We start from the raw sequence: 55,333 nt of genomic DNA, 5'->3' as shown, positions 1-55,333 counted from the left end.
ACCTCGTAACTCAGATCCAGACGCCGGGAGCCCTCCGCCGAGGCATCGCTGCCGGCATCCTCCCATTCCAGCAAAAACCGCAGTTTCTGGTTCAGCCCCAGGAAGTTGTCGAAACGCAGATCGCCGCCGTAACGCACATCGCCATCGGAGGTGCGGCTCAGGCGGGGCAGCGGGAAGAAGTAATACTTCTCCTCCAGATGGTAGACGACGCTGGCCTTCTCCCCGGTGGTCTCCACCCGGGCCTGCACGGACTGGAACAGCCCCAGGTTCATCAGGGCCTGGCGGGTCTCCTCCACCGCCTCGCGATCCAGGGGATCCCCTTCTTGAAAGAGAAGTTCCTGACGCAACACCGTGTCCCGGGTGACCTCGTTGCCCTCGAAGCGGATCGACTCCACCACGAAGGCCTCCTGCGCCCCGGCCCCGCATAGGCCGGACATCCACAGGAGCAGCCCAAGCCCCGTGGCCCGCAACCCCCCGCCCGTACAGCATCCCATGCCCATCGTCCCTCTCATCGTTCAGCGTCCGCCCAGCGAGCGCCGCAGCAGCCGCCGGACCGTGAAGATCCCGGCCAGCAGCACCAGGAGCACGATCACCAGGGTCCCGTAGAACCCCAGATAGGGCTCCAGCAGGCTCCACTGGGCCCCCAGGCAATACCCCGCCAGGGTCAGCACCAGGTTCCATCCCAGGGTGCCCAGCAGGGTCAGCCAGAGGAAGGGCGCGAAGGGCATTGGCAGCAACCCCGCCGGGATGTTCACCAGGCTGCGGATGCTGGGCAGGAGCCGCCCCAGGGCCACGAACCAACGGCCGCGCCGGGCGAACAAGCGGAGGATGCGGTCCAGATCCGATTCGTGCAGCAGCAGCCAGTGGCCATGGCGAACCATCCAGGCCCGCACCCGGGCCTCACCGGCGCGGCGCACCACGGCATAGATGATCAGGGAACCGGCGGTGCCGCCGGCCGTGCCCGCCAGCACCGAGGGCCAGAACCCCAGCATCCCCTGGTGCGCCAGAAAGCCCACGAAGGGCATGAGGGCCTCGGGGGCCACCACCAGCATGAGCACCCCCAGGGCCCAGTAGCCGTACTCGCGCACCACCTCCGTGGACAGTTCCTCCGGGGACATGGGCCCCTTCAGCCCAGACGCAGGGTCTTGAGGTTGACGAAGGCGAGCATGCCATCCCGTCCCAGTTCACGCCCGTAACCGGAATCCTTCACCCCGCCAAAGGGCAAGGCCGGGTCGCTCTTCACCAGGGCGTTGACGAAGGCGTTGCCGCAGGCCAGGCGGCGCGCCACCGCCTCGCCCCGTTCCGGGTCCCGGGTCCAGACGCTGCCCCCCAGGCCGAAGCGGGTCTCGTTGGCGATGCGCACGGCGTCCGCCTCGTCCCGGGCCCGGATCACCGTGGCCACAGGGCCGAAGAGTTCCTCGTGATAGGCCCGGGCCTGCGGCGTCACCCCATCCAGGATGGAAGGGGCGTACCAGGCCCCCTTGCCGGGCAGGGGGCGACAGCCGGTCACCGCCACAGCCCCGGCGGCGAGGGACTGCTCCACCTGGGCATGCAACTCGTCCCTCAGATCCTCCCGGGCCATGGGGGCCAGGGTGGTCTCCTCCCGGGTCGGATCCCCCGGGACCAGGGCCTCCACACCGGTCCGCAGCCGCTCCAGGAAGGCCTCCGCCACCTGCGGCAGCAGGATGAAGCGCTTGGCCGCGATACAACTCTGACCGGCATTCTGGAAGCGGGAGACCAGGGCCTGTTCCACTGCCCGGTCCAGGTCGGCATCCTCCAGGACGATGAAGGGGTCCGATCCCCCCAGTTCCAGCACCGACGGCTTGAGGGCCTCGCCGGCGGCGGCGGCCACCGCCCGGCCCGCCTTCTCGCTGCCGGTGAGGCTGACGCCGTGAACCCGCGGGTCGGCCAGGATCCCGGCCACGGCGCTGGCGGGCACCATCAGGCTCTGGAAGACCCCGGCGGGGAGGCCCGCGTCGCGAAAGACCTCCTCGATGGCCAGGGCGCAGCGGGGAACGTTGGAGGCGTGCTTGAGCAGTACGGTATTCCCCGCCAGCAGGGTCGGTGCGGCAAAACGGAAGACCTGCCAGAAGGGGAAGTTCCAGGGCATGACCCCGAGGATGGTCCCCAGGGGCTGATGCACCCGCAGGGCGCGTCCCCACGCCACCTCCATGGGCTCGTCCACCAGGAAGGCGGCGGCGTGGTCGGCGTAGTAGTCGCACACCGTGACGCAGCGGTCGATCTCGGTGCGGGCCTCCCGCAGGAGCTTGCCCATCTCCCGGGTGATCCTCCCCGCCAGGGTCTCGCGGCGCTCGCGCAGGAGCCCGGCGGCGCGGCGCAGATACGCCACACGCTCGTCCAGGTGCAGGGCCCGCCAATCGGCGGCGGCACGCTCCGCCGTGGCGAGGGCCTTGTCAATTCGCACCCGGTCCCAGGTCTCGAACACCTCGAGCACGGAACCGTTGGCGGGATTGACAGAACTCATGGGCACAGGTGAACTCCTCTGCAAATGTTGAAGCCTTACCATAATATATTGCGCCCCACCCGGGGGATCGGAATGATCAACCCGGTTCCGTTTCCGCCGGCCCTGCCCCGGCCGTGCGAGCGCCGTCGCCCGGGACGCCCGCACGTCATGCAACCAAAAAGGAACGTCTTCCGATGAATATCCGGACGGTCTGTGTCCTCGGAGGGACCGGCTTTGTCGGTCGCCACCTGGTGAAGGCCCTCTCTGCGGCCGGCCTGCAGGTCAAGGTCTTCACGCGCCGTGCCCATCGGGCCCGCCCCCTGCTGGTCCTGCCCGGTGTGGTGCTGGTGGAAACGGACTACGGCAACGTCACCGATCTGCAGCACGCCTTTGAGGGCAGTGATGCCGTCATCCACTTGGTGGGGATCCCCGACGGCGGTGCCAAGCTGCAGCGCCGGGTGCACGTGGACCTGCCCCGCACCGTGGTGGAGGCGGCGCGGCTGGCGCGGGTGCAGCGCCTTTTGCACATGAGCGCCCTGCATGCCGATGCCCACGGCGGCGCCAGTACCTTCCTGCGCACCAAGGGGGCCGGCGAGGATCTGGTGCATGCCATGGCCGAGGAGGTGCACGTGACCAGCTTCCGCCCCGCCCCCATCATCGGCCGCGGGGACGCCCTGCTCACCCCCCTGGCGGCCCGCATCCGGGAACGCCGGCGGCTCGTGCTGGCCAACGCCGGGGCGCGGCTGGCCCCGGTCTATGTCATGGATGTGGTGGAACGGCTCGTGCAGGCCCTGTTCAGCCCCCACCGGGGCGGGGAGCGGCACGACCTGTGCGGCCCGCAGAGCTACACCCTGGCGGAACTGGCCACCTACGTGGCCCACACCCTGAACCATCCCTGCCGCATCCTGCCCCTGCCGGACGCCCTGGCCGGCCCCCGGGCCTGGCTCACGGGCCATCTGCCCGGCAACCACGCCGGTCTGGACCGGCACCGCACCCTGCGGGTGGGGGCCCAGTGCCCGGCGGGGGATCCCTGCCCCACCCCCCTGGAGACCGTGGCCGCCGATGTGCTGGTCCCGGATGACCGGCAGGGTCACCTGCAGCAATGGCGCAGCCGCCCCCACTGATCCCCATGGAGACCTATCTGGTGGGTGGTGCGGTCCGGGACGGACTCCTGGGCCTTGAGGTGAAGGAGAAGGACTGGGTGGTGGTGGGGGCCACCCCGGAGGCCATGGCGGCCCGCGGCTTCCGCCAGGTGGGGCGGGATTTCCCCGTCTTCCTCCACCCCGGGACCGGCGAGGAGCATGCCCTGGCCCGCACCGAACGCAAGACGGGCCCCGGCCACCGGGGCTTTCAGGTGCATGCCGATCCGGGGGTCACCCTGGAGGAGGACCTGGCCCGGCGCGACCTGACCATCAACGCCATGGCCCGGGATGCCCGGGGGCACCTGGTGGACCCCTTCGGCGGCCGGCGGGACCTGGAGGACCGGCTGCTGCGCCATGTCTCCCCCGCCTTCAGCGAGGACCCGCTGCGGGTGCTGCGGGTGGCCCGTTTCGCCGCCCGCCTGGCCCCCCTGGGTTTTCGCGTGGCGGACGAGACCCTGGCCCTCATGGGGCACATGACCGCCAGCGGTGAACTGGACAGCCTCACCCCGGAGCGGGTCTGGCGGGAGACGGAGAAGGCCCTGATCAGCGATGCCCCCGCCGTCTACTTCCGGGTGCTGCGGGCCTGCGGGGCCCTGGGCGTGCTCTTCCCGGAGCTGGAGGCCCTGTTCGGTGTCCCCCAGCCCCCCCGCTACCATCCGGAGGTGGACACGGGCGTACACACCTTCATGGTGCTGGAGCAGGCCGCCGCACTGTCCCCGGACCCGGTGGTGCGCTTCGCCGCCCTCACCCACGACCTGGGCAAGGGCACCACGCCGGCCGAGATCCTGCCCAGCCACCGGGGGCACGAACAGCGGGGCGTGGGTCTGATCGACGCCCTCTGCGCGCGCTACCGCATCCCCAACCGCTACCGCGATACGGCCCGGGCCATGTCCCGTTACCACGGCCACATCCACCGGGCCTTCGAGTTGCGCCCGGAGACCCTGGTGCGCACCCTGGAGGACCTGGATGCCTTCCGCCGTCCCGAACGCCCGGACGCCATCCTGCTGGCCTGCGAGGCGGACTACCGCGGCCGCACCGGCTTCGAATCACGCCCCTATCCCCAGGCGGATCATGTACGCCTGGCCCTGGAGCGCTGCCAGGCGGTACAGGCCCGGGAGGTGATGGCGGACGGCTTCCAGGGACCCGACATCCGCAAGGAGATGCACCGGCGCCGGGTGCGGGCCGTGGGTCGCCTGCGGGAGGAAGGCCGCGGCTGAGCAGTCCTCAGAGCCGCCGGCTCAGATCCCGGCCGGTGAACCCGTCCAGGGGCACGGACATCCCCCGGCCCAGGGCCATCACCTGGAACCGCTCCCCCATCTCCGAGGGCAGGGTGAGCATACGCACCTGGGCCGCCAGGGCCACCTGCTCCCCGGGGTCCTCGCTGGCGCGGGCGGCCAGCACCGACTCCAGCCCCGCCCCCATGAGAAACCAGGCCTGAGAGGTGTAGCCCAGCAGCGCGAGGCCCGCCGCCCGGCCCGCCTCGGCCACGGCGGTGAAATCCACGTTGGCGGTGATGTCCATCAGGCCGGGCCAGGCCAGGGGGTCCTCCAGCGCGCGGTGGCGGTAGTGGGCGATGAGGGTGCCGCGATGGCGCTCGGGGCTGTAGTACTCGGCCCGGGGATAGCCGTAGTCCAGGAGCAGGACCACCCCCTGCTCCAGGGACTCCCCCAGGGCGCGCACCCATGGCCCCAGCCCCGGGTTCCATTCCGAGAGGTAATCCGGCGGCCAGGTGTCCCCCAGCTCGGCCCGCAGCGCCGCAACCCGCTCCGCCAGGGCCTCCCCCGCCGGGCGCTCGGCCCACTCCAGTCCGCGTTCGCCCATGCAGACCCCCCGCTCCTGCACCTGGGCCCCATCCCAGCGGAAGACCTCCACCGGCATGGCGTCCAGCACCTCGTTGCCCAGCATCACGCCCCGGAAGCTGCCGGGATCGGGCAGGGTGTCCCGCCAATGCACCCGCGCGCGCAGATCCGGGGGCAGTTCCGCCACTGCGGCCTCCTGGCGCTGGCGCAGATCCGGGCTCGGCTCCAGGATGGCGTAGGCCTGCGGCAGGGTCCCCAAGTCATCCAGGGCCCGGAGCATGTCCACCGCCAGGCGACCGCTGCCGGCACCGAACTCCAGGATGGAACCGCCGTCCAGGGCCCGCAGCACCTGGGCACACTGGCGCGCCAGGCACTGGCCGAAGACCGGCGAGATCTCCGGGGCGGTGACGAAATCCCCGCCCCGCCCCAGCTTGTGGCTGCCGGCGGCGTAGTAGCCCAGCCCCGGGGCATACAGGGCCAGCTCCATGTAGCGGCGGAAGGACAGCCAGCCGCCTCCTGCGTTACTCTCCTCCTGAATCTGCCGTGCCAGCCGTCGGCTGACCTTCAGGGCCTCGGGATCGGGTTCGGGCAGCGGGGAATCCACGGACATGGGTACGGTCCAACAAGATTACGGGGATACGGGCCGGGATTGTCGCCCCGGGGACGGCGGGGCTCAAGGGCGCTGCGCATCGCGCCACGGCCGCAAGAGGGAGCCATAAGCGTGGAACAGACAACGGAAAAACCCCTGCAGGGGCGCACGGCATTGATCACGGGTGGGGCACGGCGCATCGGCGCCAGCATTGCCCGCAGCCTGCACGACGAAGGCATGGACCTGGTGATCCACTACCGCCGCTCCGGCGAGGCGGCCCTCCAGCTGCAGGCGGAACTGGAGGCCCGGCGTGCGGGCTCCGTGCACCTGGTGGACGGGGAACTCCTGGAGACGGGCGGACCGCAGCGTCTGGCCCGGGCGGCACAGGCGGCCTTCGGGCGGGTGGACGTACTGGTGAACAACGCCTCCACCTTCTATCCCACCCCCCTGGGGGAGATCACCGAGGCCCACTGGGACGATCTCATGGGGACCAACCTCAAGGCGCCCCTGTTCCTCTCCCAGGCCCTGGCCCCGGCCCTGAGCCGCAGCGGCGGCTGCATCGTCAACATCGTGGACATCCACGCCCTGCGCCCCCTGCAGGGCTACCCCCTGTACTGCGCCGCCAAGGCAGGGCTGTGGATGCTCACCCAGGCCCTGGCGCGGGAACTGGGTCCGCGGGTGCGGGTCAACGGCATCGCCCCCGGGGCCATCCTCTGGCCGGAGGCGGAGGAGAACGCCGCCACCCACCAGGAGATGATCCAGCGCACGGCCCTCAAGCGCGAGGGCTCACCGGAGGATATCGCCCGCACCGCGCTGTTTTTGATCCGCGATGCCCACTATATCACCGGCCAGCTCATCCCCGTGGATGGCGGACGCACCACCACCCAGTGATCCCGGACCCCGCTCAGCGGGGGACGTCGTTCCAGGGAAAATCCACCCGGTGCAGCCACTGCCCGCCGGGCTCGAACCCGGCCCAGAGGGACCCGATGCTGCATCCCAGTACGGGATGGGGCAGGTCCGCGGCGATATCCGCCAGGGGGCACAGGACGAAGGCGTGGCGGAGGATATCCCCCCGGGGCAGCTGCGGCCGTTCCCGGATGCAGTCCCCCAGGAGCAGCAGGTCCAGATCCAGGGTCCGGTCGGCGAAACGGGCACCGCCGGAGCTGCGGCCGTGGCGCGCCTCCATGGTCTTGAGCCGGTCCACCAGGTCCTCGGGGGAGAGCCGGGTGTCAAACCCCGCCGCCAGATTGTAGAAGGGCTGGCCGTCGAAACCCACGGCCCCGGTCTCGTAGACGGGGGAGAAGGTCACCGCGCCGAAGGCCGCCCGCAGTTCGTCGGCGGCGATGTGCACGTGCCGGGTCCGGTCCACATTGGAGCCGATGCTCACGTAGGCCCGGCGCAGGGGGGAGTGTGCCGTCATGGGGTGCGCTCCCCGCGCTCGATGACCACCCCCACCTCCCGGGCCCCGCGCACGGCCCCGGGCTTGCCCAGGGTGAGGCGAAGCCAGGGGATGGGGAACTCCCGCAGGAGCATTTCGGCGATGTCCTCGGCCATGGCCTCCACCAGTTCCCGCTGATTCCCCTCCACCAAAGCGATGACCCGTTTGGCCACTGTCTTGTAATCCAGCACATCCTGGATGCGGTCACTGCCGGCCCCGGCCCGGATGTCCGTGCCCATCTCCAGGTCGATGCGCACCTGCTGGCGGATGCTGCGCTCCCAGTCGAAGATCCCGACCGTGGTCTCGACCCTCAGATCGCGAATGTAGACAATATCCATGGGATGCGACTATATACGCCGGCCCCGGCGGGGACCAGTCCCGGCCGGGGCACGGGGACCCGCGGGACTTGCCCCCGAGGGGGGTATCTGCTACTGTTCTGCGCCTTTCCAATCAGCCTGGTTTTTCCGGAGAACACCCCATGGCCCGAGTCTGCCAAATCACGGGTAAGCGCCCGATGAGCGGGAACAACGTGTCCCACGCGCACAGGAAGACCCGTCGCCGCTTCCTGCCTAACCTGCACGAACACCGCTTCTGGGTGGAGAGCGAGAACCGCTTCGTCAAGCTGCGCCTGAGCCAGAAGGGGATGCGCATCATCGACAAGAAGGGCATCGACAGCGTCCTGGCGGAGCTGCGGGCCCGCGGCGAACGAATCTGAAGGAGACAAGACGATGGCAAAAGGCATCCGGGAAAAGATCCGACTGGTCTCCAGCGCCGGCACCGGTCATTTCTACACGACCACCAAGAACAAGCGGAACATGCCCGAGAAGATGGAGATCAAGAAGTTTGATCCCGTCGTGCGCAAGCATGTGATGTACAAGGAAGCCAAGATCAAGTAAGGCCTCCCCTTCCGGGCTGATTCACGCCCCTCTCCCGGGGCGCCCCCTCCGGCCGCCCCCTGGGCGGCCGGATCGGTTTCGGACCCTGCCGACACACCAGCGGCGCCTCCCCGCTGCCGGACTGCCCATCTATGGCCTACCCGCATCCGGACGCCAGGCTCCGCCATCGCGGGGATGTGCCGGATGAACCGACCCTGCTACTCTTAGCATCTCGCCCCTAACAGCGCATCGGCCGGATGCCGCCCCGCCCCATGTCAGAGGCCTTCGTAGGAAGACAGCCCATCTATGACCGGGAGTTCCGCGTCCAGGCCTTCGAACTCCTGTTCCGGGACAGCCCCGAGAACCAGGCCCGTTTCCCGGACGGGGACGCGGCCACCTCCGAGGTGATCCAGAGCGCCTTTATCGACCTGGGCCTGGACCGCCTGGTGGGTCAACACCTCGCCTTCATCAACCTCACCCGCAACTTCCTTACCGGCGAGATCGCCATGGCCCTGCCGCCGGAACGGGTGGTGCTGGAGGTGATCGAGGACATCCCGGTGGACGATGAACTCATCGCCGCGGTGGACCGCCTGACCCGGGCCGGATACAGCATCGCCCTGGATGACTACGTCTTCGACGAGGCCCACGCCCCCCTGCTGCACCTGGCCAGCATCGTCAAGCTGGACGTGCTGCAGTGGAGCCCGGAGGAGCTGAGGACCCTGGTGGGCCGCCTGCGGCCCTACCGGGTGCAGTTACTGGCGGAAAAGGTGGAAACCTCCAAGCAGCTCGCCTTCTGCCGCGACCTGGGATTCGACTACTTCCAGGGCTATGGCCTCAGCCGGCCCAATGTGGTGCGCGGGCCCCGGCTCATGGCCAACCAGCTGGTGGTGATGCAACTCATGGCCCGCATCCACCAACCGGACCTGGACCCCCGGGAGCTGGAGCAGCTCATCGCCAGCGATGTCTCCCTGAGCTACCAGCTCCTGCGCTTCATCAACTCCCCGTTCTTCGGTCTGGTGCGCCCCGTGGAATCCATCCACCGGGCGGTGGTCTACCTGGGGACCCGGGCCATCCGCAAATGGATCAGCCTGATCGCCCTGCGCCGCCTGGAGAACATCCCGCCCCAGGCCATGCCCACGGCCCTGATCCGGGCGCGCACCTGCCAGACCCTGGCCCGGACGGCGGGCATGGGCCGTCTGGACAGCTTCTTCACCGTGGGCCTGTTCTCCATCCTGGACCAGCTCATCCAGCGGCCCATGGAAGAGGCCCTGCAGGACCTGCCCCTGAGCGAGGAGGTGAAGCAGGCCCTGCTGCGGCAGGCCGGCCCCATGGGGGAGGCCCTGGACTGCGCCCGCGCCTTTGAGACCGACGACCCGCACCGCCCTCGCGGCTTCCATGGGCTTTCGGAGGAAACCACCAGCCGCCTCTACCTGGAGGCGGTGGCCTGGGCCTACGATCTGGAACAGCAACTGAGCCCCTGAGAGCGGCAGGCCCCCGCGCAACAAGACAAACCTGCGCAACTGGTAACATGGAGCCCATGCCACAGACTCCCAGACCGCCCCTGAGCATCCGCCTGGAAGACCCGCAAGGGGTGCCGGAGCACGATCCCCACCGCCTGGCCCGGATCCGCTTTGGCGGGGCAAACCGTTCCGACCCCGCCCGTCCGGACACCCTGGAACTGGCCCTCCCCCCCCTCGCCCCGAACGCCCCGGTGGAGGTCTGGCGGGCGGTGGAACCGGTGCAAAGCGGCTTCCGGGAGGGGATCGGCTACACCTGCACCGGACAGGTCCTGTTCGGCTGGATGCACCTGGACGAGGATCGCTTCGGCGGTGACCTGGCCGCGGCCGCGGAGCACGCCTATGCACGGCTCCTGGCCTTCCACCGGGACATGGGCTTCCCCGCCCTGCTGCGGGTATGGAACTACTTCCCGCGCCTGCATGAACGCCATGACGGTCTGGACCGCTACCAGATCTTCTGCCTCGGACGGCACCGGGCCCTGGAGCGGATCCCCCTGGGGGAAGGGGATCTGCCCGCCGCCACCGCCATCGGCACCCGGGCCCCGGGACTGGTCATCTACTTCCTTGCCGGCCGGGAACCGGGGCGACAGATCGAGAACCCGCGGCAGGTGAGCGCCTTCCGCTATCCGGCGCGCTACGGCCCCCGCAGCCCCTCCTTCTCCCGGGCCACCCTGCGCCACTGGGCGGGCGCCCCCCACCTCTACATCTCCGGCACCGCCAGCATCGTCGGTCACGAGACCTGTCACGACGAGGTCAGTGCCCAGCTGCGCGAGATCCTGGCGAACCTGAAGGCGGTGATGCGGGCCACGGGGGAGCCGGCCCTGGCGACCCCCGGGGCCGGTCCGGAGCGCCTGTCCCTGCTCAAGGCCTATGTACGCCACCCCGGGGACGCCCAGCGAGTGCAGGCCGTGCTGAAGGACACCCTGGATTCCACCCCCCCCCTGCTGCTGCTGCAGGGGGACATCTGCCGTGAGGACCTGCTGGTGGAGATCGAGGGTCTGTATGCCTGAACTGCCGGAGGTGGAGACCACCCGCCGCGGACTCGTCCCCCACCTGGTGGGACACCGGTTCACGGACATCCGCGTGCGCGAGCCGCGCCTGCGCTGGCCGGTGCCCCCGGACCTGGCGCAGCACCTGACGGGCCGCCCCGTACAGGCCCTCACCCGACGGGGCAAGTACCTGCTGATCCACGCCCCACCGGGCATCGCCCTGCTGCACCTGGGGATGTCCGGCAGCCTGCGTCTGGTGGCACAGGATACCCCGGCGGGCCCCCACGACCACGTGGACCTGGGCCTGGACTCGGGGAGGGTCCTGCGCCTGCACGATCCCCGCCGCTTCGGCAGTCTGCACTGGTTCGAGGCGGCGGGCCCGCCCCATCCCCTGCTGGCCCGGCTGGGGCCGGAGCCCCTGGAGCCGGGGTTCGACGGCGCCTACCTGCACCGGATCTCCCGGGGGCGGCGCAGCAGCATCAAGGCCCTGATCATGAACGCGCAGGTGGTGGCCGGAATCGGCAACATCTACGCCACCGAGGCCCTCTTCCTGGCCGGCATCCGGCCGCGCCGGGCCGCCGGGCGCATCACCCGGGCACAGGCCGAGCGCCTGGTGGCGGCCCTGCGCCAGGTACTGGAGGAGGCCCTGGAACAGGGGGGCACCACCCTGCGGGACTTCCTGCGGGAGGACGGCCGCCCGGGCTACTTCGCCCAATCCCTGCGGGCCTACGGCCGCGCCGGCCTGCCCTGCCCCGTCTGCCATACCCCCATCCGGCGCATCTCCCAGCAGGGACGCTCCAGCTACTACTGCCCCCGCTGCCAGCAGTGAAAGTCCGGCCGGGGCCCAAAACGCCAGGAGGGGCCCGCGGGCCCCTCCTGGATGCATCCTGCGGTGATCGCCGGCAAATGCGTCAGGCCGTACCGCCGGTGATGCGCTGGAACTTGGCCATGAGCTCCTCCTGGGACTCCTCGTGATCCGGATCCTTGACGATGCAGTCCACCGGGCAGACCTCCACACACTGGGGGACATCGAAATGGCCCACGCACTCGGTGCACAGGTCGGGGTTGATCACATAGATCTCGTCCCCCGGGGTGATGGCGCCGTTGGGGCACTCGGGCTCGCACACGTCACAGTTGATGCACTCATCGGTAATCATCAGGGCCATAAGGCATTTTCCTCTTCGTCATCTCGTCAAGATCTGGTTCCAGATCCGTATCGGGTCGAGCGGCCGGCGGCGGACAGGCGGTCCGTGACCGTTGCCCGTCCTGAACAACACCGCCCCGGCGGACAGCCGCCCATGCTAGCGCAAGCGCGCCCGCAGCGCAGCCTCCACGTTGCCGGAGACGAAGTGTGAAACATCCCCGCCCAACAAGGCAATTTCCCTTACTAGGCTTGAGGATACGTAGGCATACTCCTCCGCGGGGGTGAGGAAGATGGTCTCCAGATCCGGGGCCAGATGCCGGTTCATGCCCGCCAGCTGGAACTCATGCTCGAAGTCCGATACGGCGCGCAGCCCCCGCAGCAGCACCCGCGCCCCCTGCTCCTTGGCGAACCGGGCCAGCAGGCCGTCAAAACCCACCACCTGCACATGCTCCATGTCCGCCAGGGCCTCCCGGGCCATGGTCACCCGCTCCTCGAGGCTGAAGGTGGGGCGCTTGGAAGGATTCGCGGCCACGGCCACCAACACCCGGTCGAAGAGCCGCTGGGCGCGACGCACGATATCCGTGTGTCCGTGGGTGATGGGATCGAAGGTCCCGGGATAGACGACGGTCACTGACATGTCGGGTTCCGCATGGATGCAAGAAATGGATTACGGGGCATCGGCCACGCTCCGCTCCGGGCCGGGATCCTCCAGGGCCAGGCCCACCCAGAAGGCCAGGGCGAACAGGACGATGCACAGCAGGATAGACAGCTGCAGCCCCACCAGGGCCTGCAGCACCCCCACCGCCACCAGGCCCAGGATGGCGGCGGCCTTGGCCGACACCCCCCAGAAGCCGAAGCACTCCGCCACCCGGCCCGCCGGGGCCATGAGTCCCACCAGCGTGCGGCCGGCGGACTGTGTCGCCCCCAGGCAGGCCCCCGCCAGGGCGCCCACCACCAGGAAGACATGCTGCCCCTCCACCCCCAGCCGGTGCCCCAGCCAGGGGGTCAGGAAGATCAGCCCCACCGCCAGCATCCACAGGACCAGGGTGGCCAGATAGATGCGCCGGGCCCCCAGACGGTCCTGCAGATGTCCAAAGCCCAGGGCCCCGGCAGCGGCGGTGATCTGGACGATGACAAACATGGTCACCCGCACGGACTCGTCCCAGCGGATCACCTGGGCCCCGTAGATGAAGGTAAAGGCAATAATGATATAGATGGCGGCCATGGCAAAGAAGACCGACAGCAGCAGTACCCCCAGGTCGCGCCGGTGGCCCAGGGCCTTCACCGTCCTGCGCACGCGCCGCCGGCCCATGATCACATAGGCACGCAGATGTCCCAGCCGCCGCCCCCGGCCCCGCTCCCGCAGCCAGAGGAAGGTGGGCAGGGCCGCCAACAGCAAAAAGAGCGCAGCGAAGGGCCCCACCCAGCGCACCCGGTCGAAATTCTCTGCGCTCACCTCCCCCAGCACCGCCAGGGCAAAGGCGGTGGCCAGAAGCCCCCCCAGGTAGCCCATAGCCCAGCCGAAGCCGGAGATGCGCCCCAGGGCCTCCGGGGGCCCAAGATCCGGCAGGAAGCTGGCGATAAAGGCCTCCCCCATGGAGAAGGCGAAGTTGGAAACGATGATCAGCACCACCCCCAGCCAGACCCAGCCGGGGGCGACGCAGTACAACAGGGCCGTGGACACCACGCTCAGGGCATAGCTGCCAAAGAGGAACCGCTTGCGGGCGGCGGAGAAGTCCATGATGGCCCCGGCCAGGGGCCCGGTGAGCACCACCAGGAGATAGCTGGCGGCCAGGGACAGACTCCACAGCAGATTGCCCAGGCGATAGTCGTTGGCCGCATCCCCCACGATCACCCGCGTGAACAGGTCACCGAAGATGACAGTGATGATCAGCAGGGTGTAGGCCTGGCTGGCGAAATCGTACATCGCCCAGCCCAGGATCTCCCGCCGCTCGGCCTTGTGCATACCCCGCCCCCCGACTCTTGCGCCGTGTCAGCCTAGGGGGGCGGTCCCGGGGGCGCAAGTGCGGCGCATGCCCCCGGGGTGTGCGCCGCGTCGATTGACCCGCCACGGCCCAAAGACAACAATACCCAGCGAAGCGACATCCATCCCAAGGACCCCCGAACGCCAGAGGAGAACGATGCCATGACCCCGAGACCCAAGACCCGATGGGCCGCCGCCCTCGTCTGCCTGCTCACTGCGCTGCCCCTGGTCTTTGCCCCCGTGCATGCGGCCATGGTGGGGACCGGACAGATGCTGCAGGACGAAGAGGCCCGCTGGGAACGGGCGCAGTTGCTGCAGGCCCTGGATCGGGAGGCGGTGCGCGAACAGCTGTCCGCCCTGGGGGTCGATCCCGACCGGGCCGCGGAGCGGGTCGCCCGGCTGAGCGATGCCGAGGTGGCCGAACTCAACCGCCGCATGGAGGAGATGCCCGCCGGGGGCTCCAGCGTCCTGGGGGTGGCCGCCTTCATCTTCGTGGTGTTCATCATCACGGATGTCATCGGCGCCACGGACATCTTCCCCTTCGTGCGCCCGGTGGACTGACCCGCAGCATCGCGGGAGAGCCGGTTTGACCGGCCTGCGGGCCCTGATCCCGATGGCCGTGCTGCTGCTGGCCGGCTGCACCACGGCCCCCCAGACCCACCTGCTACGGCAGGGCCCGCCCCGGGATCTGCCGACGGCGGTGGAACTGGAACAGATCCCCTTCCACCCCCAGGAGCGTTACCAGTGCGGGCCCGCCGCCCTGGCCACCGTGCTGCAGGCCCGGGGCCGGACGGCGGACCCCGGCACCCTGCGGGGGGAGATCTATGTCCCCGGCCGGCGGGGCAGCCTGCAGGCGGAGATCCGGGCCGCCGTGCGCGCCCGGGGGCTGGTGCCCTATCCGCTCCCCCCCCGCCTGGAGGCGCTGCTGGCGGAGGTGGCCGCCGGCGAGCCGGTACTGGTGCTGCAGAACCTGGGGCTGAACATCCTGCCCCGCTGGCATTATGCCGTGGTGGTGGGCTACGACCTGGACCGGAGCCACATCCTCCTGCGCTCCGGCACGCGCCGCCGTCACGTCATGTCCCTGTCCACCTTCGAGCGCACCTGGCAACGGGGTGGGGGATGGGGGATCGTGATCCGGGATCCGGGCTCCCCCCCCGCCTCCGCCCACCCCCTATCCTGGCTTCGGGCGGCCCTGGAACTGGAGGAGACGAACCATCGCCGGGAGGCCCTGCGGGCCTATGCCGCCGCCGTGTCCCGGTGGCCCGGGGAGACCGCGGCCTGGTTCGCCCTGGGCAACGCCTTCCACGCGCTGGAGCGCCCCACGGCAGCCGTGGCGGCCTACCGGCAACTCATCCGGCGCGCCCCGGCGACCGCCGCCGCCTGGAACAATCTGGCCCACGCCCTGCAGACGTCCGGCTGCCCGCAAACGGCGCGGCAGGCGGTGGGCTGCGCCCTGATGCTGGCACCGACGGATCCGGTGTATCGCCAGACCCGGGCGGCGCTGCAGGGCACCGGGGAGGCAATGGGCCCTGCCCCCTGCCCTTCCCTGCCAACCTGCCCCGTGCCGGTGACCGGAGAGGGGGATCAGGCCCCGTACCAGAGCACCGCGAAGTAGTGGCACACCGTGCCGGCCATGACGAACAGGTGCCAGACGAAGTGGCCGTAGGGCAGGAACCGGTCCAGGGCGAAGAAGATCACCCCACCGGTGTAGGCCAGCCCACCCGCCAGCAGCCAGAGCAGACCCGGCATGGGCATGAGCCGGTAGAGGGGCACGATGGCGATGAGCACCAGCCAGCCCATGAGCAGGTAGAGCCCGGTGGAGAGCACCGGGTGGGGGATGCCGTTGAAGGACTTGAGCAGCACCCCCAGGCCCGCCAGGGTCCATACCAGACCGAACAGGGTCCACCCCCAGGGACCGCCCAGGATCCCCAGGGTGAAGGGGGTATAGGTGCCGGCGATGAGCAGGAAGATGGCCGAGTGATCCAGGACGCGGAAGACCCGCTTGGCCCGGCCCGCCGGCGGCACGGCGTGATAGAGGGTGGAGGCCAGGTAGAGCAGGACCATGGTGGCGGAAAAGATCGCCACCCCCACGACAAACCCGGGGCTGCCGGTGTGCACCGCCTCCAGCAGCAGGAAGGGGATCCCCGCCAGCGCCGCCAGCAGGGCCAGTCCGTGGCTGAAGGTATTGGCCAGCTCCTCGCCCCGGGTATAGGGACGTTCAGGGAAGGCTTCCGTGGACGCCATCATGGGTGCGCTTCTCCCGCCTGGTTCAGGTTGGCCGCTCAGGCCTGCAGCGGCCGTATGAACATACACCCGCCGGCTCCGGATTCGCAATTGACCGCCAAGACCTCTATCATGTGCCCCCTGCAACACCTCCGGGCGCCCCCGAACTGCGGCGGCGGACCCGCGGCATCCGCATCCTCCCCCGGCAACGCCTCATGCACACCGGGCCATGACAGGGCCCGACCGATGCCGGCGGAGCGCATCACACCGGCCCCGGGCCGTTACCCCGGGCGCCCGTCCGATTCCAACCCACGTCAGGAGATCCAATGTCTGCTCTCATCTGCGGTTCCTACGCCTTCGACACCATCATGGTCTTCCCCGACCGCTTCAAGAACCACATCCTCCCGGACAAGGTGCACATGCTCAACGTGTCCTTCCTGGTCCCGGCGATGCGGCGGGAATTCGGCGGATGCGCCGGCAACATTGCCTATAACCTGAAGCTTCTGGGGGGGGATCCCGTCCCCATGGCCACCGTCGGCGCCGATTTCGATCCCTATGCCGAGTGGCTGGACAAGTGCGGCATCAGCCAGAAGCACATCACGGTGGTGCCGGAGCACTACACCGGCCAGGCCTTCATCACCACCGACCAGGACGACAACCAGATCACCGCCTTCCATCCGGGGGCCATGGGGGAATCCCACCGCAACCGGGTGGCCGATGCCAGCGGCATCACCCTGGGCATCGTCTCCCCCGACGGCCGCGACGGCATGATCCAGCACGCCCAGCAGTTCGCCGAGGCGGGGATCCCCTTCATCTTCGACCCGGGCCAGGGCATGCCCATGTTCGATGGCGATGACCTGCGCCGCTTCGTGGAACAGGCCACCTACGTCACCCTGAACGACTACGAGGCCCAGCTCATGAGCGAGCGCACCGGCTGGAGTCATGAAGAGCTGGCCCAGCACGTGAAGGCCCTGATCATCACCCGCGGGGGCGATGGCTCCACCATCTACACCGATGGCCAGCAGATCCAGATCCCCTCCGCCCCCATCCAGGGCATCAAGGACCCCACGGGCTGCGGCGATGCCTACCGCGCCGGCCTGCTCTGGGGCCTGCTCAACGGCCTGGACTGGGAGACCACGGGCCGGGTTGCCTCCCTCATGGGGGCCATCAAGATCGAGCACCTGGGGCCGCAGAACCACGCCCCCAGCCGCGCCGACATCGAGGCCCGCTTCAAGGAGGCCTTCGGCCGCGAGATGTAATGTCCAAGGGGAGGTGTCCCCGGCATGGCCGGGGCATCTCCCCCCAGATGCAGCGCCCCCGCGCAGGGGCCCCTTTAAGGGCGGATCGTGCCGTAGGATAGGAGGTCGAGCCGGGTCCCTGGAAGCGGGCGTGCGCCGCAGGGATGCGGCGCGCGAGCCTACAGGGAGGTATTCACGGCGACCCGCTGGAAGGGACCCGGCTCGACCGTGCCGGCCAAAAGGCACACCCGCCGCCCGAGGGCCCCCTGCGCGGGGGCGCTGCACCGGACTATCCGCCGAAGGCCAGGATTGCTGTGGCCACGGCGAAATAGAGCAAAATCCCCCCCACGTCGGAGATGGACGTCACCAGCGGCGCGCTGGCCGTGGCCGGATCCAGTCTCAGGCGGGTCAGCACCAGCGGCAGCAGCAGACCCACCATACTGCCCAGGACCACCACCAGCACCATGGCCACGGCCACCGCCAGCCCCACCTGGGGTCCGGCCAGCCACACCGCCGCCAGCCACACCGCCGCCCCCAGGGTCAGCCCCAGGGCGCCGGAGACCAGCAACTCCTTGCCCAGCAGACGCAGCCAGTCACGGGACTGGACCTCCCCCGTGGCCAGGGACCGCACCAACAGGGTCGAGGTCTGGGAACCGGCGTTGCCACCGGTGGCGATCACCAGGGGCAGGAAGAACACCAGGGCCACCACCGCCTCGATGGAACGCTCGAACAGGGAGATCACCGCCCCGCTGACCAGGTTCACGAACACCAGGATGACCAGCCATCCCACGCGTTTCCGGTAAAGCAGTCCCAGGGCGGCCTCCTTCAGCCCCGGGGCGATGGGCCCGACACTGCCCATGCGCAGAAAGTCCTCCGTGGTCTCCTCGGTGACCACATCCATGACATCGTCCACGGTGAGGATCCCCACCAGCACATCCCGTGCATCCACCACCGGCAGGACCTCCAGGTCGTAATGGCGGATCAGCCAGGCCGCCTCCTCCTGGTCCGTATCCACCCGGGTGGAGATCACCTCCTCCTGCAGCAGGCTGTCCACCCGCCGCCGCGGCGATCCCACCAGCAGATCCCGGAGCCGGACCGTGCCCAGGAGATGCCCCGCGTCATCGGTGACCAGGACCACATTGACGGTCTCGCTGTGTTCGAACTCGCTGCGCAGGTGATCCAGGGCCCGGCCCAGGGTCCAGTCGGGACGCACCGCCAGAAAACCCGGGGTCATGCGCCGGCCCGCGCTCTCCCGGGGATAGGACAGCAACTGGCGCACCAGGCGCCGTCGATCCCCCGGCAGCAGCGTCAGCAGGGCCTCGGTCTCCGTCTCCGGCAGGCCGTCCAGCAGGGCCGCCACATCGTCAAAGGAGACCCGCGCCAGGATCCGGGTCCGTTCGTCGTCGTTCAGGATCCCCAGCAGCCCCCGCTGCTGCTCCAGGGGGAGATAGGAAAAGACATCCGGTGCCCGCTCCGGGGCCAGGGCGTGGATCAGCCGGGCCCCCTCCTCCGGAGCGAGCCCGGCCGCAAGGGCAGCCACGTCCTGGTTCTGCAGCCCTTCCAGCAGGGCGGCCAGATCCGCATGCGTCTCCTCCCGGAGCCGCCGTCTCAGGTCATCGAAATCCAGGGGTTCGATCATCTCCACCGGCATCTTCCCGCAGTCTCGGGTCCAGAGTTCTCAGGGACCAGGGGCCCCCTCAGCCACCCAGGCCCAGCACGGCCGTGGCCAGGCCGAAATAGATGAAGATCCCCGCCACGTCGGCGATGGAGGTCACCAGCGGGGCGCTGGAGGTGGCCGGATCCAGCCTCAGGCGGGACAGCACAAACGGCAGGATCATACCCACCATGCTGCCCACCAGCACCACCAGCAGCATCGCCAGCGACACCACCAGGGCGATCTCCCCCCCGCCGCGCCAGAACCCCAGGGCCGCCACGGTGAGGGCCATGGTCCCCCCCAGGGCCGCGGCCACCCCCAGTTCCTTCCCCCAGAGGCGCAGCCAGTCCCCCGGCCGCACCTCGCCGGTGGCCAGGGAACGCACCATGAGGGTGGCCGACTGGGCCCCGGCATTGCCGCCACCGGCGATGATCAGAGGCAGGAAGAACACCAGCACCACCACCGCCTCGACGGCCTCCTCGTAGGCGGCGATCACCATGCCCCCCAGGATGTTCACCGCCACCAGCACCAGCAGCCAGAAGATGCGCTTGCGGTAGAGCAGCCCGGGGCGGGCATCCCGCAGGCTCAGGCTCATGGCCCCCACGCTGCCCATGCGGTGGAAGTCCTCGGTGGTTTCCTCCTCCTCCACGTCGAAGACATCGTCCACGGTGATCACCCCCAGGAGCTCACCGGCCTCGTCCACCACCGGCAGGGCGGGCAGATCGTAGTGGCGCATGGTGCGCAGGGCCTCCTCCTGGGGCTCATCGGCACGGATGGACACCAGGTTGCGGGCCATGAAGCCCTCCACGGGGCGATCCAGATCCGCCTTGAGGAAATACTTGAGGGGCAACACCCCCTGCAGCACCCCGTCCTCATCGGTGACATAAACCAGGTTCACCGCCTCCCCCACCGCCACCTGATCCCGCAGGTGCTCCAGGGCACGGGCCATGCTCCAATGCGGACGCACGCTCACCACCGCCGTGGTCATGAGGCGGCCGCAACTGTCCTCCGGGTAGCCCAGAAGGGTCAGGGCGCGGCGGATGGAACGGAACGGCAACAGCCGCAGCAGGCGGCGCACCTGCTCCTTGGGCAGGTCCTCCAGCAGGGCGGTGAGGTCATCCGGCAGCATCTCGGAGAGGAGGAAGCGCCCCTCCGCCGCCGAGATCTGCTCGATCAATTGCAGCTGATGATGGGGATCGAGATAGGAGAACACATCCACGCGCCGCCCCGGCGCCAGGAGGCGGAAGACCTCGCGGCGGGGATCCGGCTCCAGGGCCATGAGCACATGGGCGATGTCCTGGATGCGCATCTCATCCAGACGCTGGCGCAGACCGGTGAGGTCGGCCTGCTCCAGGCATTCAAGAACGACATCCAGATCGTGTTCGTGGGGGGCTGGCATGGCGATGTACCGGATTCGGGCTGGCGGCGTTCAGGGTGGGCCTCGGGGACGGGGCAACCCCGTCCCAGAATGCCACGGCGGAATGACGGGGGGATGGCCCCGCCTCAGACACGACCGGGCTGCCTCTCCGTCAGCCCGTCCCGGGCACGCCGCCGCTGTCGCGGCAGGGCCTGCAGCAGGGGATGCCGCCGCTCCCGCGGCAGCCGCTCGCAGAGGCGGATCACGGTGGCCGCCGGCAGACCGCTGCCCAGCCGGCGCAGTTCGCCGGGTTCCATGGACTGCAGGACGCGGATCTGCGATGCCTCCGCCAGGCCCAGGAAGGCGAGGCGCGCCGTGCCGAAGGCGCCGCGACGCCAGGCGCGGGTCACCTCCTCGGCCTGGGGATCCGGGGCTGCGATCCGGGCGGACCGGGCCGGACCGGCGGTTCCCGCCGGGGCACGGCGGAACGGACCGAAGATCCGGATGATGTTGTGGGTGATTCGGGTCATGGTGCTCTCCTCCGCCGCCTCGGGCGGGTTGCGGTTACGACACGCAGCCACGCAGGGCATGCGCGGGAGGAGAGGTCCGGGTTTTTCCGGGGAAAGGGCTGCACGGGAAGGGGACGTTGTCCTCCCCTCCCACTCCGCCGGGCGGGCCCGCGGAGCCGGTTGTGCATACCTCGTGGGAAGATCGGGCTTCCCCGGAACCGGCCATGCCGGATCATCCAGGGCGCCCGTGGGGCGGGATCACCGCGTCCGGGAAGCCCCCTGGAGATGCACGCGGCATGCCGGCAGCAGACCCTGGACGGCCTCGCCACGCATGCGGCTACAACAACTGTCCATCGACAATCAAGCCTCTGTTGCCTCAGAAGTACCGGCGGACGCACCGCCGGAAGCGGAATCTTACCCCCCGTGGGCGGGGTTGGGAAGCCCCTCCCCCAGGGCCGTCAGCAGTCCGGCCATGTCCCCGGGCAGGGGCACCTCCCAGCTCACCCGTTCCCCCGAGAGGGGATGCTCCAGGCTCAGGCGGGCGGCGTGCAGGGCCTGGCGGTGAAAGCCCTGCAGGGCCGCAAGGGCCTCCTCCCCCAGACCCGGGGGCGGGCGCATGCGTCCGCCATAGACGGGATCGCCGACGATGGGATGGCGCAGGTGGGCCATGTGCACCCGGATCTGGTGGGTGCGCCCCGTCTCCAGGCGCACCCGCAGCAGGGTGAATCCGTTCAGACGGGCCTCCACCCGGTAATGGGTCACGGCGAAACGCCCCCCCGGGACCACGGCCATGCGCTTGCGGTCCACGGGGTGGCGCCCCACGGGGGCCTCGATCCGGCCCCCGGCCACCAACTCCCCCTGCACCAGGGCCAGGTACTCCCGCCCCATCGTACGGGCCTGCAACTGGCGCACCAGCTCGGTGTGGGCCTCCAGGGTGCGGGCCACCACCAGCAGCCCGGAGGTATCCTTGTCCAGGCGGTGGACCAGACCCGCCCGGGGCAGCGCCCCCACCTCCGGGGCGTGGTGCAGCAGGGCATTGAGCAGGGTGCCGCTGGGATGCCCCGCCGCCGGATGCACCACCAGACCCGGCGGCTTGTGCACCACCAGCAGGGCCGCGTCCTCGTGCACGATGTCCAGGGGCAGATCCTCGGCGGGATCCTGCGCGGCGGTCTCCAGGACCGCCCTGATGACCACCGCCTCGCCACCGGTCACCCGGTCGCGGGGACGGCGCACCTGCCCCGCCACCTGCACCCGGCCGGCATCGATCCACTGGCGGATGCGGCTGCGGGAATAGTCGGGGAAAACCCGGGCCAGGGCCGCGTCCAGGCGCTGCCCGGACATCTCCTCGGGGATGCGGGCATCCAGGTCGATGCGCTCGGTACTCATGACAGGCCATCCCCCGCCCCAGGGCCTGAAGACCGCACCGCCGCAGGTCGGTTATACTCGTGGAACTCGATCATTCGCACCCCCATGGATCCCATGTCTGCTGTTGCACGTCTCATCTTAACGGCCCTGCTGCCCCTCCTGGCGGTGGGCTGTGCCGCCATGGGGCAGGACCCCAAGGAGGATTGGTCCGCCCAGCGCTTCTACGAGGAGGCCCAGGCCGCCCTGGAGCGGGGCAACTACGAGCAGGCCGTATCCCATTACGAGACCCTGGAGGCCCGCTACCCCTTCGGCCCCTACGCCCAGCAGGCGCAGCTGGAGATCGCCTACGCCTACCACAAGGCCCAGGAACCGGAGATGGCCCTGGCCGCCATCGACCGTTTCCTGCGCATGAACCCCCGCCACCCCCATGTGGACTATGCCTATTACCTGCGGGGACGGGTGAACGCCGGCCCCGAACCGGGCATCCTGGACCGCCTGTTCAACCGCGACCCGGCGCGGCGCGATGCCAACCCCCTGCAGCAGGCCTTTGAGGACTTCGGCACCGTGGTGCGCCGCTACCCGGACAGCCGCTATGCCAGGGACGCCCGCGAGCGCATGGTCCATCTGCGCAATCAGCTGGCGGCCCACGAGATGCATGTGGCCGGGCACTACATGCGCCGGGGTGCCTGGCTGGCCGCGGCCCGGCGGGGTGCCTACGTGGTGGAACACTACGCCGGGGCCCAGGCCGTACCCGATGCCCTGACGGTCATGGTACGGGCCTACCGCCACCTGGGCCTGGAGGACCTTTCGCAGGACGCCCTGCGGGTCCTGGAGGAGAACTTCCCGGAGCGGGCCGCGGGGCTGCGCCAGGCGGCGGCCGGGTCCACCCCGCAGGACGAAGGCTGACCCACACCACGAGGAGAACGCCGGCATGTGGAATTTCTTTCAGACGGTCCGGCACCGCCATTCCGTGCGACGCTATCAGGCGGACATGCCGGTGGAGCCCGAGAAGCTGCATGCCATCCTGGAGACGGCGGTGGCCGCCCCCTCTGCCGGGGACCTGCAGTCCTATCGCATCGTCTGCGTGAGCGACCCGGAACTGCGCGGGCGGCTCATGCAGGCCGCCAATGGCCAGGCCTTCGTGGCCCAGGCCCCGGTCACCCTGGTCTTCTGCACCGATGCCGAGCGTGCCGGACAGCAGTACGGGCAGCGGGGTCGGGATCTGTTCGCCCTGCAGGACGCCACCATCGCCGCCGCCTACGCGCAACTGGCCGCCGTGGCCGCGGGCCTCGGGTCCACCTGGGTGGGCTTCTTCGACGAGGCCGCCGTACTGCAGGCACTGGATCTGCAACCGGGGCTGCGCCCCGTGGCCCTGCTGTGCATCGGCTACCCGGCGGAACTGCCGGAGGAATCCCACCGGCGGCCCCTGGACGAGGTGGTGAGCCGCCGCTAGGCGGCCCTGCCCTCAGAGGGCGTCGCTGTTCTCCTCGCCGGTGCGGATGCGGATGGCCCGCTCCATATCACTGACGAAGATCTTGCCGTCGCCGATCTTTCCGGTGCGCGCGGCCTTGAGGATGGCCTCGACACAGGCATCCACGAGGCCGTCGTCCACGCCGATCTCCAGCTTCACCTTGGGGATGAAATCCACCACGTACTCGGCCCCGCGGTAGAGTTCGGTATGGCCCTTCTGTCGCCCGAAGCCCTTCACCTCGGTGGCGGTGAGGCCGGTAACGCCGATCTCCATCAGCGCCTCGCGCACGTCCTCGAGCTTGAACGGCTTGATGATGGCTTCGATCTTCTTCATGGGATCCGTTTTCCTGAGCAGTCATGGAGGCGGCCAACATGCCACAAACGAATCATTTTAGCAGCCGCCCATAGCCGGATGTAATGGGATAGCGCCGGTCCTTGCCGAAGGCGCGGCGCGTCACCCGCACCCCCGGCGGGGCCTGGCGGCGCTTGTACTCATTGCGCAGCACCAGGCCGATGACCCGGCGCACCACGGTCGCATCAAACCCCGCCTCCACGATCTGGCCAAAGGACTGGTCCTGCTCCACAAAGCGCTCCAGGATGGGATCCAGCACCGTATAGGGGGGCAGGCTGTCCTCGTCCCGCTGCTCCGGGGCCAGTTCCGCCGACGGGGGACGATCGATGACCCGCTGGGGGATGGCCGGCCCCCGGGCATTGCGGAACCGGGCCAGGCGGTAGACCCAGAGCTTGGAGACATCCTTGAGGGGGGCAAACCCCCCGGCCATGTCGCCGTAGAGGGTGGCATAGCCCACGGCCAGCTCGCTCTTGTTGCCGGTGGTGAGGAGCATGCGCCCGGTCTTGTTGGAGAAGGCCATGAGGATGGTTCCCCGGCAGCGGGCCTGGATATTCTCCTCGGTGGTGTCCGCCGCCAGCCCGGAGAAGGCCTCCGCCAGACTGTCCATGAAGGCCTCCACCATGGGGGCGATGGGGATCTCGCGAAAGTGCACCCCCAGCAGCCGGGCCTGGGCACGGGCATCCTCCCGGCTCATGTCCGCGGTGTAACGGTAGGGCATCATGATGGCCTCCACCGCCTGCGGCCCCAGGGCATCCACGGCGATGCACAGGGCCAGGGCCGAGTCGATGCCGCCGGAGAGTCCCAGCACCACCCCCTTGAAGCCATTCTTGTTGACGTAGTCCCGCACCCCCAGGACCAGGGCGTCGTAGAGACTGGCCTCGGCGGGCTGGGGCGGGGCCATCAGCCCGCCGCGAAGCCGTACCCGCCCGTCCTGTCGGTACACCTCCAGCACCGCCCGGTGCTCCCGCCAGGGGGGCGCTGCCAGGCACAGTTCGCCGCTGGCGTCCATGGCCAGGGAATGGCCGTCGAACACCAGTTCGTCCTGTCCCCCCACCAGATTGACGTAGAGCAGGGGCAGCCCCGTCTCCCGCACCCGGGCCCCCAACACCTGGACCCGCTCATCGTGCTTGCCCAGGTGATAGGGTGAGGCGTTGATATTGAGGATCAGTTCAGCCCCCGCCTCCCGGGCCCGGGTCGCCGGCCCCGGTGCCCAGATGTCCTCGCAGACGGTCACCCCCATGGGGATGCCGCCCACGTCCACGACACAGGCCTCCCGTCCGGGCTGGAAGTAGCGTTTCTCGTCGAAGACGCTGTAGTTGGGCAGGATCTGCTTGTCATAGCGCGCCGCCACCTCCCCGTCCCGCAGGAGCACGGCGCTGTTGAACAATCCCTGTTCATCCTCCATGGGCAGCCCCAGCAGGCAATCGATGCCCCGGGTCTCCCGGGCCACCAGTTCCAGGGCCCGGGAGACCCGCTGCAGCAGGCTCTTGCGCAGCAGCAGGTCCTCGGGGGGATAACCGGTGAGGGCCAGTTCGGGGAACATCACCAGGGTGGCCCCGTCCTGGTCCCGGGCCTCACGGGCGGCGGCGATGATGCGCTCGGCGTTGCCTTCCACGTCGCCCACCAGGAGGTTCACCTGGGCCAGGGCGATGCGGATCGGCTGGGTCATTTGCAGGTCAGGGGATCGGTCCATGGCGGTACGCAGCAAAGGAAGGATAAGGCCCCACCCGGGGAACGGGTCGGGACCGGAGTGCGGCCGGTTGCGGAGGGGGTCAGACCAGCAGGGCCTGCATCTGCCGGCCCATGTCCGCCGGGGAGCGCACCACCGTCACCCCGGCTGCCTCCAGGGCGGCGAACTTCTGGTCGGCCGTGCCCTGCCCCCCGGAGACGATGGCCCCGGCATGGCCCATGCGCCGCCCCGGGGGGGCCGTCACGCCGGCGATGTAGGCCACCACCGGCTTGGTCACATGGGCCCGGATATAATCGGCGGCGACCTCCTCGGCGGTGCCGCCGATCTCCCCCACCAGGATGATCCCCTCCGTGCCCTCGTCCTGCTGGAACTGTTCCAGGCAGTCCACGAAGTCCATCCCCTGGATGGGGTCGCCGCCGATGCCCACACAGGTGCTCTGCCCGAGCCCGGTCTCCGTGGTCTGCTGCACCGCCTCGTAGGTGAGGGTGCCGGAGCGGGAGACGATGCCCACCCGGCCGGGGGTGTGGATATGGCCCGGCATGATGCCGATCTTGCACTCCCCGGGGGTGATGATACCGGGGCAGTTGGGGCCGATGAGGTGCACATCCCGCCCCTGCAGGGCGGCGTGCACCTTGAGCATGTCCTGCACCGGGATCCCTTCGGTGATGCAGACGATGACCCGGATGCCGGCATCCGCCGCCTCCAGGATGGCATCGGCGGCGAAGGCGGCCGGCACGTAGATCATGGTGGCCTCGGCCCCGGCCTGTTCCACGGCCTCGGACACGGTGTCGAACACCGGCAGGCCCAGGTGGCGCTGCCCCCCCTTGCCGGGGGTGACGCCACCCACCATACGGGTGCCGTAGGCCATGGACTGCTCGGAATGGAAGGTCCCCTGCCGGCCGGTGAAGCCCTGGCAGATGACCCGGGTGTGCTTGTCGATCAGGATGCTCATGGAAGGTCCGCGTCGGCCTCGTCGTCGCATGCGGCACGGGCGCCGCCCTGGGTGTTGCGCCCCGGATCAGTCCCCGGCCGCCTCCACCACCCGGCGGGCCCCGTCGGTGAGGCCCCGGGCGGTGATGATATTGAACCCGCTCTCCGCCAGCAGGCGCCGCCCCTCCTCCACCCTGGTGCCCTCCAGGCGCACCACCACCGGCACCTCCACATGCACCTCCTGCACCGCGGCGATGATGCCCTCGGCGATGAGATCACAGCGCACGATGCCCCCGAAGATATTGACGAAGACGGCCCGCACGGCCTCGTCGGAGAGGATCAGCTTGAAGGCCTCGGTCACCCGGGCCGCGGTGGTGCCGCCGCCCACGTCCAGGAAGTTGGCGGGGGCGCCGCCGTGCAACTGGATCAGGTCCATGGTGGCCATGGCCAGGCCAGCGCCGTTGACCATGCAGCCGATGTTACCGTCCAGGCGCACGTAGTTGAGTTCGTGCTCCCGGGCGCGGGCCTCACGGGGGTCCTCCTGACGGATATCCCGCAACGCCGCCAGATCCGAATGGCGGTACAGGGCGTTGTCGTCCACGTTGACCTTGGCGTCCAGGGCCACCAGCGCCCCGTCCCCCGTCACCACCAGGGGGTTGATCTCCACCAGGCTGGCGTCGCTGGAGACGAAAAGATCGTAGAGACGGGTGAGCAGGTCCGTGAAGGCGGCCACCTGTCCCCCCTCCAGCCCCAGGGCGAAGGCGGCGCGGCGGCCCTGGTAGGGCATGAGCCCGGTCACCGGGTCCACGTGCAGAGTCAGCAGCCGCTCCGGGGTGCGGGCGGCCACCTCCTCGATATCCATCCCGCCGGCATCGGAGACCACCACCGCCACCCGGCCGGGGCCCCGGTCCACCAGCAGGCTGACGTAGAGCTCGCGGTGGATGTCGGTGAGGGCCTCCACCAGGACCTGGTCCACCGGCAGGCCCCGGCCGCCGCTCTGGGGGGTGACCAGATCGCTGCCCAGCAGCTGATCCACCGCTTCGCGCAGGGCCGCGGCACCGGACACCCGGCGCACGCCGCCGGCCTTGCCGCGGCCGCCGGCATGGACCTGGGCCTTGACCACCCAGGCATCCCCCCCCAGACGACGGGCGGCCGCCTCCGCCTCGGCGGCATCGCCCACGCACACCCCCTGCGGCACCGGGATGCCATAACGGCCGAACAGGGCCTTGGCCTGAAACTCGTGCAGGTTCATGTATTCGGAGTATCCAAGGGATGGGTTTCGCTGACAACCACCGACCAGCTCCCGGTCGCGGGATTCACCGCCAGCGCCGTTTCTGTAGTACCTTCTCCCGCATCACTCAAACCGGCTCACGCGACCGATGCACATCCTGTTTCTCATCGCCTCTCTCGTGCTGCTGTTCATGGTGGTGCGCCTGCTGCTGCGCACCCCCGACGTGAAGCGCCCCACGCCGGGCCAGCTGGGCAGTCGCAGGATGGTGCGCTGCGACTACTGCGGGCTGCACGTCCCCGAGGAGGAGGCCGTGCGCGACGGCGATCGGGCGTACTGCTCCGAGGACCACCGCCGGCTCGCCATGTCCCCAGAGTCTACACGAGAATAACGGCCCCTGCCGCCACTCCTCGAACGCATTCAGGCCATGCGCGGCGACACGCCCCTGGGCCTCACCGCGGGACGCCCGCCGGAGGAGACCTGGCGGGCGCTGCGCCTGTTTTCCTTCTATCGCCTCTTTGTCGCCGGACTCCTGCTGGCCCTGATGCTCCTGGGCACGGGCCCGGATGCCCTGGGCAGCAGCCATCCCCGCCTCTTCCTCGCCGCCGCCGCCCTCTACGTGGCCCTGAGCCTGGCCTTCGGCACCGGGGCCCGCCTGCGGCGCCCCGGACCGGAGCTGCAGATCCCCCTCCAGGGCACGGCCGATGTGCTCTTGATCACCGTCCTGAACCACGCCAGTGGCGGCGTCGACAGTGGCCTGGGCATGCTGGCCATCCCGGCCGTGGCGGGCCTGGGCCTGCTGGCACCGGGCCGCCCCGCCCTCTTCTTCGCCGCCCTGGCCTCGCTGGCGCTGCTGATCTCCCAACTGCGCATCGGCCTGACCGGGCCCTCCGATGACGCCGGGCTCACCCAGGCCGGCCTGCTGGGGGCCGGCCTCTTCGCCACCGCCCTGCTGGCCCTGGTGCTCTCGCGCCGGGCGCGGGAGAGCGAGGCCCTGGCGCGGCGCCACAGCATCGACCTGGCCAACCTGGCCGAACTCAACGCCCACATCATCGAACGCATGCAGTCCGGCATCATCGTGGTCAACGACGACGGCCAGATCTATCTCATCAACGAGGCGGCCTGGGCCCTGCTGGGGCACCCGGCCGCCGCAACGCCACACCGGCTGGCACGCCTCGCCCCCGGGGTGGATGCGGCCTGGCGCCAGTGGCTGCAGGCGGCCCCCGCAGGCCAGGACCTGCACACCGTCCCCGCCGATGCCCAGGGTCCGGAGCTGCGGGTGCGTTTCACGCGCCTGGGGGTGGACCGGGCCGTGGGCACCCTCATCTTCATGGAGGACACGGCGGAGCTTCGCCGCCAGATGCAGGCGGCGAAACTGGCCTCCCTGGGGCGCCTGACCGCCAGCATCGCCCACGAGATCCGCAACCCCCTGGGGGCCATCAGCCACGCCGCCCAGTTGCTGGGGGAATCCGACACCCTGGAGGCCCCGGATCGCCGGCTGGCGGGGATCATCCAGGACCAGAGCCGGCGCATGAACCGCCTCATCGAGAACGTCCTGGGGCTGTCGCGACGTGCCACCCCGCGCTCGGAGACCCTGGACCTGGGACCCTGGCTGGAGGCCTTCGCGCGGGACTTCCGCGCCCATCATCACCTGGCACCGAGCCAGCTGGAGGTGCGCCTCGGCCCCGAGGTCCTGCAGGCGCGCTTCGATCCGGAACAGCTGCACCAGGTGCTCTGGAACCTGTGCCTGAACGCCCTGCGTTACGGCACCCGGGATGGGGAGCCGCCACAGATCCGCATCCAGGGGGGCGTGGACACCCCCGCTTCCCGGCCCTTCGTGGACGTCCAGGACGCGGGTCATGGGGTCAGCCCCGCCATCCTGCGCCAGCTCTTCGAACCCTTCGTCACCTCCGGCACCCGGGGTACGGGGCTCGGTCTGTACATTGCCCGGGAGCTGTGCGAAAACAATGGGGGGACACTGGAATACCTCCCGCTGCCCACGGGCGGCAGCTGCTTTCGCATCCGCTTCCCCGCGCAGGAGCCGCGCGGGACCGTCCCGCCCGCCTGAGCCAAGGCCGACGTCACCCCTATGGGCATCCGCAACGTTCTGATCATCGATGACGAACCCGACATCCGGGAGTTGCTGGAGATCACCCTGGGGCGGATGAAACTGCAGACCCGCGCCGCCGATTCATTGTCCCAGGCCCGGGGGTTTCTGGAGAGCGGCCACTTCGATCTGTGCCTGACCGACATGCGCCTGCCGGACGGGGATGGCATCGAACTGGTGCACTACATCCAGGAACACCATCCACGATTGCCGGTGGCGGTGATCACGGCCTACGGCTGCGTGGACACCGCGGTGCAGGCCCTCAAGGCCGGGGCCTTCGATTTCGTCTCCAAACCGGTGGAACTCAAGACCCTGCGGGACCTGGTGCACACGGCACTGAGGCTCTCCGCGGACGGGGACGCGCCGGCGTCCCCCCGGGAGGGGGACGGGGACCCCCTGCTGGGGGATGCCCCGGCCATGCGCCGGCTGAAGGAGACCCTGACCAAGCTGGCGCGCAGCCAGGCCCCGGTCTATATTCTCGGGGAATCCGGCAGCGGCAAGGAGCGGGTGGCCCGGGAGATCCACCGCCGGGGGCCGCGCGCGGACCAGGCGTTCGTACCGGTGAACTGCGGCGCCATCCCCACCGAATTGATGGAGAGCGAGTTCTTCGGCCACGTCAAGGGGAGCTTCACCGGGGCCACCGCCGACCGGCCCGGCCTCTTCCAGGCCGCCCACGGCGGGACCCTGTTCCTCGACGAGGTGGCGGAACTGCCCCTGCACATGCAGGTGAAGCTCCTGCGGGCCATCCAGGAACGGGCGGTGCGGCCGGTGGGGGCCCAGGCAGAGACCGCCACGGACGTGCGTATCCTCTCCGCCTCCCACAAGGACCTCACCCGGGAGGTCCAGGCGGGCCGGTTCCGCCAGGACCTCTTCTACCGGCTCAATGTGATCGAGCTGCGGGTGCCCAGCCTGCGGGAGCGCATCGAGGACCTGCCACAACTGGCGGAACATATCCTGAAGCGCCTGGCGCAGCGCGCGGCGGAGGGGCGGCGGCGGCTCAGCCCCGAGGCCCTGGCGCGACTGGAGCGCTACGACTATCCCGGTAACGTGCGCGAGCTGGAGAACATCCTGGAGCGGGCGGCCACCCTCTCGGACGGGACGCTCATCGGCCCGGAGGACCTGCAGTTTCCCACCGCCATGGAGATCCCCCCTGCCCGGGCCTGCGGCGAATCCCTGGAGACGCGGCTGGTCTCGGAGGAGAAACAGGCCGTCCTCCAGGCCCTGGAACGCAGTGGCGGCGAGGCCACCGCCGCGGCCCGCCTGCTGGGCCTGACCCGGCGTCAGATGCGCTTTCGTTTGCAACAGCTGGGGCTCGACGATGACTGACGCCGCCGGACACCTGACCAGGGCTGCGTGAAGCCCCCATCCCCAATCCACACCCAGAACGGTCCGCCATGTCGACACCCGCCAGCTCCCTGCCCCTCAGCGGCCTCGCCCGCAGACTGGTCCAGGACGGACTCCTCAGCGAGTCCGACGCCAACCGGGCCATGGAACAGGCACGCAAGAAGCGCGTCCCCCTGGTGGCCTGCCTGGTGGACGAGAAGCTGGTGAACGCCCGCGATCTGGCCCAGGCGGCCTCGGAGGAATTCGGCACGCCGGTGTTCGACCTGGAGGCCCTGGACCGGGAGCACCTGCCCCGCAACCTGGTGGACGAGAAGCTGGTGCGCCAGCACCAGGCCCTGCCCCTGTACCGCCGGGGCAACCGGCTGTTCGTGGGCCTGGCCGATCCCATGAATCTCACCGCCCTGGACGAGATCAAGTTCAACACCGGCATCGCCACCGAGCCGGTGCTGGTGGAGCAGGACAAACTCGCCCGGCTCATCGAGGACAGCCTCAACGACTCCCGCAACATGATGGAAGGCCTCATGGACGAGGACCTGGACGACCTCCAGCTCAAGAGCGATGAGGACGACAAGGGACCGGAGGTCTCCGAGAGCGAGCTGGACGACACCCCGGTGGTGCGCTTCGTCAACAAGGTCATGCTGGACGCCATCAACAAGAAGGCCTCGGACATCCACTTCGAACCCTACGAGCGGGAATTCCGTGTGCGCTTTCGCATGGACGGGGTGCTCACCGAGGTGGCCCATCCCCCGGTGAACCTGGCGCCGCGCATCATCGCCCGCATCAAGGTCCTCTCCCGCATGGACATCTCCGAGCGGCGCATCCCCCAGGACGGGCGCATCAAGATGCAGCTCTCGCGCAACCGGGCCATCGACTTTCGCGTCAACACCTGCCCCACCCTCTACGGCGAAAAGGTGGTGCTGCGTATCCTGGACCCCACCAGCGCCTTTCTGGGCATCGACGAACTGGGCTACGAGCCCCACCAGAAACAGCTCTACCTGGATGCCCTGAACAAGCCCTACGGCATGATCCTGGTCACCGGCCCCACGGGCTCGGGCAAGACCGTGTCCCTGTACACGGGCCTGGGCATCCTCAACACCCCGGACCGCAACATCTCCACCGCCGAGGACCCGGCGGAGATCAACATGCCCGGCATCAATCAGGTGAACGTCAACCCCAAGGTGGGGCTCACCTTCGCCAGCGCCCTGCGCGCCTTCCTGCGCCAGGACCCGGATGTGATCATGGTGGGGGAGATCCGCGACCTGGAGACGGCGGAGATCGCCATCAAGGCGGCGCAGACGGGGCACCTGGTGCTCTCCACCCTGCACACCAACGATGCCCCCCAGACCCTCACCCGGCTGGCCAACATGGGCGTGCCCGCCTACAACATCGCCTCCTCCATCCTGCTGATCATTGCCCAGCGGCTGGCACGGCGCCTGTGCAATCATTGCAAGGCCCCGGAGGAGGTGCCAAGGGAGGTGCTGCTGGAGGAGGGCTTCACCGAGGAGGAAGTGGACCAGGGGATCACCCTGTACCGGCCCGTGGGCTGCGACCGCTGCACCATGGGTTACAAGGGCCGGGTGGGCATCTATCAGGTCCTGCCCGTATCCGAGTCCATGCAGCGCATGATCCTGGAGGGGGGCAACGCCATGCAGCTGGCGGAACAGGCACGCAGCGAGGGGGTGGACGACCTGCGCCGCGCCGGGCTGCTCAAGGTCAAGGCGGGCGTCACCAGCCTCGAAGAGATCAACCGCGTCACCAAGGACTAAGCCATGGCTGAGTCAACCACGATCTTTATCTGGGAAGGGGTGGACAAGAAGGGGGTGCGGGTCAAGGGGGAGACCAGCGCCACCAGCGAGAACCTGGCCAAGGCCGAGCTCCGGCGCCAGGGCATCAATCCCCTGAAGATCCGCAAGAAGCCCAAGCCCCTGTTCGGGGGCAGGAAGAAGATCACGCCCAAGGACGTGGCGGTCTTCCTGCGCCAGATGTCCACCATGATGAGCGCCGGGGTCCCCCTGGTGCAGGCCTTCGAGATCGTGGGACGCGGGCACGAGAACCCCTCCATGCAGGAGCTCATCATCCGCATCAAGTCGGATGTGGAGGGCGGCTCCACCTTCGCCAGTGCCCTGCGCAGGCATCCCCTGCAGTTCGACGACCTGGTGGTCAACCTGGTGAGCGCCGGCGAGCAGTCCGGGGCCCTGGAGACCCTGCTGAACCGCATCGCCACCTACAAGGAGAAGACCGAATCCCTCAAGGCCAAGATCAAAAAGGCCATGTTCTACCCGGCGGCGGTGATCGTGGTGGCCTTCATCGTCACCGCCATCCTGCTGATCTTCGTGGTGCCCCAGTTCCAGGACCTGTTCCGCGGCTTCGGGGCCGACCTGCCGGTCTTCACCCGCTTTGTCATCGGCATCTCCGAGTTCTTCCAGGCCTACTGGTGGGCCATCTTCGGCGGCATCGCCCTGGCCGCGGTCGCCTTCACCCAGGCGCGCAAGCGCTCCGCCGGTTTTCGCCGGCAACTGGACCTGCTCTCCCTGCGCATCCCGGTGGTGGGTGAACTGCTGCGCAAGGCGGCCATCGCCCGCTTCGCCCGCACCCTCGCCACCATGTTCTCCGCCGGCGTCCCCCTGGTAGAGGCCATGCAGTCGGTGGCCGGGGCCACCGGCAATGCCCTCTACTACGAGGCCACCATGCGCATGCGCGACGCGACCGCCGGCGGCACCCAGCTGCAGCAGGCCATGCGCGACACCAGCGTCTTCCCCAACATGGTGGTGCAGATGGTGGCCATCGGCGAGGAATCCGGCTCCCTGGACGAGATGCTGGGCAAGGTGGCGGACTTCTACGAGGAGGAGGTGGACAACATGGTGGACGCCCTCTCCAGCCTCATGGAGCCCATGATCATGGCCTTCCTGGGGATCGTGGTGGGCGGCCTGGTGATCGCCATGTATCTGCCCATCTTCCAGCTGGGGTCGGTGGTATGACGGATCTGCTCGCCCTGCATCCCGCCTGGATCCTTGGCGCCACCGCCCTGCTGGGGGTGGTGATCGGAAGCTTCCTCAACGTGGTCATCCACCGCCTGCCGGTGATGGTGGAACGCCAATGGCAGCACGAGGCCCGCGCCTGGCTGGGACAGGAGGAGGGGGCCGGAGAACAGAGCGAGGGCCCGTTCAACCTGCTGGTGCCCGCGTCCCGCTGCCCCGCCTGCGGTCACCGCATCGGCCCGCTGGAGAACATCCCCCTGCTCAGCTATCTGGTGCTGCGCGGGCGCTGCGCCGCCTGCCGCGCCCGCATCTCGCCCCAGTACCCCCTGGTGGAGGGGGTGACGGCGGTGCTCTCCGTGGCGGTGATCGCCCATTTCGGGGTCACCTGGGCCGGGGCGGCCGCCCTGGCCCTCACCTGGAGCCTGCTGGCCCTGGCGGTGATCGACCTGCGCACCACGTTGCTGCCGGATGCCCTCACCCTGCCGGTGCTCTGGCTCGGACTGCTGGTCAACCTGGGGGTGGTCTTCACCGATCCCACCAGCAGCCTGCTGGGGGCGGTGCTCGGCTACCTCAGCCTGTGGGGCGTGTACCAGGCCTTCCGCCTGCTCACCGGCAAGGAGGGCATGGGCTACGGCGACTTCAAGCTTTTCGCCCTGCTGGGGGCCTGGCTGGGCTGGCAGATGCTGCCACTGATCATCCTCCTGGCCTCCCTGGTGGGGGCTCTGGTGGGCATCGCCCTGATCGTGGTGCGCGGACGCGACCGGGAACTGCCCATTCCCTTCGGCCCCTACCTGGCCGCCGCCGGCTGGATCGCCCTGCTCTGGGGCGAACCCCTGGTGGCGGCCTACCTGCGCGGCGCGGGCCTGGCCTGGTGATGTCCCAGGGGCCCGCGCCATCCCGCAATCCCCCCTTCACCGTCGGTCTCACCGGCGGCATCGGCAGCGGCAAGTCCACCGTGGCCCGGCTGTTCGAGACCCGCGGTGCCGGAGTCATCGATGCCGATCAGGTGGCCCGGCAGGTGGTGGCCCCGGGCACCCCCGGGCTGAAGGCCCTGGTGGAGGCCTTTGGCAAGTGCATCCTGGACCCGCAGGGACGGCTGGACCGGGCCGCCCTCCGGGATCTGGTGTTCCGGAACAGCCAAGCCCGTCACAGACTGGAGGGAATCCTTCACCCTATGATCTGGGAGGCCATAGATCACCAAAAATCAACAACTAAGGCCCCCTATTGCCTGTTGGTGGTCCCCCTTCTGGTGGAGTCCGGGATGCAGCACCGCGTGGACCGGGTGCTGGTGGTGGATTGTCCCGAGGCCCTGCAGCGGCAGCGCGCCGGTGCGCGGGACGGTGTATCGCCACAGCAGATCCAGGCCATCCTGGAGGCCCAGGCCCCACGGGGACAGCGGCTGGAGGCCGCGGATGACATCCTCGACAACAGCGGCCCGCCCGGCGAACTGGAGCCACGGGTGGAGGCCCTGCACCGCCGCTACCTGGAATGGGCCGCCACCACCGGGGACCGGTGACCGGCCTTGCCGGGTCGAGGTGACGACATGTTTGTGAATTTCGGCCGCAGAACAGAAAATAGAGATCATGCGCCCCAGCCACCGCCACCGTGTCCAGCCGTGAAGGGTTCCGTCATCTACGAACAACCCCTGCACGAGCGCATGCGCCTGTTCATGCGCCTGGAGGTGCTGATGCAGCGCTTCCGGCACAGCCTGCAGCAGGACAGTGGTCCGGACACCCACCATTACCTGCTCACCCTGATCGAACTGATCAATCTCACCCACCGGGTGGATCTCAAGCGCGAGCTCATGAAGGAACTGGAGCGCCAGGTGGCCCATTTCAGCCGGCTCGCGGAGGACCCCGGGGTGGACACCCGGCGGCTGCAGGAGGTGATGGAACAGCAGCGCCGCCTCATCGAATCCATCCACACCCTGAGCGGCCAGCTGGATCAGGCAGTCAAGGGCAGCGATTTCTTCAACAGCATCCGCCAGCGGGCGGCCATCCCCGGGGGGACCTGCGACTTCGATCTGCCGGCCTACCACTTCTGGCTGATGCGCCCGGCGGCGGAACGCCGGCGGCAACTGGAGGAGTGGGCGGCCCCCTTCTCCGTGGTGCAGGAGGCGGTGGACCTGATCCTCAAGCTGGTGCGCGACAGCGGCCATCCCAGGGAGCTGACGGCGACCCAGGGCTTCCACGAGCAGACCCTGGACCCCGGCCAGCCCTGGCAGATGATCCGCATCGCCCTGCCGCAGAACGCCCCCTGCTATCCCGAGATCAGCGCCGGCCGGCAGCGGTTCAACGTGCGCTTTCTGGAACCGGAGGACCTGCGCAGCCGCGCCCCGCAGTGTAACCGGGACGTGGATTTCGTCCTCACCTGCTGCGCCCTGTAATCCCCTGCATGGAACCCCGGAGGATGCATCCCCGGATCGCCCCAGGGCCCCGGCGCACGCATCGGGTTCACCCGCCGGCCGCCTCCCCCTGCCACAGGCCACGGATCCCCGCCACGCCCTGGCCACCGCAGGCCCGGGCCCGGGGGATATGCGCCGGGGTCATGCCCCCCAGGGCATAGGCGGGGCAGCCGGCCGCCCGCGCCAGTTCCGCAAACCGGTTCCAGCCCAGGGGCTTGCCCCCCGGATGGGTGGCGGTGGGGGCCACCGGGGAGATCACGATCCAGTCACACCCCAGACACCGGGCCTGCTCCAAAGAGACTTCATCGTGCACGGAGGCGGCCACCAGCCCCCCACCCTGCGGCCGCAGCCCCCTGGCGGCCCATCGGGCCAGCCGGACCCCGTTGAGATGGACGCCGTCGGCACCCGCCGCACTCGCCGTCTCCGGATCGGCATTGAGCAGGATCCGGGCCCCATGGCGGTGGCAGAGGGGCACCGCCTCCCGCGCCAGGGCCAGCACTTCCGCCTGCGTCCGGGCCGGGGCCCGCAACTGCACCAACCGCACCGTCCCCGTCGCCAGGGTGCGGGCGAGCCCCCGCAGCAACCCCTCGGGATCCAGAGGCTCCGGGGTGATCAGGTAGCGGTCCGGCAGGGTCAGGGCCCGCAGGATGGGCCGGTTGGCGGCGGGGAAATCCAGCCCCGGCAGGTCCTGCACGGCCACCCAGCGCAGGGGTTGCCCCTCCCGGCCCCGGGGGGTGCCGGCATAGCCGTGGACCGTGAACCCATGCAGGCGCACGCGCCGCCCGGGGTAGTCATGGGTCACGGTGATCAGCGGCAGCGCCCGCCGGGGCAGGATCCCCAGTTCCTCGTCCAGTTCCCGCGCCAGGGCCCGGGCCGGTGACTCCCCCGGGGCCACCTTACCGCCGGGGAACTCCCACAGCCCGCCCTGGGGCAGATCCCGGGGACGGCGGGCCACGAGACAGGCCCCGCCCGGATCACGGATCACGCCGATGGCGACGTCAAGGCAACGGGGTGCGGTCATGGACGGGGGGAAGCACTCTCAGGAGCGGTATTCCGCGTTGATGCGCACGTACTCGAAGGAGAGGTCGCAGGTGTAGACCTCCGACCGGCCCGTACCCCGGCCCCCCAGGTGGATGGTGATCACCGGCTCGTCCCGGGCCATGACCCGGGCCCCGTCGGCCTCTTCGTATCCCGGGGCTCGGCCCCCGTCCCGGACGATGCACACCTCGTCCAGATGGATGCACACCGCCCCCACATCCAGGTCCACCACCCCGGCCCGGCCCACCGCCGCCAGGATGCGCCCCCAGTTGGGATCGCTGGCGAACAGGGCCGTCTTCACCAGGGGGGACAGGGCCACGGTGGTGGCCACGCGGCGGGCCTCGGCCGCATCCCGGGCGGACTCGACCCGTACGGTGACGAACTTGGTGGCCCCCTCCCCGTCGCGCACGATGGCCTGGGCCAGGTGGCGGCAGATCCGGTCCAGGGCCGCGGCGAAGGCCGCCGCGTCGGCATCCCCCGCCAGTTCCACCCCGGAGGCCCCGGTGGCCACCAGGACGCAGGCATCGTTGGTGGAGGTATCGCCATCCACGGTGATGGCGTTGAAGCTGGTGTCCACACAGCCCTGGAGCAGGTCCTGCAGGGTCTTTTCGGGCACACGGGCATCGGTGGCCACGAAGGCCAGCATGGTGGCCATGTCCGGATGGATCATGCCCGAGCCCTTGGCGATGCCGGTGAGGGTCACCTCGCCGCCGGAGAGGCTCACCCGCTCGCTGATGCCCTTGCCCACGGTATCGGTGGTCATGATGGCGCGCATGGCGGGGATCCAGCCCTGGGGGGACAGGGCGGCCCGGGCCGAGGGCAGTGCCGTGGTGATGCGCTCCACCGGCAGGGGTTCCCCGATCACCCCGGTGGAGAAGGGCAGCACCGCCTCAGCGGGGCATCCCCCCTCCCCGGCCACCGCCCGGCAGCAGTCCAGGGCCGCCATCCGGCCCGCCTCGCCGGTACCGGCATTGGCATTGCCGGCATTGATCAGCAGATAGCGGGGGGAGGCCGACTGCTGCAGGTGGCTGCGGGCCACCTGTACCGGGGCGGCGCAGAAGGTGTTGCGGGTGAAGACCGCAGCGCAGGCGGTCCCCGCATCCAGTTCCATCAACACCAGGTCGTCCCGACCCTGGTAGCGGATACCGGCGGCCACCGCCGACAGGCGCACCCCGGGGACGGGCAGCAGGGTCTCGGGTTCATGCAGATGCACGGCCATGGCCGGGTTCACTCCAGGCGGCCGTGGCAGTGTTTGTACTTCTTGCCGGAGCCGCACCAGCAGGGGTCATTGCGCCCCAGCTTGGGCCCCTCGCGGCGGTAGGGCCGCTCCGGCTCGCCCGTCTCCTCCCCGGGGGCCTCCGATCCCTTCTCCTCTTCCTTCGCGGACAGGGCGGCCTCCGGTTCGGCGTGCTGGAACTCCATCTCCTGGGGACGGGCGCTGCGGCCCTGGGCCTCCAGGGCGGCGGCATCCTCGGCGGACTGCACCTGCAGGCGCATGAGCATGGAGATGACGTCGTGCTTCACCCGTTCCAGCAGGGACTCGAACATGGCGAAGGCCTCGCGCTTGTACTCCTGCTTGGGGTTGCGCTGGGCATAGCCGCGCAGGCCGATGCCCTGGCGCAGGTAGTCCATGGCCACCAAGTGCTCCTTCCAGTGGCTGTCCAGCACCTGCAGCATCACGTCCTTCTCGATGCGCCGCATCATCTCCGGCCCCACCACGGACTCCTTGTCCTTCAGGGCCTGTCTGAAGCGGTCCCGCAGCCGCTCCCGCAGGGGCTCCTCGTGAAGGTCGTCGTCCGCCTCCAGCCAGGCGGCCACATCCGCCTGCAGGGCGAAATCCTTCTCCAGGGTCTGGCTCAGGCCCTGCACATCCCACTGCTCCTCCACGCTCCCCGGGGGCACATGGCTGGCGAAGACCCCGTCCACCACATCATCCAGCACCGAGGCGATGGTGTCGGAGATGTCGTCGGCGTCCAGGACCTCACGGCGCTGCTCGTAGATGACGCGGCGCTGGTCGTTGGCCACGTCGTCGTACTCCAGCAGGTTCTTGCGGATGTCGAAGTTATGCCCCTCCACCTTGCGCTGGGCGTTCTCGATGGCGCGGGTCACCCAGGCGTTCTCGATGGATTCCCCCTCCTTCATCCCCAGACGCTGCATCACCGTCTTCACCCGGTCGGAGGCGAAGATGCGCATGAGGTTGTCCTCCAGGGAGAGGAAGAAGCGGCTGGAGCCCGGGTCCCCCTGGCGGCCGGCGCGGCCCCGCAGCTGGTTGTCGATGCGGCGGGACTCATGGCGCTCGGAGCCGATGATGTGCAGACCGCCGGCATCCAGCACCGCCTCATGGCGCTTGGCCCACTCGGCCTTGATCCGCTCCACCTGGGCCGGATCGGGATGCTCCCCCAGGGTCTCCAGTTCCGCGTCCAGGCTGCCCCCCAGGACGATGTCGGTGCCGCGGCCGGCCATGTTGGTGGCGATGGTCACGGCCCCCGGACGGCCCGCCTGGGCGACGATGTGGGCCTCCCGTTCATGCTGCTTGGCGTTGAGCACCTCGTGGTGGATGCCGGCCTTTTTCAGCATCCCGGAGAGGGTCTCCGAGGCCTCCACCGAGGCGGTCCCCACCAGCACCGGCTGCTGGCGCTGCACGCAATCCTGGATCTCCTCGATGATGGCCTTGTACTTCTCCTTCTGGGTCATGTAGACCACGTCCTGGAGATCATCCCGGATCATGGGCTTGTTGGTGGGGATGACCACCACCTCCAGGGCATAGATGTGCTGGAACTCGTAGGCCTCGGTGTCGGCCGTGCCGGTCATGCCCGAGAGCTTGTCGTAGAGGCGGAAGAAGTTCTGGAAGGTGATGGAGGCCAGGGTCTGGTTCTCGTTCTGGATCGGCACCCCCTCCTTGGCCTCGATGGCCTGGTGCAGCCCCTCGGACCAGCGCCGGCCGGGCATGATGCGGCCGGTGAACTCGTCGATGATGAGGACCTTGTTGTCCCGCACCAGGTAGTGCACGTCCCGCTGGAACAGGGCATGGGCCCGCAGGGCGGCGTTCAGGTGATGCAGCACGGGGATGCTGGCGGCATCGAACAGGGCCTGGTCCTCCCGCAGCAGCCCCGCCTCCCGCAGCAGGCGTTCCGCCTTTTCCTGGCCCTCCTCGGAGAGGAAGACCTGCTTGACCTTCTCCTCGACGTAGTAATCCCCCTCCGATTCCTCGTCCGCCTGGGGAGTGAACTGCGGCACGATGTCCTTCATGCGCGTGTACAGGTCGGAGTTCTCGCTGGTGGGGCCGGAGATGATCAGGGGCGTGCGCGCCTCGTCGATGAGGATGGAGTCCACCTCGTCCACGATGGCGTAGGCCAGGTCCCGCTGCACCCGGTCCTCCGGGCGGAAGGCCATGTTGTCCCGCAGGTAGTCAAAGCCGAATTCGTTGTTGGTGCCGTAGGTGATATCCGCGGCATAGGCCTCCCGCCGGGTCACGGGGCGCAGATGGGCCGGGGCCTCTTCGGAGCCGGGGAACTCCGGATCGAAGACATAGGAGGCATTGTCCACGCCGCGCCCGCCGGAGGAGTTGATGACCCCGACGCTCAGCCCCAGGGCGTGATAGAGACGGCCCATCCAGGCGGCGTCGCGGCGGGCCAGGTAGTCGTTGACCGTGATGATGTGCACCCCCCGTCCGGGCAGGGCGTTGAGGCAGGCCGAGAGGGTGGCCACCAGGGTCTTGCCCTCGCCGGTGCGCATCTCGGCGATGCGCCCGTCGTGGAGGACCATGCCGCCGATGAGCTGCACATCGAAGTGGCGCATGCCCATGACCCGGCGCCCGGCCTCGCGCACCACGGCGAACACCTCGGGGAGCAGCGCGTCCACGGTCTCGTCCCGGGCGAGACGCTCCCGGAAGGTCTGCATGCGCCCCTTGAGGGCCTCGTCCGAGAGGCCCCGCACCTCCTCCTCGAAGGCGTTGACCTGCTCCACCACCTTGCCGTAACGCTTGACCAGGCGGTCGTTGCGGCTGCCGAAGATCTTTCTTACCAGGGACTTGACCATGAAGGCTCTGCGTCGGGTTGCCCAAAGACAGGGGACGATGATAACCGATCCGACACCGCCACGCAGGGGGCAGCGGCACGGCACAGCCGCGGTACGGAGGGAGGGTTTGGACATGGTGTCCGCCCATGGGCATTGCTAGACTCGGTTCCACTCCATCCTGAGCCGACCCGCCGTATCCCATGAGAGCCCCCAGGACCTATCTCGACCCCCACATGCTGGAGCACGCCCGCCACCTGGAGGCCCTGACCGCCAGTGTGCGGGAATTGCTGCCGCCGCAACTGCGGCCCCACTGCTGGGTGGGCAATCTGCGGGAGGGGGAACTGGTGCTGGTGACGGACGGGGGGAGCTGGGCCTATCCCCTGCGCTACATGCGCCGGGAGATCCTCAAGCAGGTGCGGGACCACCACGGCGTCACGGCACGCACGGTGCGCATCCGGGTGCAACCGGCCATGCGTGCCCTGGACAGCGGCCAGGGTACGCCGCTGCCCCCCCTCAGCCCGCGTGCACGGGAATCCCTGCAGCACGCCGCGCGGGCGGTGGCGGATCCGGAGCTGAGGCGCAGCCTGCGCCGCCTGGCCGACCGCTGAGGGGGGCGCGGGCTCAGATGGGCGCGGCGGCCGGCTGGGCGTAGGAGATGGGCACGCGCTGCCCCTCCTCCTCGAAGGTGATGATCTCGTAGGCCTGCGGGTCCTGGATCAGCTTGCGCGTCAGGCAATTGTTCAGGGCATGCCCCGATTTGTGGCCGGTGAAGGCGCCGATGAGGCTGTGCCCCAGCAGGTAGGTGTCGCCGATGGCATCCAGGATCTTGTGCTTGACGAACTCGTCCCGGTAGCGCAGACCGTCCTCGTTCAGCACACGGAAATCGTCCAGCACGACGGCGTTGTCCAGGCTCCCGCCCAGGGCCAGGCGCTTGCTGCGCAGGGCCTCGATATCCCGCATGAAACCAAAGGTGCGGGCGCGGCTCACCTCCTTGACGAAGGAGGTGGTGGAAAAATCCAGTTCGGCGCTCTGGATGCCATCCTTGAAGATGGGATGCTCAAAGCCGATGGAGAAGGCCACCTTGAAGCCGTCGAAGGGGTCCAGACGGGCCCATTTGTCGTCCTCCCGCACCTCCACCCGCTTGCGGATGCGGATGAAGCGCTTCGGGGCGTTCTGCTCGACGATGCCGGCGGACTGGATGAGGAACACGAAGGGTCCGGCACTGCCGTCCATGATGGGGACCTCGGCGGCGCTGAGATCCACATAGAGGTTGTCGACGCCCAGACCGGCCACCGCCGACATCAGGTGTTCCACCGTGGAGACGCGCACCCCGTCCTGCACCAGGGTGGTGGAGAGACAGGTATCCCCCACCCCCTCCGGATGGGCCCGGATCTCCACCGCCGGCTCCAGGTCCACCCGGCGGAAGACCACCCCGGTGTTCACCGGGGCCGGCCGCAACATCAGGTAGACCTTCTCCCCGGTATGGAGCCCGACTCCGGTGGCCCGGATCGTGTTCTTGAGCGTACGCTGTCTGATCAAGGTGTATATCCTCGGATGGGCGGGCTGGATCTCCGGCCTCCTGCCGTTCCCGCCACGGCGAATCTTGGCCTAGCCCGTAAAAAGTCGGTAACAATACCACAGCTGCCACCATGTTGCAGCGCAACATACAGGGATTCCCGGGGGGTGTTCCCGCCCGGCGGGGCCTTTGGGGGGACAGCCGGACCGCCCCGGAACGGGGCGGTCGCTGCATCCCGGCATCCTCAGTCCGCCTGCTTGCGCAGGAAGGCGGGGATGTCCAGGTAGTCCATATTGGACTTGCCGGAGCCGTCGTAGGTCTGACCCTGGGGCTTGCTGCGGTGGCCGGATGCCGCGGGACGCTCGCCATGGCCGTAGTCCATCATCTCCAGTTCCGGATCCGCCTGGGTCGCCACGGCACCGCCCCCGGCGGCGGCCACCTGCTGGCGGGTTTCCACCAGCTTCACATTGGGCTTCTCCCGCGCCGGGCGGGCGGCCTGGGGCTGGGCCCCGAGACCGGTGGCCACCAGGGTGACCCGCAGTTCATCGTTCATGTCCGGATCGATGACGGTGCCCACCACCACGGTGGCGTCCTCGGAGGCGAATTCCTTCACCGCGGCACCCACCTCCTCGAATTCGCCGATGGACATGTCCATGCCGGCGGTGACATTCACCAGGATGCCGCGGGCGCCGGCGATGTTCACATCCTCCAACAGCGGACTGGAGATGGCCGCCTCGGCCGCCACCCGGGAGCGATCACCGCCGGAGGCGGTGCCGGTGCCCATCATGGCCATGCCCATCTCGGACATCACCGTGCGCACGTCGGCGAAGTCCACGTTGATCAGACCCGGACGGGTGATGAGCTCGGCGATCCCCTGCACGGCCCCCAGCAGGACGTCGTTGGCCGCCTTGAAGGCGTCCAGCAGGGTCACATTCTTGCCCAGCACCGACAGCAGCTTGTCGTTGGGGATGGTGATGAGGGAATCCACGTACTTGGCCAGGTTCTCCATGCCCGACTGGGCCACCTGCATGCGCTTCTTGCCCTCGAAGGGGAAGGGCTTGGTGACCACGGCCACCGTCAGCACCCCCATCTCCTTGGCGATCTGCGCCACCACCGGGGCGGCCCCGGTACCCGTGCCGCCGCCCATGCCGGCGGTGATAAAGACCATGTCGGCCCCGTCGATCACCTCCTGGATGCGTTCCCGGTCCTCCAGGGCGGCCTCGCGGCCCACCCCCGGATCGGCACCGGCCCCGAGCCCCTTGGTGATGTGGGCGCCCATCTGCAGCAGGGTCTTGGCGTCCACCCGCTTCAGGGCCTGGGCATCGGTGTTGGCGCAGACGAAGTCCACCCCCTCGATGGAGGCATTGACCATGTGCTGCACGGCATTGCCGCCGCCTCCGCCGACACCGATCACCTTGATCACCGCGTTCTGCGGATAGGTATCCATAAGTTCAAACATGACTGCTACCTCCTAACAACCCTTGCGTTGCATCCGATTGATTTGCGGGCCGCCCGTGGCACATGGCCCGCCGCCGTAGACTGCATTCTCCCCCCGGCGACCCTTCCCCGCCGTCACAGGTTCCCCTGGAACCAGTTGCGCATGCGCGCCCAGACCGTTTTCATGCCGCCTCCGCGCAGCCCCTCCCCCGTGCGTTCCTGCCGGCTGCGGTGGCCGAAAAGCAGCAGCCCCACGCCGGTGGAGTGCACCGGATTGCGCACGGCGTCCACCAGCCCGGTGACCCCCTGGGGCATGCCCAGGCGCACCGGCATGTGAAACACCTCCTCCGCCAGTTCCGCCACCCCCTCCATCTTCGAGGAGCCGCCGGTGAGCACCACCCCGGCGGCCGCCATCTCCTCGCAGCCGGAGCGGCGCAGTTCCGCCTGCACCAGGGAGAGCAGCTCCTCGTAGCGGGGCTCCACCACCCCCGCCAGGGTCTGGCGGGAGAGCCGCCGCGGCGGCCGGTCCCCCACCCCGGGGACCTCGATGGTCTCCTCCGGGTCCGCCAGCTGGCGCAGGGCGCAGGCATAGCGGATCTTCAGGTCCTCGGCGTACTGGGTGGGGGTGCGCAGGGCCACGGCGATGTCATTGGTCACCTGGTCGCCGGCGATGGGGATCACCGCCGTGTGGCGGATGGCCCCGTCGGTGAACACGGCGATGTCGGTGGTGCCGCCACCGATGTCCACCAGGCACACCCCCAGCTCGCGTTCGTCCTCGGTGAGCACGGCGTGGCTGGAGGCCAGCTGCTCCAGGATGATGTCGTCCACCTCCAGGCCGCAGCGGCGCACGCACTTGGTGATGTTCTGCGCCGCCGACACCGCGCCGGTGACCAGATGCACCTTGGCCTCCAGACGCACACCCGACATCCCCACCGGCTCGCGGATCCCCTCCTGTTCGTCGATGATGAACTCCTGGGGCAGGACATGGAGGATGCGCTGGTCCGCCGGGATGGCCACCGCGCGGGCGGCGTCGATGACCCGCTCCACGTCCGCCGGCGTCACCTCCTGGTCCTTGATGGCCACCACCCCGGTGGAATTGAGGCTCTTCACGTGACTGCCGGCGATGCCGGTGAACACGGAGTGGATCTGGCAACCGGCCATGAGCTCCGCCTCCTCCACCGCCCGCTGGATGGACTGCACGGTGGACTCGATGTTCACCACCACCCCCTTCTTCAGCCCGCGGGAGGGATGGCTGCCGATGCCGACGATCTCGATGCCCCCGTCATCGGTGATCTCGCCCACGATGGCCTCCACCTTGGAGGTGCCGATGTCGAGACCGACGATCATTCCTCTATCCGAGCGTCTGGGCATGAATCCTCATCTCCACGAACGTGACCCTGCTGAATCTCTGCCGCACCGGGACCTGCAACCTGTTCATCCCTCCACCCCCGCCGGAACCCAGGCCACGGCGATGCCGTTGGCGTAGCGCATGTCGATGCGCCGGATGGGGGTCTCGCGGTGGGCCCGCAGGCGCGGATACATGCGCACCAGCCGGTCCAGCCGCGCCGGGTCCATGCCCCGGCCCATGAGCACCCGGCTGCCATCGGCGAGATGGACGGTCCAGGAACGGCGCGCATCCTCCGTCAGCCCCGCCACTTCCAGGCCCACATCCGCCAGACGCGCCTGTACCGCCAGCAGCCGCTCCATGAGCACCCGCTCCCGTCCCGGCGTCCCCTCCAGGGCCGGCAGCCCCGGGGGCAACGTGCCCGCCTCCGGCCGGAAGGTCTCACCATACTGGTTGAGCACCGCGGTATCCCCCCAGCGGGCCACCGGCACCTGCTCGTCCAGATGCAGGCGCACCCCATCGGGCCAGACCCGCTCCACCGAGGCGGTGCGGATCCAGGGCAGGGCCTGCAGATCGCGCCGCACCGCCTCCAGGTCCAGGGTGAAGAACCCGGCGGGCAGATGCGTCGAGACCACCTCCCGCACCGCCCCCCGGGGCAGATGGTGCAGCTCCCCCTCCACCGTCACCCGCTCCACCGGCAGGGTGTCCACCCGGTCCAGATACCCACTCAGGGTCCAGACCGTCCCCGTCAGGGCCACCAGCAGCCCCGTCCCCCCCAGGGTCCGCCCCAGGCGCCCCCAGGATACCCGCTGCCACCACGGGCTGCGGGGCTGCCTGCGCCGTGCCATGCCGCGTCCGCGCCGGGCCATCATGCCTCCCTGTCCCACAATGCGGTGTCCAGGATGCGCAGCACCAGGTCCTGGAAATCCAGGCCCGCGGCCCGGGCGGCCATGGGCACCAGGCTGTGATCGGTCATCCCGGGCACGGTGTTCACCTCGATGAGCCAGGCCCGGCCCGACTCGTCCCGCATCAGATCCACCCGGCCCCACCCCCTGGCGGTGACAGCGGCAAAGGCCTCCAGGGCCAGGGCCTGCAACCGATGCTCCTCCTCCGGGGACAGGCCGCAGGGGCACAGGTAGCGGGTGTCCCCGGCGTGATACTTGGCCTCGTAGTCGTAAAAGGCCCGCGGCGTTTCCAGCCGGATCAGGGGCAGGGCCTCGCCATCCAGGATGGCCGCCGTGTACTCGCCGCCGGTGATCCAGGCCTCGGCCAGCACGGGGCCGCCACAGGCCGCCGCCGTGGCATGGGCCTGTGTCAGTTCCCCGGCCCGGTTCACCCGGGTCATGCCGATGCTGGAGCCTTCCAGGGCCGGCTTGACGATGAGCGGCAGCCCCAGGTCCGCCACCACCGCCTGCGGATCGAACCCCGGCTGCAGCACGCAAAATCCCGGCGTGGGCAGCCCGGCGCCGCGCCACAGGCGCTTGCTCATGAGCTTGTCCATGGCCACGGCCGAGGCGGCCACGCCGCTGCCGGTGTAGGGGATCCCCGCCAGCTCCAGGGCCCCCTGCACCACCCCGTCCTCTCCGCCGCGACCGTGCAGGGCAATAAACACGCGATCGAAACCTCCCCGATGCAGCACCTGGAGCACGTCCCGGTCCGCATCCACGCCATGGGCGTCCACCCCCGCCGCCCGCAGGGCCGCCAGCACCGCCTGGCCGCTGCGCAGGGAGATGTCCCGCTCTGCGGACCATCCCCCCATGAGCACCGCCACCCGGCCGTAATCCGCAGGATCCCGCCGCGTCATGGTCTGCACTCCTGTACCGGCTCGCCGAGGATGCACACCTCGGGCTGCAGATCCACACCGTGGTGCACGCGCACCCGCCGGCGCACCTCTTCCATCAGGGCCTCCATGTCCGCGGCGCAGGCCCCGCCGGTATTGACGATGAAATTGGCGTGGCGCTGCGATACCTGGGCCCCGCCCAGGGTCAGCCCCTTGAGACCCGCGGCCTCGATGAGCCGCCCGGCGTGGTCCCCCTCGGGGTTGCGGAACACCGAACCGCAGGTGGGCACCCCCACCGGCTGGGTGCGGTTGCGCCGCTGCAGCAACGCCTGCATGCGCTGGCGCGCCGTCTGGGCATCCCCCGGCTCCAGGCGCAGCACCGCCTCCACAAAGCCCGCCTCCCGGGGACCTTCCACATGGCGGTAGCCGACGCTGAAGGACTCCCGGCCGTAACGCTGCAGAGCGCCGCAGCGATCCATGCACAGCACCGACTCCACGCGGGACCAGATCTCATCGCCGAAGGCCCCGGCGTTCATGGCCAGCGCCCCCCCCAGGGTCCCCGGAATCCCCACCAGGAACTCCAGACCGCAGAGCCCCTGATCCGCGCAAAACCGGGCCAGGCGGGGGGCACTGATCCCGGCCCCGGCCCGGACCCGGTGCCCCTCCAGGAGCTCCAGTTGATCCATGCCCCGCCCGGGGGCGAGGACCGTGCCCCGCAGGCCGCCGTCGCGCACCAGCAGGTTGCTGCCCAGCCCCAGCCAGAAGCGGGGCTCATCGGCGGGCAGCCGGGCCAGGAAACGGGCCAGGTCCCCGGCATCGGCGGGGCGGTACCAGCGGTCCGCCGGCCCCCCCACACGCCAGAGGGTGTGACGCGCCATGGGCTCGTCATGGCGCAGTTCCCCGCGCAGCCCGGCCATCTCCACCCCCCGGGACAGGCCATTCATGCCACACCTCCCCGGGGCGCCAGGGCCGCGGGCAGGGAGGCGGACAGCGCCCCCACGTTGCCCGCCCCCTGGGTGAGCAGTACATCCCCATCCTGCAGCAGGTCCGCCAGCACCGGTGCCAGGCGTTCCGGCGTCTCCACAAAGACCGGGTCCACCCGCCCGCGCATGCGCACGGCCCGGGCCAGGGTGCGGCCGTCGGCCCCCTGGATGGGGGTCTCGCCGGCGGGGTACACCTCCAGCAGCACCAGGGCATCGGCCCCGGAGAGGACCTGGGTGAAGTCCTCGAACAGATCCCGGGTGCGGGTGTAGCGGTGGGGCTGGAAGGCCAGCACCAGCCGCCGCTGCGGCCAGGCGGCGCGGGCCGCAGCCAGGGTGGCCGCCACCTCCGTGGGATGGTGGCCGTAGTCGTCCACCAGCAGGACCCGGCCCGCCGGCACCGGCATCTCGCCGTAGACCTGGAAGCGGCGGCCGATGCCCTCAAACCCCGCCAGGGCCCGCTGGATGGCGGCATCCTCCACCCCCAGCTCGTGGGCCACGGCCGCCGCCGCCAGGGCATTGAGCACGTTGTGCCGCCCGGGCAGGTTCAGCGTCACCGGCAGCGGCTGCGGCCGGCCCGGCAGGCACAGGCCGAACCGGGTCTGTGTGCCCCGGGGCTGCAGATCCACGGCACGCACGTCCGCCTCCGAGTCCACGCCGTAGGTGAGCACGGGCCGGCCCACCCGGGTCAGCAGGCCCCGGATCTGCGGATCGTCCATGCACAGCACCGCCAGACCGTAGAAGGGCAGATGATGCAGGAACTCCAGAAAGGCCTCCTGCAGGCGGTCGAACTCCCCCTCGTAGGCGGCCAGGTGATCGGCATCGATATTGGTGACCACCGAGATCATGGGCTGCAGGCAGAGGAAGGAGGCATCGCTCTCATCCGCCTCCGCCACCAGGTAATGCCCCTGTCCCAGACGGGAATGGCTGGCGGTGCTGTTGAGCCGGCCGCCGATGACAAAGGTGGGATCGAGCCCCCCCTCCGCCAGCAGGCTGGCCACCAGGCTGGTGGTGGTGGTCTTGCCGTGGGTACCGGCCACGGCGATGCCATAGCGAAAGCGCATGAGCTCCGCCAGCATCTGCGCCCGGGGCACCACCGGGATGCGCCGGGCGTGGGCCGCCTGCACCTCGGGGTTGTCGTCGCCCACGGCGCTTGAGACCACCAGCACATCGGCCCCCTCGGCATGGGCCGCCGCGTGTCCCCGGTGGATCAGCACGCCCAGTTCCGCCAGACGCCGGGTGACGGCATTCTCCGCCAGGTCCGAACCGGTGACCCGGTAGCCCAGGTTGGCCAGCACCTCGGCGATCCCGCCCATGCCGGAACCGCCGATGCCCACGAAGTGGATGCAGCGGATGCGGCGCATGCCCATCATGGTGGCGGGGGGGGTCATGGGCGTCCTCCTTTCCCGGCGAGGGCGAGGCAGGCCGTGGCCACCTCCCGGGCCGCTTCGGGGCGTGCCAGGGACCGGGCCCGCCCGGCCATCTGTCCCAGGGTCTCACGGTCCAGGGATTGCAGACGGGCCGCCAGACCGGCGGCGTCCAGGGTGTCCTGGGGCACGAGCCAGGCCGCCCCGGCATCGGCCAGATGACGGGCGTTGGCCCGCTGGTGATCGTCCACGGCGTGGGGATAGGGCACCAGCAGCGAGGCCACACCGGCGGCGGCCAGTTCGCATACGGTGAGGGCCCCGGCGCGGCAGATCACCAGATCCGCCCAGGCATAGGCCTCGGCCATGTCCTCGATGAAGGGCCCCACGTCCGCCTCGACACCGGCCTGGCGATAGGCCTCACGGGCCGCCTCCAGGGTGCGCTCCCCGGCCTGATGGCGGATCTGCGGCCGCTGCGCCGCCGGCAGCCGCGCCACCGCCTCGGGCACCCGGGTGTTCAGGCCCAGGGCCCCGAGGCTGCCCCCCAGCACCAGCAGCCGCAGCGGCCCCTCCCGACCGGCCAGGCGCTCCTGCGGCGGCGCCAGGCGCAGGATGGCCTCGCGCACCGGATTGCCCACCGTCACCGGCCGGCGCGGCGCGGGGAAGGTGTCCGGGAAGGCCTGCAGGACCCGGTCGGCGAGCCGGGCCAGGGCGCGGTTGGTGAGTCCGGCCCGGGCGTTCTGTTCATGGATCACCAGGGGCCGTCCCAGGGCGGCGGCCATGAGCCCGCCGGGACCGGAGGCGAATCCCCCCAAACCGAGCACGACCCGGGGACGCAGACGCAGCATCAGCCCCAGGGCGGCCCACAGGGCCACCCCCAGGCGCCAGGGGGCCATGAGCCAGGTGCCCATGCCCTTGCCCCGCAGGCCGCTCACCGGGAGCGTATAAAAGGGGATGCCGGCGGCGGGCACCAGCCGCGCCTCCAGTCCACGGGCGGTGCCCAGCCAGCACACCGTCTCGCCCCGGGCGCGCAGGGCCTCGGCCACTGCCAGTCCCGGGAAGACATGCCCCCCGGTGCCGCCGGCCATGATGAGGATGGGACCGCCGCTCATGTCCCCCCCCGGTGCAGTGCCGCGCCGCTGGCGCGGGTCTCGCGGTGGATGCGGGCGAGAAGCCCCATGGCGGCCAGGGTCACCAGCATGGAGCTGCCACCGTAGCTCATCAGGGGCAGGGTGAGCCCCTTGGTGGGCAGGATGCCCATGTTCACCCCCATGTTGATGAAGGCCTGCAGACCGATCCAGATGCCGATGCCCCAGGCCAGATAGGCCCCGAAGACCCGCCCGGCGAGCTCCGCGGCCCGGGCGATGGCGAAGCTGCGCCACACCAGCACGGCGAACAGGGCCGCCACCACGGTCACCCCCGCCAGGCCCAGTTCCTCCGCCAGCACGGCGAACAGGAAGTCGTTATGGGCCTCGGGCAGGTAGAAGAGCTTCTGCACACTGCCGCCCAGCCCCACCCCGAACCAGGAGCCGCTGCCAATGGCGATGAGGGACTGGGTGAGCTGGAAGCCGCTGTCGAAGGGATCGGTCCACGGGTTCAGAAAGCCGGTGAGCCGGGCCATGCGATAGGGGGTCTGGACGATGGCGTAGCCCATCAGGGCGCACACCCCGGACAGCAGCAGGGCGAACTGCCAGAGCCGGGCCCCGGCCAGGAAGAGCATCCCCAGGGTCACCGCCAGGAGCACCACCGCCGCACCGAAGTCCGGCTGTGCCAGCAGCAGGAGCGTGGTCAGGCCCATGAGGATCAGGGGCTTGGCGAAACCCGCCAGGCTGCGGCGCACCTGCTCGCCGTGGCGCACCAGATACCCGGCCAGGTAGATGGGGACCAGGAGTTTGACCACCTCCGAGACCTGCAGGTTGAACAGGCCCAGGGAGATCCAGCGGGTGGCGCCGTTGACGGTATGCCCCACCCCCGGCACCAGCACCACCAGCAGCAGCAGGAAGATCCCCAGCAGGGCCGCCGCCCCGGACCGCTCCCAGAGCTCCAGCGGCGTGCAGTACATCCCCCAGGCGACGATGCCCCCCATGAGCACGTAGATCCCCTGCCGCAGCAGGTAATGGAAGGGCTGGCCCAACCGGGCATCGGCCACACCGATGGAGGCGGAGGCCACCATCACCAGCCCCAGGGAAACCAGGGCCACCACCGTCAGGGTCAGCCCGGGATCCAGCTGCTGATGCACACCGAAGACGGCGCGCTTGTGCACGCCCCGGCTCGCCTGAAGGGAGGCCCCGTTCATGCCAGTTCCCTCCGTACCGCGGATTCAAACACCTCGCCCCGGTGGGCATAGCCCCGGAACATGTCGAAACTGGCGCAGGCGGGGGACAGCAGCACGCAATCCCCCCGCTGGGCCAGACGCCCGGCCTCGGCCACCGCCTGCTCCATGTCCGCGACCCGCACCACCGGCACGCTGCCCTCCAGGGCGGACTCGATGCGGGCGGCGTCCCGGCCCAGGAGGATCACCCCCCGGGCCCTGCCACGCACCGCCTCCCGCAGGGGCGTGAAGTCCTGGCCCTTGCCCTGACCGCCGGCGATGAGCACCACCGGTCCCTGCAGCCCGGCCAGGGCCGCCAGGGTGGAGCCCAGGTTGGTGCCCTTGGAGTCGTTGTACCAGTCCACACCCCGCACCCGGGCCACCCATTGGCAACGGTGGGGCAGCCCGGTGAAGCGTTCCAGCGCCTGCAGGCGGGCGGCCATGGGCAGGTCCGCCGCCTCCCCCAGGGCCAGGGCCGCCAGGGCGTTGGCCAGGTTATGGCGCCCGAACAGACGCAGGGCCGATACCGGCAACAGCGCTTCACCGCCCCGGGCGAGCCATTCCTCCGCCCCGCGGCGCACCAGGCCGTAGTCACCGGCCCCCGGTTCCCCCAGGCCGAAGGTGATCCCCGCGGGGCCCGGCATGTCCCGCACCCGTGCGTCGTCCCGGTTGCGCACGGCCACAGCGGCACCGGCGTAGATGCGGGCCTTGGCGGCGGCGTACGCATCCAGGTGGGCATGACGGTCCATGTGATCGGCGGCCACGTTGAGCACCGCCGCCGCGGCACAGCGCAGCCCCTGGGCGGTCTCCAGCTGGAAGCTGGAGAGTTCCAGCACGTAGAGATCCGGTTCCGGGTCCGTCAGCAGGTCCAGGGCGGGCGGCCCCAGGTTGCCGCCCACGCCCACGCGGCGGCCGGCGGCCCGGGCCATCTCCGCCACCAGGGTGGTGACGGTGCTCTTGCCGTTGGAACCGGTGATCCCCAGCACCGGGGCCCGGGCCGCGGCGGCGAACAGGGCGATGTCCCCCAGGATCCGGGCCCCCGCCGTCCGGGCCGCGGCCACGGCGGCTTCCTGCGGGCTCACCCCGGGGCTCAGCACCAGACGCGAAAAGCGGGTGAACAGCCCGGGATCGAAGGGCCCGAGGTGCACCTGGATGGCGGAATCCAGGGCACCGAGGGCGGCCAGTCCCGGCGGGGACAGGCGGGAGTCGGCCACGCAGAAGGCCTCGCCGCGGGCGGCCAGGTGCCGCGCCACGGAGAGCCCCGTCTCCCCCAGTCCCACGATGAGTGTGTTCATCCCCTGCACGCCGTCCCCGCCCTCAACGGACCTTCAGGGTGGCCAGGCCCACCAGGACCAGGACCACGGTGATGATCCAGAACCGCACGATGACCCGGGGTTCGGGCCAGCCCTTGAGTTCGAAATGATGATGCAGTGGTGCCATGCGAAAGACCCGACGTCCCGTGAGCCGGTAGGACAGCACCTGCACGATCACCGACAGGGTCTCCACCACGAAGACCCCGCCCATGATCACCAGCACGATCTCCTGGCGGGTGACCACCGCCAGCAGGCCCAGGGCCGCCCCCAGGGCCAGGGCCCCCACGTCCCCCATGAAGACCTGGGCCGGATAGGCGTTGAACCAGAGAAAGCCCATGCCGGCCCCCACCAGGGCCGCAGCGAAGATGGCCAGTTCCCCCGCCCCATGCACGAAGGGGATGCCCAGGTAATCGGCAAAGATGGCGTGCCCGGAGACGTAGGCGAAGATCCCCAGGGCCCCGGCCACCAGCACGCTGGGCATGATGGCCAGCCCGTCCAGGCCGTCGGTGAGGTTCACGGCATTGCTGGAACCCACCACCACCAGCCACACCAGGGGGATGAACCAGAGGCCCAGGTCGACGGCCACGTCCTTGAAGACGGGCACGATCAGTGTCGTCTCGATGGGGGCCTGGGCGGTGGTGTAGAGCAGGCCGGCGCAGCCCAGGGCCACCAGGGACTGCCACAGGAACTTGCGCCGTGCCGACAGGCCGCGGCTGTTGCCGTAGCGCAGCTTCAAGTAATCGTCGATGCCGCCGATAAGCCCGAACAGGAGGGTGGTGATGAGCACGATCCAGACGAAACGGTTGCCCAGATCGCTCCAAAGCAGGGTGCTCAGCGCCACCGCCACCAGGATCAGCGCCCCCCCCATGGTGGGGGTGCCCGCCTTGCCCAGGTGGGTCTCGGGGCCGTCGTCGCGCACCTGCTGGCCGATCTTGTACAGGGTGAGGCGCTTGATCATCCCCGGGCCGATGGCGAAGGCGATGAGCAGGGCCGTGATCACCCCCAGGATGGCCCGCAGGGTCAGGTACTGAAACACATGAAAGCCCGAATAAAACCGGGCCAGATATTCAAACAGAATGAGCAGCATGCTCATCCTCCCCCTGGATGCTTGTCATGATCCGCCCCGGCGCAGACCGCCAGGGCATCGGCCACCGCATCCATGCGCTGGGACCGCGAGCCCTTCACCAACACCACATCCCCCGATCGCAGCGTCCCCCGCAGGGCCGTGATCAGTGCCTGCCGGTCCGGGAAGTGACGCCCCCCCGGCCCGAAGGCCTCCACCGCGTGGCGGCACAGGGGGCCGCTGGCCCAGAGTCCATCGATACCGTGTTCGGCGGCATGGCGCCCCACCGCCGCGTGCAGTTCCGGGGCCCCCGCCCCCAGCTCCCCCATGTCCTGGCCGGGGAGCCGGGACGGCGGTTCCTGGTGCTGGGGGACATGGG

Annotated in this window: 55 protein-coding genes (1 of these 55 cut by a window edge); 22 read left to right on the top strand and 33 right to left on the bottom strand. The window is 69.8% G+C overall.

What is annotated here, in order from left to right; genetic code table 11:
* The 3 genes in view from CKO33_RS04070 to CKO33_RS04060 are tightly spaced (at most 21 nt apart) and all read right to left on the bottom strand, a layout consistent with a single transcriptional unit that may run on beyond the window.
* Positions 1–494, bottom strand: the beginning of a protein-coding gene (locus CKO33_RS04070; protein WP_200179555.1) for a BamA/OMP85 family outer membrane protein. The gene continues 811 nt to the left of window position 1, outside the view; the window shows 494 of its 1,305 coding nt (coding positions 1–494); it begins with the start codon at positions 492–494; its stop codon lies beyond the left edge, outside the window.
* A gap of 21 nt (positions 495–515) precedes the next feature.
* The gene (locus tag CKO33_RS04065) at positions 516–1,118 is read right to left on the bottom strand and encodes a DedA family protein (protein WP_200179553.1); all 603 of its coding nucleotides are present in this window, start codon (positions 1,116–1,118) and stop codon (positions 516–518) included.
* 8 nt (positions 1,119–1,126) lie between these two features.
* Complete coding sequence (locus tag CKO33_RS04060) at positions 1,127–2,491, bottom strand: aldehyde dehydrogenase family protein (RefSeq protein WP_200179551.1); 1,365 nt, start codon at positions 2,489–2,491, stop codon at positions 1,127–1,129.
* 167 nt (positions 2,492–2,658) lie between these two features.
* Here CKO33_RS04060 and CKO33_RS04055 point away from each other — a divergent pair, with 167 nt between their 5' ends.
* Entirely contained in the window at positions 2,659–3,588 is a 930-nt protein-coding gene (locus CKO33_RS04055) for an NAD-dependent epimerase/dehydratase family protein (protein WP_200179550.1), read from the top strand.
* A 5-nt stretch (positions 3,589–3,593) separates the two neighbouring features.
* Positions 3,594–4,823 carry a multifunctional CCA addition/repair protein gene (locus CKO33_RS04050; protein ID WP_200179690.1) on the top strand — a complete coding sequence of 410 codons (1,230 nt, stop codon included), beginning with the start codon at positions 3,594–3,596 and terminating at the stop codon, positions 4,821–4,823.
* Between the two features lie 7 nt (positions 4,824–4,830).
* Here the strand turns inward: CKO33_RS04050 and CKO33_RS04045 are convergent, their stop codons facing one another.
* Positions 4,831–6,015 carry a class I SAM-dependent methyltransferase gene (locus CKO33_RS04045; protein WP_200179548.1) on the bottom strand — a complete coding sequence of 395 codons (1,185 nt, stop codon included), beginning with the start codon at positions 6,013–6,015 and terminating at the stop codon, positions 4,831–4,833.
* A gap of 111 nt (positions 6,016–6,126) precedes the next feature.
* Between CKO33_RS04045 and CKO33_RS04040 the strand changes: the two genes are divergently transcribed.
* The gene (locus tag CKO33_RS04040) at positions 6,127–6,885 is read left to right on the top strand and encodes a pteridine reductase (protein ID WP_200179540.1); all 759 of its coding nucleotides are present in this window, start codon (positions 6,127–6,129) and stop codon (positions 6,883–6,885) included.
* Positions 6,886–6,898: 13 nt separating this feature from the next.
* Here CKO33_RS04040 and folK read toward each other — a convergent pair whose 3' ends face one another.
* Positions 6,899–7,414 (bottom strand): 2-amino-4-hydroxy-6-hydroxymethyldihydropteridine diphosphokinase, encoded by a 516-nt coding sequence (gene folK / locus CKO33_RS04035; protein ID WP_242472460.1) that lies wholly within the window; start codon positions 7,412–7,414, stop codon positions 6,899–6,901.
* The gene (folB, locus tag CKO33_RS04030) at positions 7,411–7,770 is read right to left on the bottom strand and encodes a dihydroneopterin aldolase (protein WP_200179538.1); all 360 of its coding nucleotides are present in this window, start codon (positions 7,768–7,770) and stop codon (positions 7,411–7,413) included. The genes folK and folB overlap by 4 nt, the downstream gene beginning before the upstream one ends.
* 140 nt (positions 7,771–7,910) lie before the next feature.
* Between folB and rpmB the strand changes: the two genes are divergently transcribed.
* The 5 genes from rpmB (at position 7,911) to mutM (ending at position 11,642) form a co-directional block, all read left to right on the top strand.
* On the top strand, positions 7,911–8,147 hold the full coding sequence (gene rpmB, locus CKO33_RS04025) for a 50S ribosomal protein L28 (RefSeq protein WP_090485025.1): 237 nt from the start codon (positions 7,911–7,913) through the stop codon (positions 8,145–8,147).
* A gap of 13 nt (positions 8,148–8,160) precedes the next feature.
* On the top strand, positions 8,161–8,328 hold the full coding sequence (gene rpmG / locus CKO33_RS04020; protein ID WP_090485023.1) for a 50S ribosomal protein L33: 168 nt from the start codon (positions 8,161–8,163) through the stop codon (positions 8,326–8,328).
* A gap of 251 nt (positions 8,329–8,579) precedes the next feature.
* The gene (locus tag CKO33_RS04015; protein WP_200179536.1) at positions 8,580–9,788 is read left to right on the top strand and encodes an EAL and HDOD domain-containing protein; all 1,209 of its coding nucleotides are present in this window, start codon (positions 8,580–8,582) and stop codon (positions 9,786–9,788) included.
* A gap of 56 nt (positions 9,789–9,844) precedes the next feature.
* A complete protein-coding gene (locus tag CKO33_RS04010; RefSeq protein ID WP_200179535.1) occupies positions 9,845–10,834 on the top strand; it encodes a chorismate transformation FkbO/Hyg5 family protein in 990 nt (329 codons plus the stop codon).
* A complete protein-coding gene (gene mutM, locus CKO33_RS04005; protein ID WP_200179534.1) occupies positions 10,827–11,642 on the top strand; it encodes a bifunctional DNA-formamidopyrimidine glycosylase/DNA-(apurinic or apyrimidinic site) lyase in 816 nt (271 codons plus the stop codon). The genes CKO33_RS04010 and mutM overlap by 8 nt, the downstream gene beginning before the upstream one ends.
* Positions 11,643–11,724: 82 nt before the next feature.
* Here the strand turns inward: mutM and CKO33_RS04000 are convergent, their stop codons facing one another.
* From CKO33_RS04000 to CKO33_RS03990, 3 genes are all read right to left on the bottom strand, one after another.
* Entirely contained in the window at positions 11,725–11,979 is a 255-nt protein-coding gene (locus CKO33_RS04000) for a YfhL family 4Fe-4S dicluster ferredoxin (RefSeq protein ID WP_090485017.1), read from the bottom strand.
* Positions 11,980–12,114: 135 nt separating this feature from the next.
* On the bottom strand, positions 12,115–12,594 hold the full coding sequence (coaD, locus tag CKO33_RS03995) for a pantetheine-phosphate adenylyltransferase (protein ID WP_200179533.1): 480 nt from the start codon (positions 12,592–12,594) through the stop codon (positions 12,115–12,117).
* A gap of 30 nt (positions 12,595–12,624) precedes the next feature.
* Positions 12,625–13,923, bottom strand: a complete 1,299-nt coding sequence (locus tag CKO33_RS03990; protein ID WP_200179532.1) for an MFS transporter — start codon at positions 13,921–13,923, stop codon at positions 12,625–12,627.
* A gap of 180 nt (positions 13,924–14,103) precedes the next feature.
* On the opposite strand from CKO33_RS03990, the gene CKO33_RS03985 reads away from it, so the two are divergent.
* Together CKO33_RS03985 and CKO33_RS03980 are read left to right on the top strand one after the other, a co-directional pair.
* Complete coding sequence (locus CKO33_RS03985) at positions 14,104–14,502, top strand: DUF6627 family protein (RefSeq protein WP_200179531.1); 399 nt, start codon at positions 14,104–14,106, stop codon at positions 14,500–14,502.
* A 25-nt stretch (positions 14,503–14,527) separates the two neighbouring features.
* Positions 14,528–15,556, top strand: a complete 1,029-nt coding sequence (locus CKO33_RS03980) for a PA2778 family cysteine peptidase (RefSeq protein WP_242472459.1) — start codon at positions 14,528–14,530, stop codon at positions 15,554–15,556.
* On the opposite strand, the gene trhA is transcribed toward CKO33_RS03980, so the two are convergent.
* Entirely contained in the window at positions 15,526–16,188 is a 663-nt protein-coding gene (gene trhA, locus CKO33_RS03975; protein WP_242472458.1) for a PAQR family membrane homeostasis protein TrhA, read from the bottom strand. The genes CKO33_RS03980 and trhA overlap by 31 nt on opposite strands.
* A 302-nt stretch (positions 16,189–16,490) precedes the next feature.
* On the opposite strand from trhA, the gene CKO33_RS03970 reads away from it, so the two are divergent.
* Positions 16,491–17,423, top strand: a complete 933-nt coding sequence (locus CKO33_RS03970) for a carbohydrate kinase family protein (RefSeq protein ID WP_200179529.1) — start codon at positions 16,491–16,493, stop codon at positions 17,421–17,423.
* A gap of 268 nt (positions 17,424–17,691) precedes the next feature.
* Here CKO33_RS03970 and mgtE (CKO33_RS03965) read toward each other — a convergent pair whose 3' ends face one another.
* From mgtE (CKO33_RS03965) to rluD, 4 genes are all read right to left on the bottom strand, one after another.
* On the bottom strand, positions 17,692–19,053 hold the full coding sequence (gene mgtE / locus CKO33_RS03965; protein ID WP_242472457.1) for a magnesium transporter: 1,362 nt from the start codon (positions 19,051–19,053) through the stop codon (positions 17,692–17,694).
* Between the two features lie 46 nt (positions 19,054–19,099).
* Positions 19,100–20,455 carry a magnesium transporter gene (gene mgtE, locus CKO33_RS03960; RefSeq protein ID WP_200179528.1) on the bottom strand — a complete coding sequence of 452 codons (1,356 nt, stop codon included), beginning with the start codon at positions 20,453–20,455 and terminating at the stop codon, positions 19,100–19,102.
* Between the two features lie 104 nt (positions 20,456–20,559).
* A complete protein-coding gene (locus tag CKO33_RS03955) occupies positions 20,560–20,943 on the bottom strand; it encodes a magnesium transporter MgtE N-terminal domain-containing protein (RefSeq protein ID WP_200179526.1) in 384 nt (127 codons plus the stop codon).
* Positions 20,944–21,336: 393 nt separating this feature from the next.
* Entirely contained in the window at positions 21,337–22,308 is a 972-nt protein-coding gene (gene rluD, locus CKO33_RS03950; RefSeq protein WP_200179525.1) for a 23S rRNA pseudouridine(1911/1915/1917) synthase RluD, read from the bottom strand.
* A 93-nt stretch (positions 22,309–22,401) separates the two neighbouring features.
* On the opposite strand from rluD, the gene CKO33_RS03945 reads away from it, so the two are divergent.
* Entirely contained in the window at positions 22,402–23,193 is a 792-nt protein-coding gene (locus tag CKO33_RS03945) for an outer membrane protein assembly factor BamD (RefSeq protein ID WP_242472456.1), read from the top strand.
* A 25-nt stretch (positions 23,194–23,218) separates the two neighbouring features.
* Positions 23,219–23,740, top strand: coding sequence for a nitroreductase family protein (locus tag CKO33_RS03940; RefSeq protein WP_200179521.1), 522 nt, complete (start codon positions 23,219–23,221; stop codon positions 23,738–23,740).
* A 12-nt stretch (positions 23,741–23,752) separates the two neighbouring features.
* On the opposite strand, the gene CKO33_RS03935 is transcribed toward CKO33_RS03940, so the two are convergent.
* From CKO33_RS03935 to sucC, 4 genes are all read right to left on the bottom strand, one after another.
* Entirely contained in the window at positions 23,753–24,091 is a 339-nt protein-coding gene (locus tag CKO33_RS03935; protein WP_200179519.1) for a P-II family nitrogen regulator, read from the bottom strand.
* 52 nt (positions 24,092–24,143) lie between these two features.
* Positions 24,144–25,784, bottom strand: coding sequence for an NAD+ synthase (locus tag CKO33_RS03930; protein ID WP_439099419.1), 1,641 nt, complete (start codon positions 25,782–25,784; stop codon positions 24,144–24,146).
* A 97-nt stretch (positions 25,785–25,881) separates the two neighbouring features.
* A complete protein-coding gene (gene sucD, locus CKO33_RS03925; protein ID WP_200179515.1) occupies positions 25,882–26,751 on the bottom strand; it encodes a succinate--CoA ligase subunit alpha in 870 nt (289 codons plus the stop codon).
* Positions 26,752–26,817: 66 nt separating this feature from the next.
* Positions 26,818–27,981: an ADP-forming succinate--CoA ligase subunit beta gene (gene sucC, locus CKO33_RS03920; protein WP_200179514.1), complete on the bottom strand. Its 1,164-nt coding sequence runs from the start codon at positions 27,979–27,981 to the stop codon at positions 26,818–26,820.
* 127 nt (positions 27,982–28,108) lie between these two features.
* Here sucC and CKO33_RS03915 point away from each other — a divergent pair, with 127 nt between their 5' ends.
* From CKO33_RS03915 to zapD, 8 genes are all read left to right on the top strand, one after another.
* A complete protein-coding gene (locus tag CKO33_RS03915; protein ID WP_200179512.1) occupies positions 28,109–28,348 on the top strand; it encodes a PP0621 family protein in 240 nt (79 codons plus the stop codon).
* A 36-nt stretch (positions 28,349–28,384) separates the two neighbouring features.
* The gene (locus CKO33_RS03910) at positions 28,385–30,025 is read left to right on the top strand and encodes a sensor histidine kinase (protein WP_200179510.1); all 1,641 of its coding nucleotides are present in this window, start codon (positions 28,385–28,387) and stop codon (positions 30,023–30,025) included.
* Between the two features lie 21 nt (positions 30,026–30,046).
* Positions 30,047–31,390, top strand: a complete 1,344-nt coding sequence (locus CKO33_RS03905; RefSeq protein WP_200179509.1) for a sigma-54-dependent transcriptional regulator — start codon at positions 30,047–30,049, stop codon at positions 31,388–31,390.
* A gap of 68 nt (positions 31,391–31,458) precedes the next feature.
* Positions 31,459–33,174: a type IV-A pilus assembly ATPase PilB gene (gene pilB, locus CKO33_RS03900; RefSeq protein WP_200179508.1), complete on the top strand. Its 1,716-nt coding sequence runs from the start codon at positions 31,459–31,461 to the stop codon at positions 33,172–33,174.
* Between the two features lie 3 nt (positions 33,175–33,177).
* Positions 33,178–34,386, top strand: coding sequence for a type II secretion system F family protein (locus tag CKO33_RS03895; RefSeq protein WP_200179507.1), 1,209 nt, complete (start codon positions 33,178–33,180; stop codon positions 34,384–34,386).
* Positions 34,383–35,261 (top strand): prepilin peptidase, encoded by an 879-nt coding sequence (locus tag CKO33_RS03890; protein WP_200179506.1) that lies wholly within the window; start codon positions 34,383–34,385, stop codon positions 35,259–35,261. The genes CKO33_RS03895 and CKO33_RS03890 overlap by 4 nt, the downstream gene beginning before the upstream one ends.
* The gene (coaE, locus tag CKO33_RS03885) at positions 35,261–35,902 is read left to right on the top strand and encodes a dephospho-CoA kinase (RefSeq protein ID WP_200179505.1); all 642 of its coding nucleotides are present in this window, start codon (positions 35,261–35,263) and stop codon (positions 35,900–35,902) included. Before CKO33_RS03890 ends, coaE begins: the two co-directional genes overlap by 1 nt.
* Before the next feature lie 27 nt (positions 35,903–35,929).
* Complete coding sequence (gene zapD / locus CKO33_RS03880) at positions 35,930–36,772, top strand: cell division protein ZapD (RefSeq protein ID WP_200179504.1); 843 nt, start codon at positions 35,930–35,932, stop codon at positions 36,770–36,772.
* 67 nt (positions 36,773–36,839) lie between these two features.
* Here the strand turns inward: zapD and CKO33_RS03875 are convergent, their stop codons facing one another.
* The 3 genes from CKO33_RS03875 to secA are packed head-to-tail and all read right to left on the bottom strand — an operon-like array spanning position 36,840 to position 41,866.
* A complete protein-coding gene (locus CKO33_RS03875) occupies positions 36,840–37,811 on the bottom strand; it encodes a Nudix family hydrolase (protein WP_200179503.1) in 972 nt (323 codons plus the stop codon).
* Positions 37,812–37,829: 18 nt separating this feature from the next.
* The gene (argJ, locus tag CKO33_RS03870) at positions 37,830–39,047 is read right to left on the bottom strand and encodes a bifunctional glutamate N-acetyltransferase/amino-acid acetyltransferase ArgJ (RefSeq protein WP_200179501.1); all 1,218 of its coding nucleotides are present in this window, start codon (positions 39,045–39,047) and stop codon (positions 37,830–37,832) included.
* Between the two features lie 8 nt (positions 39,048–39,055).
* Positions 39,056–41,866 (bottom strand): preprotein translocase subunit SecA, encoded by a 2,811-nt coding sequence (gene secA / locus CKO33_RS03865; RefSeq protein WP_200179499.1) that lies wholly within the window; start codon positions 41,864–41,866, stop codon positions 39,056–39,058.
* Positions 41,867–42,045: 179 nt separating this feature from the next.
* Between secA and CKO33_RS03860 the strand changes: the two genes are divergently transcribed.
* Positions 42,046–42,453, top strand: coding sequence for a DUF721 domain-containing protein (locus CKO33_RS03860; protein ID WP_200179492.1), 408 nt, complete (start codon positions 42,046–42,048; stop codon positions 42,451–42,453).
* 13 nt (positions 42,454–42,466) lie between these two features.
* On the opposite strand, the gene lpxC is transcribed toward CKO33_RS03860, so the two are convergent.
* From lpxC to CKO33_RS03800, 12 genes are all read right to left on the bottom strand, one after another.
* Positions 42,467–43,384 (bottom strand): UDP-3-O-acyl-N-acetylglucosamine deacetylase, encoded by a 918-nt coding sequence (gene lpxC / locus CKO33_RS03855; RefSeq protein ID WP_200179491.1) that lies wholly within the window; start codon positions 43,382–43,384, stop codon positions 42,467–42,469.
* 221 nt (positions 43,385–43,605) lie between these two features.
* Positions 43,606–44,820, bottom strand: a complete 1,215-nt coding sequence (ftsZ, locus tag CKO33_RS03850; RefSeq protein WP_200179489.1) for a cell division protein FtsZ — start codon at positions 44,818–44,820, stop codon at positions 43,606–43,608.
* A gap of 113 nt (positions 44,821–44,933) precedes the next feature.
* The gene (gene ftsA / locus CKO33_RS03845) at positions 44,934–46,169 is read right to left on the bottom strand and encodes a cell division protein FtsA (protein WP_200179487.1); all 1,236 of its coding nucleotides are present in this window, start codon (positions 46,167–46,169) and stop codon (positions 44,934–44,936) included.
* A gap of 63 nt (positions 46,170–46,232) precedes the next feature.
* Positions 46,233–46,991 (bottom strand): cell division protein FtsQ/DivIB, encoded by a 759-nt coding sequence (locus tag CKO33_RS03840; RefSeq protein WP_274600734.1) that lies wholly within the window; start codon positions 46,989–46,991, stop codon positions 46,233–46,235.
* A gap of 20 nt (positions 46,992–47,011) precedes the next feature.
* A complete protein-coding gene (locus CKO33_RS03835) occupies positions 47,012–47,947 on the bottom strand; it encodes a D-alanine--D-alanine ligase (RefSeq protein WP_200179485.1) in 936 nt (311 codons plus the stop codon).
* Entirely contained in the window at positions 47,944–48,867 is a 924-nt protein-coding gene (gene murB / locus CKO33_RS03830) for a UDP-N-acetylmuramate dehydrogenase (protein WP_242472455.1), read from the bottom strand. Before murB ends, CKO33_RS03835 begins: the two co-directional genes overlap by 4 nt.
* Positions 48,864–50,294 (bottom strand): UDP-N-acetylmuramate--L-alanine ligase, encoded by a 1,431-nt coding sequence (gene murC / locus CKO33_RS03825; protein ID WP_242472454.1) that lies wholly within the window; start codon positions 50,292–50,294, stop codon positions 48,864–48,866. Before murC ends, murB begins: the two co-directional genes overlap by 4 nt.
* Positions 50,291–51,379, bottom strand: a complete 1,089-nt coding sequence (gene murG, locus CKO33_RS03820; RefSeq protein WP_200179483.1) for an undecaprenyldiphospho-muramoylpentapeptide beta-N-acetylglucosaminyltransferase — start codon at positions 51,377–51,379, stop codon at positions 50,291–50,293. The genes murC and murG overlap by 4 nt, the downstream gene beginning before the upstream one ends.
* Positions 51,376–52,563 carry a putative lipid II flippase FtsW gene (gene ftsW / locus CKO33_RS03815; RefSeq protein ID WP_200179481.1) on the bottom strand — a complete coding sequence of 396 codons (1,188 nt, stop codon included), beginning with the start codon at positions 52,561–52,563 and terminating at the stop codon, positions 51,376–51,378. Before ftsW ends, murG begins: the two co-directional genes overlap by 4 nt.
* Complete coding sequence (murD, locus tag CKO33_RS03810; protein ID WP_200179479.1) at positions 52,560–53,873, bottom strand: UDP-N-acetylmuramoyl-L-alanine--D-glutamate ligase; 1,314 nt, start codon at positions 53,871–53,873, stop codon at positions 52,560–52,562. Before murD ends, ftsW begins: the two co-directional genes overlap by 4 nt.
* A 22-nt stretch (positions 53,874–53,895) precedes the next feature.
* On the bottom strand, positions 53,896–54,978 hold the full coding sequence (gene mraY, locus CKO33_RS03805) for a phospho-N-acetylmuramoyl-pentapeptide-transferase (RefSeq protein WP_200179477.1): 1,083 nt from the start codon (positions 54,976–54,978) through the stop codon (positions 53,896–53,898).
* A gap of 2 nt (positions 54,979–54,980) precedes the next feature.
* Positions 54,981–55,333, bottom strand: a 353-nt coding sequence (locus tag CKO33_RS03800) for a glutamate ligase domain-containing protein (RefSeq protein WP_439099417.1), incomplete at its 5' end; no start/stop codon positions are given.

It is taken from the genome of Ectothiorhodospira mobilis (genome assembly GCF_016584115.1).
In the GTDB taxonomy this organism is placed as follows: domain Bacteria; phylum Pseudomonadota; class Gammaproteobacteria; order Ectothiorhodospirales; family Ectothiorhodospiraceae; genus Ectothiorhodospira; species Ectothiorhodospira mobilis.
Note: the sequence above shows the minus strand (reverse complement) of the source record. Positions and strands in the feature narration are given on the sequence as shown.

What these genes read in the sequence shown, in the direction of transcription:
- CKO33_RS04065 (WP_200179553.1), bottom strand. Translation starts at nt 1,118, where the DNA reads ATGTCCCCGGAGGAACTGTCCACGGAGGTGGTGCGCGAGTACGGCTAC.
- CKO33_RS04055 (WP_200179550.1), top strand. Translation starts at nt 2,659, where the DNA reads ATGAATATCCGGACGGTCTGTGTCCTCGGAGGGACCGGCTTTGTCGGT.
- CKO33_RS04050 (WP_200179690.1), top strand. Translation starts at nt 3,594, where the DNA reads ATGGAGACCTATCTGGTGGGTGGTGCGGTCCGGGACGGACTCCTGGGC.
- CKO33_RS04045 (WP_200179548.1), bottom strand. Translation starts at nt 6,015, where the DNA reads ATGTCCGTGGATTCCCCGCTGCCCGAACCCGATCCCGAGGCCCTGAAG.
- folK (WP_242472460.1), bottom strand. Translation starts at nt 7,414, where the DNA reads ATGACGGCACACTCCCCCCTGCGCCGGGCCTACGTGAGCATCGGCTCC.
- folB (WP_200179538.1), bottom strand. Translation starts at nt 7,770, where the DNA reads ATGGATATTGTCTACATTCGCGATCTGAGGGTCGAGACCACGGTCGGG.
- rpmB (WP_090485025.1), top strand. Translation starts at nt 7,911, where the DNA reads ATGGCCCGAGTCTGCCAAATCACGGGTAAGCGCCCGATGAGCGGGAAC.
- rpmG (WP_090485023.1), top strand. Translation starts at nt 8,161, where the DNA reads ATGGCAAAAGGCATCCGGGAAAAGATCCGACTGGTCTCCAGCGCCGGC.
- CKO33_RS04015 (WP_200179536.1), top strand. Translation starts at nt 8,580, where the DNA reads ATGTCAGAGGCCTTCGTAGGAAGACAGCCCATCTATGACCGGGAGTTC.
- CKO33_RS04010 (WP_200179535.1), top strand. Translation starts at nt 9,845, where the DNA reads ATGCCACAGACTCCCAGACCGCCCCTGAGCATCCGCCTGGAAGACCCG.
- mutM (WP_200179534.1), top strand. Translation starts at nt 10,827, where the DNA reads ATGCCTGAACTGCCGGAGGTGGAGACCACCCGCCGCGGACTCGTCCCC.
- CKO33_RS04000 (WP_090485017.1), bottom strand. Translation starts at nt 11,979, where the DNA reads ATGGCCCTGATGATTACCGATGAGTGCATCAACTGTGACGTGTGCGAG.
- coaD (WP_200179533.1), bottom strand. Translation starts at nt 12,594, where the DNA reads ATGTCAGTGACCGTCGTCTATCCCGGGACCTTCGATCCCATCACCCAC.
- CKO33_RS03990 (WP_200179532.1), bottom strand. Translation starts at nt 13,923, where the DNA reads ATGCACAAGGCCGAGCGGCGGGAGATCCTGGGCTGGGCGATGTACGAT.
- CKO33_RS03985 (WP_200179531.1), top strand. Translation starts at nt 14,104, where the DNA reads ATGACCCCGAGACCCAAGACCCGATGGGCCGCCGCCCTCGTCTGCCTG.
- trhA (WP_242472458.1), bottom strand. Translation starts at nt 16,188, where the DNA reads ATGATGGCGTCCACGGAAGCCTTCCCTGAACGTCCCTATACCCGGGGC.
- CKO33_RS03970 (WP_200179529.1), top strand. Translation starts at nt 16,491, where the DNA reads ATGTCTGCTCTCATCTGCGGTTCCTACGCCTTCGACACCATCATGGTC.
- mgtE (WP_242472457.1), bottom strand. Translation starts at nt 19,053, where the DNA reads ATGCCGGTGGAGATGATCGAACCCCTGGATTTCGATGACCTGAGACGG.
- mgtE (WP_200179528.1), bottom strand. Translation starts at nt 20,455, where the DNA reads ATGCCAGCCCCCCACGAACACGATCTGGATGTCGTTCTTGAATGCCTG.
- CKO33_RS03955 (WP_200179526.1), bottom strand. Translation starts at nt 20,943, where the DNA reads ATGACCCGAATCACCCACAACATCATCCGGATCTTCGGTCCGTTCCGC.
- rluD (WP_200179525.1), bottom strand. Translation starts at nt 22,308, where the DNA reads ATGAGTACCGAGCGCATCGACCTGGATGCCCGCATCCCCGAGGAGATG.
- CKO33_RS03945 (WP_242472456.1), top strand. Translation starts at nt 22,402, where the DNA reads ATGTCTGCTGTTGCACGTCTCATCTTAACGGCCCTGCTGCCCCTCCTG.
- CKO33_RS03940 (WP_200179521.1), top strand. Translation starts at nt 23,219, where the DNA reads ATGTGGAATTTCTTTCAGACGGTCCGGCACCGCCATTCCGTGCGACGC.
- CKO33_RS03935 (WP_200179519.1), bottom strand. Translation starts at nt 24,091, where the DNA reads ATGAAGAAGATCGAAGCCATCATCAAGCCGTTCAAGCTCGAGGACGTG.
- sucD (WP_200179515.1), bottom strand. Translation starts at nt 26,751, where the DNA reads ATGAGCATCCTGATCGACAAGCACACCCGGGTCATCTGCCAGGGCTTC.
- sucC (WP_200179514.1), bottom strand. Translation starts at nt 27,981, where the DNA reads ATGAACCTGCACGAGTTTCAGGCCAAGGCCCTGTTCGGCCGTTATGGC.
- CKO33_RS03915 (WP_200179512.1), top strand. Translation starts at nt 28,109, where the DNA reads ATGCACATCCTGTTTCTCATCGCCTCTCTCGTGCTGCTGTTCATGGTG.
- CKO33_RS03910 (WP_200179510.1), top strand. Translation starts at nt 28,385, where the DNA reads ATGCGCGGCGACACGCCCCTGGGCCTCACCGCGGGACGCCCGCCGGAG.
- CKO33_RS03905 (WP_200179509.1), top strand. Translation starts at nt 30,047, where the DNA reads ATGGGCATCCGCAACGTTCTGATCATCGATGACGAACCCGACATCCGG.
- pilB (WP_200179508.1), top strand. Translation starts at nt 31,459, where the DNA reads ATGTCGACACCCGCCAGCTCCCTGCCCCTCAGCGGCCTCGCCCGCAGA.
- CKO33_RS03895 (WP_200179507.1), top strand. Translation starts at nt 33,178, where the DNA reads ATGGCTGAGTCAACCACGATCTTTATCTGGGAAGGGGTGGACAAGAAG.
- CKO33_RS03890 (WP_200179506.1), top strand. Translation starts at nt 34,383, where the DNA reads ATGACGGATCTGCTCGCCCTGCATCCCGCCTGGATCCTTGGCGCCACC.
- coaE (WP_200179505.1), top strand. Translation starts at nt 35,261, where the DNA reads ATGTCCCAGGGGCCCGCGCCATCCCGCAATCCCCCCTTCACCGTCGGT.
- zapD (WP_200179504.1), top strand. Translation starts at nt 35,930, where the DNA reads ATGTTTGTGAATTTCGGCCGCAGAACAGAAAATAGAGATCATGCGCCC.
- CKO33_RS03875 (WP_200179503.1), bottom strand. Translation starts at nt 37,811, where the DNA reads ATGACCGCACCCCGTTGCCTTGACGTCGCCATCGGCGTGATCCGTGAT.
- argJ (WP_200179501.1), bottom strand. Translation starts at nt 39,047, where the DNA reads ATGGCCGTGCATCTGCATGAACCCGAGACCCTGCTGCCCGTCCCCGGG.
- secA (WP_200179499.1), bottom strand. Translation starts at nt 41,866, where the DNA reads ATGGTCAAGTCCCTGGTAAGAAAGATCTTCGGCAGCCGCAACGACCGC.
- CKO33_RS03860 (WP_200179492.1), top strand. Translation starts at nt 42,046, where the DNA reads ATGAGAGCCCCCAGGACCTATCTCGACCCCCACATGCTGGAGCACGCC.
- ftsZ (WP_200179489.1), bottom strand. Translation starts at nt 44,820, where the DNA reads ATGTTTGAACTTATGGATACCTATCCGCAGAACGCGGTGATCAAGGTG.
- ftsA (WP_200179487.1), bottom strand. Translation starts at nt 46,169, where the DNA reads ATGCCCAGACGCTCGGATAGAGGAATGATCGTCGGTCTCGACATCGGC.
- CKO33_RS03840 (WP_274600734.1), bottom strand. Translation starts at nt 46,991, where the DNA reads ATGGCACGGCGCAGGCAGCCCCGCAGCCCGTGGTGGCAGCGGGTATCC.
- CKO33_RS03835 (WP_200179485.1), bottom strand. Translation starts at nt 47,947, where the DNA reads ATGACGCGGCGGGATCCTGCGGATTACGGCCGGGTGGCGGTGCTCATG.
- murB (WP_242472455.1), bottom strand. Translation starts at nt 48,867, where the DNA reads ATGAATGGCCTGTCCCGGGGGGTGGAGATGGCCGGGCTGCGCGGGGAA.
- murC (WP_242472454.1), bottom strand. Translation starts at nt 50,294, where the DNA reads ATGACCCCCCCCGCCACCATGATGGGCATGCGCCGCATCCGCTGCATC.
- murG (WP_200179483.1), bottom strand. Translation starts at nt 51,379, where the DNA reads ATGAGCGGCGGTCCCATCCTCATCATGGCCGGCGGCACCGGGGGGCAT.
- ftsW (WP_200179481.1), bottom strand. Translation starts at nt 52,563, where the DNA reads ATGAACGGGGCCTCCCTTCAGGCGAGCCGGGGCGTGCACAAGCGCGCC.
- murD (WP_200179479.1), bottom strand. Translation starts at nt 53,873, where the DNA reads ATGAACACACTCATCGTGGGACTGGGGGAGACGGGGCTCTCCGTGGCG.
- mraY (WP_200179477.1), bottom strand. Translation starts at nt 54,978, where the DNA reads ATGCTGCTCATTCTGTTTGAATATCTGGCCCGGTTTTATTCGGGCTTT.